The sequence below is a fragment of the Streptomyces sp. NPDC002386 genome (assembly GCF_053593175.1).
This window is the reverse complement of record NZ_JBSFBX010000010.1, coordinates 224,797-281,260: the sequence shown is the minus strand read 5'-3', so window position 1 is coordinate 281,260 and position 56,464 is coordinate 224,797. Positions and strand designations below refer to the sequence as shown.

General features: G+C 72.7%; 47 protein-coding genes and 1 pseudogene (2 of these 48 running past the window's edge). 23 read left to right on the top strand and 25 right to left on the bottom strand.

Features of this window, described 5'->3' with window-relative positions; genetic code table 11:
- The 3 genes in view from ACWCPN_RS21880 to ACWCPN_RS21870 are tightly spaced (each overlapping or abutting the next) and all read right to left on the bottom strand, a layout consistent with a single transcriptional unit that may run on beyond the window.
- A protein-coding gene (locus ACWCPN_RS21880) for a RidA family protein (RefSeq protein ID WP_451208572.1) crosses the window boundary here: on the bottom strand, positions 1-362 show its 5' portion. 49 nt of this gene lie to the left of the window's left edge; the window shows 362 of its 411 coding nt (coding positions 1-362); its start codon is at positions 360-362; its stop codon lies off the left edge, out of view.
- Positions 359-1,123, bottom strand: coding sequence for an IclR family transcriptional regulator (locus ACWCPN_RS21875; RefSeq protein WP_451208570.1), 765 nt, complete (start codon positions 1,121-1,123; stop codon positions 359-361). Before ACWCPN_RS21875 ends, ACWCPN_RS21880 begins: the two co-directional genes overlap by 4 nt.
- Positions 1,120-2,181 carry a sugar kinase gene (locus ACWCPN_RS21870; protein WP_451208567.1) on the bottom strand — a complete coding sequence of 354 codons (1,062 nt, stop codon included), beginning with the start codon at positions 2,179-2,181 and terminating at the stop codon, positions 1,120-1,122. The genes ACWCPN_RS21875 and ACWCPN_RS21870 overlap by 4 nt, the downstream gene beginning before the upstream one ends.
- 113 nt (positions 2,182-2,294) lie before the next feature.
- Here ACWCPN_RS21870 and ACWCPN_RS21865 point away from each other — a divergent pair, with 113 nt between their 5' ends.
- Positions 2,295-3,572, top strand: coding sequence for an amino acid deaminase (locus tag ACWCPN_RS21865; protein WP_451208564.1), 1,278 nt, complete (start codon positions 2,295-2,297; stop codon positions 3,570-3,572).
- Between the two features lie 8 nt (positions 3,573-3,580).
- On the top strand, positions 3,581-5,191 hold the full coding sequence (locus ACWCPN_RS21860) for an N-acyl-D-amino-acid deacylase family protein (protein ID WP_451208562.1): 1,611 nt from the start codon (positions 3,581-3,583) through the stop codon (positions 5,189-5,191).
- Between the two features lie 48 nt (positions 5,192-5,239).
- Here the strand turns inward: ACWCPN_RS21860 and ACWCPN_RS21855 are convergent, their stop codons facing one another.
- Positions 5,240-6,073: a S1 family peptidase gene (locus tag ACWCPN_RS21855; protein WP_199211797.1), complete on the bottom strand. Its 834-nt coding sequence runs from the start codon at positions 6,071-6,073 to the stop codon at positions 5,240-5,242.
- Positions 6,074-6,282: 209 nt separating this feature from the next.
- Positions 6,283-6,966 (bottom strand): hypothetical protein, encoded by a 684-nt coding sequence (locus tag ACWCPN_RS21850; RefSeq protein ID WP_451208559.1) that lies wholly within the window; start codon positions 6,964-6,966, stop codon positions 6,283-6,285.
- Between the two features lie 208 nt (positions 6,967-7,174).
- Here ACWCPN_RS21850 and ACWCPN_RS21845 point away from each other — a divergent pair, with 208 nt between their 5' ends.
- Together ACWCPN_RS21845 and ACWCPN_RS21840 are read left to right on the top strand one after the other, a co-directional pair.
- A complete protein-coding gene (locus tag ACWCPN_RS21845; protein ID WP_199211795.1) occupies positions 7,175-8,386 on the top strand; it encodes a pyridoxal phosphate-dependent aminotransferase in 1,212 nt (403 codons plus the stop codon).
- 148 nt (positions 8,387-8,534) lie between these two features.
- On the top strand, positions 8,535-8,954 hold the full coding sequence (locus ACWCPN_RS21840) for an SCO4983 family protein (RefSeq protein WP_451208556.1): 420 nt from the start codon (positions 8,535-8,537) through the stop codon (positions 8,952-8,954).
- A gap of 82 nt (positions 8,955-9,036) precedes the next feature.
- On the opposite strand, the gene ACWCPN_RS21835 is transcribed toward ACWCPN_RS21840, so the two are convergent.
- Together ACWCPN_RS21835 and ACWCPN_RS21830 are read right to left on the bottom strand one after the other, a co-directional pair.
- Complete coding sequence (locus ACWCPN_RS21835) at positions 9,037-10,767, bottom strand: Ig-like domain repeat protein (protein ID WP_451208553.1); 1,731 nt, start codon at positions 10,765-10,767, stop codon at positions 9,037-9,039.
- Between the two features lie 215 nt (positions 10,768-10,982).
- The gene (locus tag ACWCPN_RS21830; RefSeq protein ID WP_451208551.1) at positions 10,983-12,815 is read right to left on the bottom strand and encodes a phosphoenolpyruvate carboxykinase (GTP); all 1,833 of its coding nucleotides are present in this window, start codon (positions 12,813-12,815) and stop codon (positions 10,983-10,985) included.
- A 279-nt stretch (positions 12,816-13,094) separates the two neighbouring features.
- On the opposite strand from ACWCPN_RS21830, the gene trhA reads away from it, so the two are divergent.
- The 3 genes from trhA (at position 13,095) to ACWCPN_RS21815 (ending at position 15,367) form a co-directional block, all read left to right on the top strand.
- Positions 13,095-13,808 carry a PAQR family membrane homeostasis protein TrhA gene (trhA, locus tag ACWCPN_RS21825; RefSeq protein ID WP_199211791.1) on the top strand — a complete coding sequence of 238 codons (714 nt, stop codon included), beginning with the start codon at positions 13,095-13,097 and terminating at the stop codon, positions 13,806-13,808.
- A gap of 160 nt (positions 13,809-13,968) precedes the next feature.
- Positions 13,969-14,601 carry a TetR/AcrR family transcriptional regulator gene (locus tag ACWCPN_RS21820; protein ID WP_451208547.1) on the top strand — a complete coding sequence of 211 codons (633 nt, stop codon included), beginning with the start codon at positions 13,969-13,971 and terminating at the stop codon, positions 14,599-14,601.
- Between the two features lie 34 nt (positions 14,602-14,635).
- A complete protein-coding gene (locus tag ACWCPN_RS21815) occupies positions 14,636-15,367 on the top strand; it encodes a Mut7-C RNAse domain-containing protein (protein WP_451208545.1) in 732 nt (243 codons plus the stop codon).
- Positions 15,368-15,379: 12 nt separating this feature from the next.
- On the opposite strand, the gene ACWCPN_RS21810 is transcribed toward ACWCPN_RS21815, so the two are convergent.
- From ACWCPN_RS21810 to ACWCPN_RS21800, 3 genes are all read right to left on the bottom strand, one after another.
- The gene (locus ACWCPN_RS21810) at positions 15,380-17,410 is read right to left on the bottom strand and encodes a thioredoxin domain-containing protein (protein WP_451208542.1); all 2,031 of its coding nucleotides are present in this window, start codon (positions 17,408-17,410) and stop codon (positions 15,380-15,382) included.
- Positions 17,411-17,550: 140 nt separating this feature from the next.
- The gene (locus ACWCPN_RS21805; RefSeq protein ID WP_451208539.1) at positions 17,551-19,011 is read right to left on the bottom strand and encodes a sensor histidine kinase; all 1,461 of its coding nucleotides are present in this window, start codon (positions 19,009-19,011) and stop codon (positions 17,551-17,553) included.
- Positions 19,008-19,709: a response regulator transcription factor gene (locus ACWCPN_RS21800; RefSeq protein WP_451208536.1), complete on the bottom strand. Its 702-nt coding sequence runs from the start codon at positions 19,707-19,709 to the stop codon at positions 19,008-19,010. Before ACWCPN_RS21800 ends, ACWCPN_RS21805 begins: the two co-directional genes overlap by 4 nt.
- Before the next feature lie 142 nt (positions 19,710-19,851).
- On the opposite strand from ACWCPN_RS21800, the gene ACWCPN_RS21795 reads away from it, so the two are divergent.
- The 3 genes from ACWCPN_RS21795 to ACWCPN_RS21785 all read left to right on the top strand — a co-directional run bounded on the left by ACWCPN_RS21795 (position 19,852) and on the right by ACWCPN_RS21785 (position 25,397).
- Positions 19,852-22,089, top strand: coding sequence for an MMPL family transporter (locus ACWCPN_RS21795; protein ID WP_451208533.1), 2,238 nt, complete (start codon positions 19,852-19,854; stop codon positions 22,087-22,089).
- Positions 22,086-22,802, top strand: coding sequence for an LmeA family phospholipid-binding protein (locus ACWCPN_RS21790; protein WP_451208530.1), 717 nt, complete (start codon positions 22,086-22,088; stop codon positions 22,800-22,802). Before ACWCPN_RS21795 ends, ACWCPN_RS21790 begins: the two co-directional genes overlap by 4 nt.
- A gap of 327 nt (positions 22,803-23,129) precedes the next feature.
- Positions 23,130-25,397: a Sir2 family NAD-dependent protein deacetylase gene (locus ACWCPN_RS21785; protein ID WP_451208527.1), complete on the top strand. Its 2,268-nt coding sequence runs from the start codon at positions 23,130-23,132 to the stop codon at positions 25,395-25,397.
- 93 nt (positions 25,398-25,490) lie between these two features.
- Here the strand turns inward: ACWCPN_RS21785 and ACWCPN_RS21780 are convergent.
- A pseudogene (locus ACWCPN_RS21780) lies at positions 25,491-25,721 on the bottom strand (branched chain amino acid aminotransferase); the annotation flags it as partial.
- A gap of 398 nt (positions 25,722-26,119) precedes the next feature.
- On the opposite strand from ACWCPN_RS21780, the gene ACWCPN_RS21775 reads away from it, so the two are divergent.
- Complete coding sequence (locus ACWCPN_RS21775) at positions 26,120-29,323, top strand: tetratricopeptide repeat protein (protein WP_451208524.1); 3,204 nt, start codon at positions 26,120-26,122, stop codon at positions 29,321-29,323.
- 10 nt (positions 29,324-29,333) lie between these two features.
- On the opposite strand, the gene ACWCPN_RS21770 is transcribed toward ACWCPN_RS21775, so the two are convergent.
- Positions 29,334-29,567 carry a hypothetical protein gene (locus ACWCPN_RS21770; RefSeq protein ID WP_365120558.1) on the bottom strand — a complete coding sequence of 78 codons (234 nt, stop codon included), beginning with the start codon at positions 29,565-29,567 and terminating at the stop codon, positions 29,334-29,336.
- Complete coding sequence (gene mca / locus ACWCPN_RS21765) at positions 29,560-30,441, bottom strand: mycothiol conjugate amidase Mca (RefSeq protein ID WP_199211761.1); 882 nt, start codon at positions 30,439-30,441, stop codon at positions 29,560-29,562. Before mca ends, ACWCPN_RS21770 begins: the two co-directional genes overlap by 8 nt.
- Positions 30,442-30,542: 101 nt before the next feature.
- On the opposite strand from mca, the gene ACWCPN_RS21760 reads away from it, so the two are divergent.
- Positions 30,543-30,941 carry a DUF4307 domain-containing protein gene (locus ACWCPN_RS21760; protein ID WP_451208519.1) on the top strand — a complete coding sequence of 133 codons (399 nt, stop codon included), beginning with the start codon at positions 30,543-30,545 and terminating at the stop codon, positions 30,939-30,941.
- A gap of 161 nt (positions 30,942-31,102) precedes the next feature.
- A complete protein-coding gene (gene greA / locus ACWCPN_RS21755) occupies positions 31,103-31,603 on the top strand; it encodes a transcription elongation factor GreA (RefSeq protein ID WP_199211759.1) in 501 nt (166 codons plus the stop codon).
- 81 nt (positions 31,604-31,684) lie between these two features.
- Here greA and ACWCPN_RS21750 read toward each other — a convergent pair whose 3' ends face one another.
- The 3 genes from ACWCPN_RS21750 to ilvA all read right to left on the bottom strand — a co-directional run bounded on the left by ACWCPN_RS21750 (position 31,685) and on the right by ilvA (position 35,045).
- A complete protein-coding gene (locus ACWCPN_RS21750) occupies positions 31,685-32,536 on the bottom strand; it encodes an ABC transporter permease (protein ID WP_365120562.1) in 852 nt (283 codons plus the stop codon).
- Positions 32,533-33,558, bottom strand: a complete 1,026-nt coding sequence (locus ACWCPN_RS21745; RefSeq protein ID WP_451208514.1) for an ATP-binding cassette domain-containing protein — start codon at positions 33,556-33,558, stop codon at positions 32,533-32,535. The genes ACWCPN_RS21750 and ACWCPN_RS21745 overlap by 4 nt, the downstream gene beginning before the upstream one ends.
- A 257-nt stretch (positions 33,559-33,815) precedes the next feature.
- Positions 33,816-35,045: a threonine ammonia-lyase gene (gene ilvA, locus ACWCPN_RS21740; RefSeq protein WP_451208511.1), complete on the bottom strand. Its 1,230-nt coding sequence runs from the start codon at positions 35,043-35,045 to the stop codon at positions 33,816-33,818.
- 162 nt (positions 35,046-35,207) lie between these two features.
- Between ilvA and ACWCPN_RS21735 the strand changes: the two genes are divergently transcribed.
- From ACWCPN_RS21735 to ACWCPN_RS21725, 3 genes are all read left to right on the top strand, one after another.
- Positions 35,208-35,714 carry a MarR family winged helix-turn-helix transcriptional regulator gene (locus ACWCPN_RS21735; protein WP_365121045.1) on the top strand — a complete coding sequence of 169 codons (507 nt, stop codon included), beginning with the start codon at positions 35,208-35,210 and terminating at the stop codon, positions 35,712-35,714.
- 135 nt (positions 35,715-35,849) lie between these two features.
- The gene (locus ACWCPN_RS21730) at positions 35,850-36,350 is read left to right on the top strand and encodes a sigma factor-like helix-turn-helix DNA-binding protein (RefSeq protein WP_451208508.1); all 501 of its coding nucleotides are present in this window, start codon (positions 35,850-35,852) and stop codon (positions 36,348-36,350) included.
- Between the two features lie 28 nt (positions 36,351-36,378).
- Positions 36,379-36,627: a hypothetical protein gene (locus ACWCPN_RS21725; RefSeq protein ID WP_199211754.1), complete on the top strand. Its 249-nt coding sequence runs from the start codon at positions 36,379-36,381 to the stop codon at positions 36,625-36,627.
- Positions 36,628-36,643: 16 nt separating this feature from the next.
- Here the strand turns inward: ACWCPN_RS21725 and ACWCPN_RS21720 are convergent, their stop codons facing one another.
- A complete protein-coding gene (locus ACWCPN_RS21720) occupies positions 36,644-37,798 on the bottom strand; it encodes a cystathionine gamma-synthase (RefSeq protein WP_451208505.1) in 1,155 nt (384 codons plus the stop codon).
- Between the two features lie 154 nt (positions 37,799-37,952).
- Here ACWCPN_RS21720 and ACWCPN_RS21715 point away from each other — a divergent pair, with 154 nt between their 5' ends.
- From ACWCPN_RS21715 to ACWCPN_RS21700, 4 genes are all read left to right on the top strand, one after another.
- Complete coding sequence (locus ACWCPN_RS21715) at positions 37,953-39,071, top strand: hypothetical protein (protein WP_451208502.1); 1,119 nt, start codon at positions 37,953-37,955, stop codon at positions 39,069-39,071.
- A gap of 264 nt (positions 39,072-39,335) precedes the next feature.
- Positions 39,336-40,979, top strand: a complete 1,644-nt coding sequence (locus ACWCPN_RS21710; RefSeq protein ID WP_451208499.1) for a M48 family metalloprotease — start codon at positions 39,336-39,338, stop codon at positions 40,977-40,979.
- Positions 40,980-41,105: 126 nt separating this feature from the next.
- Positions 41,106-42,215, top strand: coding sequence for a hypothetical protein (locus ACWCPN_RS21705; protein ID WP_451208496.1), 1,110 nt, complete (start codon positions 41,106-41,108; stop codon positions 42,213-42,215).
- A 101-nt stretch (positions 42,216-42,316) separates the two neighbouring features.
- Positions 42,317-43,054: a hypothetical protein gene (locus ACWCPN_RS21700; protein WP_451208493.1), complete on the top strand. Its 738-nt coding sequence runs from the start codon at positions 42,317-42,319 to the stop codon at positions 43,052-43,054.
- A gap of 85 nt (positions 43,055-43,139) precedes the next feature.
- Here the strand turns inward: ACWCPN_RS21700 and ACWCPN_RS21695 are convergent, their stop codons facing one another.
- A complete protein-coding gene (locus ACWCPN_RS21695) occupies positions 43,140-44,180 on the bottom strand; it encodes an NAD(P)-dependent alcohol dehydrogenase (RefSeq protein ID WP_199211749.1) in 1,041 nt (346 codons plus the stop codon).
- A 178-nt stretch (positions 44,181-44,358) separates the two neighbouring features.
- Between ACWCPN_RS21695 and ACWCPN_RS21690 the strand changes: the two genes are divergently transcribed.
- Positions 44,359-45,255, top strand: coding sequence for a helix-turn-helix domain-containing protein (locus ACWCPN_RS21690; RefSeq protein ID WP_451208489.1), 897 nt, complete (start codon positions 44,359-44,361; stop codon positions 45,253-45,255).
- A gap of 60 nt (positions 45,256-45,315) precedes the next feature.
- Here ACWCPN_RS21690 and ACWCPN_RS21685 read toward each other — a convergent pair whose 3' ends face one another.
- The 6 genes from ACWCPN_RS21685 to ACWCPN_RS21660 form a co-directional block, all read right to left on the bottom strand.
- The gene (locus tag ACWCPN_RS21685; protein WP_451208486.1) at positions 45,316-45,828 is read right to left on the bottom strand and encodes a hypothetical protein; all 513 of its coding nucleotides are present in this window, start codon (positions 45,826-45,828) and stop codon (positions 45,316-45,318) included.
- A gap of 110 nt (positions 45,829-45,938) precedes the next feature.
- Positions 45,939-49,241: a S8 family peptidase gene (locus tag ACWCPN_RS21680; protein ID WP_451208483.1), complete on the bottom strand. Its 3,303-nt coding sequence runs from the start codon at positions 49,239-49,241 to the stop codon at positions 45,939-45,941.
- A gap of 243 nt (positions 49,242-49,484) precedes the next feature.
- The gene (locus tag ACWCPN_RS21675; RefSeq protein WP_451208480.1) at positions 49,485-50,168 is read right to left on the bottom strand and encodes an ABC transporter ATP-binding protein; all 684 of its coding nucleotides are present in this window, start codon (positions 50,166-50,168) and stop codon (positions 49,485-49,487) included.
- A gap of 68 nt (positions 50,169-50,236) precedes the next feature.
- A complete protein-coding gene (locus tag ACWCPN_RS21670) occupies positions 50,237-51,712 on the bottom strand; it encodes an ABC transporter permease (protein WP_451208477.1) in 1,476 nt (491 codons plus the stop codon).
- Positions 51,713-51,866: 154 nt separating this feature from the next.
- Positions 51,867-53,117: a L,D-transpeptidase gene (locus ACWCPN_RS21665; protein WP_451208474.1), complete on the bottom strand. Its 1,251-nt coding sequence runs from the start codon at positions 53,115-53,117 to the stop codon at positions 51,867-51,869.
- Between the two features lie 219 nt (positions 53,118-53,336).
- On the bottom strand, positions 53,337-53,684 hold the full coding sequence (locus ACWCPN_RS21660; RefSeq protein ID WP_451208472.1) for a hypothetical protein: 348 nt from the start codon (positions 53,682-53,684) through the stop codon (positions 53,337-53,339).
- A gap of 109 nt (positions 53,685-53,793) precedes the next feature.
- Between ACWCPN_RS21660 and ACWCPN_RS21655 the strand changes: the two genes are divergently transcribed.
- The gene (locus ACWCPN_RS21655) at positions 53,794-54,111 is read left to right on the top strand and encodes an LAETG motif-containing sortase-dependent surface protein (protein WP_451208469.1); all 318 of its coding nucleotides are present in this window, start codon (positions 53,794-53,796) and stop codon (positions 54,109-54,111) included.
- Positions 54,112-54,153: 42 nt separating this feature from the next.
- Entirely contained in the window at positions 54,154-54,924 is a 771-nt protein-coding gene (locus ACWCPN_RS21650) for a hypothetical protein (RefSeq protein WP_392292090.1), read from the top strand.
- A gap of 434 nt (positions 54,925-55,358) precedes the next feature.
- On the opposite strand, the gene hutH is transcribed toward ACWCPN_RS21650, so the two are convergent.
- A protein-coding gene (gene hutH, locus ACWCPN_RS21645) for a histidine ammonia-lyase (protein ID WP_451208689.1) crosses the window boundary here: on the bottom strand, positions 55,359-56,464 show its 3' portion. It continues 433 nt past the right edge of the window; the window shows 1,106 of its 1,539 coding nt (coding positions 434-1,539); the start codon falls outside the window, past its right edge — the gene reads right to left on this strand; the stop codon is at positions 55,359-55,361.

The following is a 56,464-nucleotide window of genomic DNA, read 5'->3' as shown; positions in this document are numbered from 1 at the left end:
AGGCCGACGTAGACCGTGGTCCGGGCGGCGGGCGGCTGGGTGAGGCCCTGCTCGCCGAAGTAGGTGTTGTAGATGTCGTTCATCTCGGCGAAGTGGTCCACGTCGGTGAGGTATACGCGGATCATCATCACGTCGTCCCAGCTCGCGCCGCCCTCTTCGAGAATCGCCTTGACGTTGGCGAGGGTCTGGAGGGTCTGCTCGCGCAGCGTCGGGCCGGCGGGCGTGGGGGCCCTGCCCTCCTCGGCGGGCAGGAAGCCGACCTGGCCGGCGACCTGGAGGATGTTGCCCTTGCGCACCCCGTGGGAGAACTTCGCGGGCGGGGTGGTGTGGGTCTTCGGGGTGAGCGCGATCTTGTCGGTCATACGGGGGTGCCCTTCACTGGCGTTCTTCCGGAGTACTCGCCGCTGATCGCGTCCGCGGTACGGCGCACCTGCGGGAGCAGGGTGAGGAGTTCCTCGGCGGTGACGACGACGTTCGGCGCGGACACCGACATGGCGGCGACGACCCGGCCGTCGGCGCCGCGGACGGGGGCCGCGACGCAGTTGATGGATTCCTCGTGGCCACCGAGGTCGGTGGCCCAACCCTGTTCGCGCACCTGCTCCAACTCCCGCAGGAACGCGGCGGCGTTGGGGGTGGAGCGGGGCGTGTAGAGGGGATAGTCGAGCTGGTCCGCGAGGGCGCGGCGCTCGGGCTCGGGGAGGTCGGCGAGGAGGAGTTTCGCCACGGCGGCGACCGTGATGGCCACGGGCTTGCCGATGCGCGAGTACATCCGGACCGGGTAGCGGCTCTCCACCTTGTCGATGTAGAGGACCTCGTTCTCCTCGTGGACGGCGAGGTGCACGGTGTGGCCGCAGGCCTCGTTCAGCCGGACCAGGTGCGGGTGGGCGATCTCGCGGATGTCGAGGTTCTCCATCGCCTCCTGGGCGAGGGCGAAGAGGCGCGCGCCGAGCCGGTAGCGCTGGTCGGACTGGCGGTAGACCAGACCGTGCTCGTGCAGGGTGCGCAGCAGGCGGAGCGCGGTCGACTTGTGCACGCCGAGGCGGTCGGCGACCTGCCCGAGGTCGGCGGGGCCCTCGGCGAGCAGCGGCAGGATGCCGAGAGCGCGGTCGACGGTCTGACTCATGGGGTGTTCGCCTCCTCCGGGGCCCGGTCGGCCTGTGTCCAGCCGGGGCCGAGTCGAAGTCTCCCCCATGCCTCGTCGTCCAGGGCCGCCAGCCGGTCGGCGTGGCCGAGGGCGGCTGGGGCGGCGAGGTCGGCGGAGGTGGTGAGGGCGGCCGCGGCCGCCAGGTGGCCGTGGCGCAGGCGCCGTTCGACCGGCAGGCCGCGGAGGGTGGCGGACAGGAACCCGGCCGCGAAGGCGTCGCCCGCGCCGACGGGGGCGACGACGTCCACCGCCGGCGGACGGACGGGGAACGCGGTGCCGTCGGCGTCCTCCTGCCGCCCTGGGCCCCTGGTGAAGGCGGTCGCTCCGCCGCTGCCCTGCTTGACGACCACGGTCGCCGGCTCGGGCAGCGCCTCCCTGACGGCCCTGCCGCCGTGCAGCCCCCACACCTCGCGCGCCTCGTCGTCGCCGACGAAGACGAGGTCCGCGCGCCGCGCCAGTTCCCGCAGCACACGTGGCCCGTCGGCGTCCCGCCAGAGCGCGGGACGGTAGTTGACGTCGAAGGAGACCAGCGGGCGGCCGGGCCCGGGCGCCATCAGCGCGCGCATCAGTTCCAGGCACTCCGCCGACAGCGCCGCCGTGATGCCCGACAGGTGCAGTACGCGGCCCGCGCGGGCCGCCGTCAGGTCCGTGTTGGTGACGGACATCGCGGAGGCCGCCGAACCGGCCCGGTAGTACGCCACCTCGTGGGCGGCGGTGGCCCGGTCGGCCGCCGTGCGGAAGTAGACGCCGGTGGGGCGGGCCGGGTCGGTGCGGACGGCGCCGACGTCGACGCCGTATCCAGCGATCCGCTCCACCAGGTGGCTGCCGAAGCCGTCCGCGCCGACCCTGCTCACCCACCGCGTGGAGTGGCCGAGAGCGGCCAGTACGCAGGCCACGTTGGACTCCGCGCCGCCGATGCCCCGTTCGAAGGAGGGGACGTCGGCGAGGCGGCCCGGCCGGGTGGGCAGGAAGGTGACCATGGACTCGCCGAGCGTGACGACATCCACGACGTTCACGATGGTGGGGCTCCTCGTCATCCTGGGGTGGGCGGCTTTCGTTGACCCTGTGTCGGCCGAGATGCTAGACAGCAGTGAGCGACATACGCAATGGTCGTTGCATATCGTGCAACGCACCGGATCAGGAGGGTCACATGCCCCGCGAAACCGGCGCCGAAGCGCTTGCCCGACTCGCCGAGGAACGGGTGGACCACCGCTTCAAGGGCCTCCCGCCGGACGCCGAGGGCCTGACCGTCGCCGAGCTGGCCGCCCAGCGCCGCAACCTCTTCACGGGCGGGTTCAGCACGCCCGTCCTCGCGCTCTCCGCCGAGCGGCTGGAGCACAACCTGGCGCTCATGGAGACGTACGCGGAGCGGCACGGCCTCGCCTTCGCGCCGCACGGCAAGACCTCGATGGCCCCGCGGCTCTTCCAGCGGCAGATCGAGCACGGCGCCTGGGGCATCACGCTCGCGGTGCCCCACCAGGTCTGGGTGGCCCGGGCGTTCGGCGTCGAGCGGATCTTCCTGGCCAACGAACTGGTGGACCCGGCCGCGCTGCGCCGGGTCGCCGCCGAGCTGGCGGCCGACCCCGGGTTCCGCTTCGTCTGCTACGTCGACTCCGTGCGCGGGGTCGAGCTGATGGACGCGGCCCTGCGCGGCGCCGCCCGCCCGGTGGACGTCGTGGTGGAGCTGGCCGCGGGCGACGGGGCCCGTACCGGGGTGCGCACGGAGGCGGAGTGCGCGGCCGTCGCCGACGCCGTGGCCGCCGTACCGACGCTCCGGCTGGTCGGGGTCGCGGGGTACGAGGGCGAGGTGCCGCAGGCCGACACCGCGCGGGTGACGGCCTATCTGCGGCGGCTGACGGCACTGGCCGCCGACTTCGACAAGAGCGGCCGGTTCGCCGGGGTGGACGAGATCGTGGTGAGCGCCGGCGGCAGCGCGTGGTTCGACGCGGTGGCCGACGTGTTCGCGGAGATCCCCGGACTGTCCGCCCCCGTGCTCAAGCTGCTGCGCTCGGGTGCCTACGTCTCGCACGACGACGGGCACTACCGCAGGCTCACCCCGTTCACCCGCGTCCCCCAGGAGGGCGCGCTGGAGCCCGCGTTCCGGCTGTGGGCGCAGGTCGTCTCCCGGCCCTCGCCCGAGCAGGCCTTCGCCAACGCGGGCAAGCGGGACGCGGCCCACGACCTGGACCTGCCCGAGGCCCAGGTGGTACGCCGGGACGGCGCCGAGCGCCCGGCCGACGGAGTCACGGTGACCGGTCTGTCCGACCAGCACGCCTGGCTGCGCACCACCGGGGACGCGGACCTGGAGGTCGGTGACTGGGTCGGCTTCGGCCTGTCCCACCCGTGCACGTCCTTCGACAAGTGGCAGCTCATCCCGCTGGCCGAGGCGGACGGGACGGTCGTCGACTACATCCGCACGTTCTTCTAGGGGGCACCGTGGAGGAGCTGGTCATCCGGGACGCCGACGTCGTCGACGGCAGCGGCGCGGACTCCTACCGCGCCGACGTGGTGGTCGACGGCGGCCGGATCGTCTCCATCGTCAAGGAGGCCGCGGCGGCGGGCTGCCAGCGGCCGAGGGCGCGGCGGGAGCTGGACGCGGAGGGGCTCGTGCTGTCCCCCGGCTTCATCGACATGCACGCCCACTCCGACCTGGCCCTGCTGCGCGACCCGGACCACAGCGCGAAGCTCGCCCAGGGGGTCACGCTCGAGGTCGTCGGGCAGGACGGGCTGTCGTACGCGCCGGTGGACGAACGCACGCTGGAGGAGGTCCGCCGGGCGATCACCGGCTGGAACGGGTACGGCGACGACGTGGACCTCGACTGGCGCACGGTCGGCGAGTACCTGGACCGCCTCGACGGCGGGATCGCCGTGAACGCGGCCTACCTGATCCCGCAGGGCACGGTCCGCGCGCTGGCCGTCGGCTGGGAGGACCGCCCGGCGACCCGCCAGGAGCTGGACCGTATGCGGCAGTTGGTCGCGGAGGGCCTGGAGCAGGGCGCGGTCGGCCTGTCCTCCGGGCTCACCTACACGCCCGGCATGTACGCGGACGACGCCGAACTGACCGAGCTGTGCCGGGTGGTGGCCGGGTACGGCGGCTACTACTGCCCGCACCACCGGTCCTACGGCGCCGGCGCCCTGGAGGCGTACGCCGAGATGGTGGAGCTGACCCGGAGGGCGGGCTGCCCGCTGCACCTGGCCCACGCGACGATGAACTTCGGGGTGAACGAGGGCCGGGCGCCCGAACTCCTCGCCCTGCTCGACCGGGCGCTGGACTCCGGCGCCGACATCACCCTGGACAGCTACCCCTACACCCCCGGCTGCACCACCCTCGCCGCGCTGCTGCCGAGCTGGGCGGGCGAGGGCGGGCCGGAGGGGATCCTGGCCCGGCTCGCCGACCCGGCGACGGCCGAGCGCATCCGGCACGACCTGGAGGTCACCGGCTCGGACGGCTGCCACGGCGTGCCGGTGGAGTGGGACACGATCGAGATCTCCGGCGTGACCGCTCCGGCCCTGGCGGACCATGTCGGGCGCACCGTGCGGGAGTCGGCGGCCGCGCGCGGCGAGGACCCCTGGACGACCGCTCGCCGGCTGCTGGTGGAGGACCGGCTCGGCACGACGGTCCTCCAGCACGTCGGCCACGAGGAGAACGTCCGCACGATCATGCGGCACCGCGCCCACACCGGCGGCTCCGACGGCATCCTTCGGGGCGCGAAGCCGCATCCGCGCGCCTACGGCACCTTCCCGCGCTACCTCGGGCACTACGTGCGGGAGGCGGGTGTGCTGACGCTGGAGGAGTGCGTCGCCCATCTCACCGCGCGGCCCGCGGCCCGGCTGCGGCTGCCGGACCGGGGGCTGGTGCGCGAGGGGTACCGGGCCGACCTGGTGCTGTTCGACCCGGCGGGCGTCGCCGCCGGCGCCACCTTCGCCGAGCCCCGCGCGCTCCCGAGCGGGATTCCGTACGTGCTGGTCGACGGCCGCCTCGCGATCGAGGACGGCCGCCGCACGGACGTGCTGGCGGGCCGGGCGGTCCGCCGGACACCGGTGTGACCGCCCGGTCCCGGGCCACGGCTCGGACAGCGGGCCGTGGCGGCAGGGTTACGGCTTGGGCAGGGTGCAGCCGGACGCGCTCAGGTTCAGCTTGTTGCCGGTGGTGAAGCAGGCCGGGATGTTGTAGGTCTCCTCGGCGTAGTTGATGCCCTGGCGGACGGTGACGTTGCCGCTCTGGTCGACCTCGCAGGGGTTGTTCTCGGTGCAGCGCTGGCCGTCCTCGTTGCCCGTGTTGTTGACGGCGACGACCTTGCCGGTGGCGGTGTCGATCACCGGCGAGCCCGAGGTGCCGCCGATGGTGTTGCAGGCGGAGGTGTAGCGGACCGAGTCCTTCCAGGTCCAGTCGCCCTCCTTGAGGCGGTACACGAAGCCGTCGATGTTGCAGCTGTAGATGCGCTTCCAGTAGCCGGAGACGACCTTGATGGCGGTGCCGGCGACCGGGTGCGTGTCCTGCATGGTGAGCGGGCTGATGCCGTACGAGCTCTTGATCGCCGCGTAGGTGGTGGTGGTGCGGTAGATCGTGACGTCGGTGTCCGTCATGGTCGAGTAGACGACCTGGTTGGCGCGGAGCGTGGCCACCTTGCTGCCCGAGGAGTTCAGCAGGCCGAAGGTGCGGCTGGAGGACTGGCCGGTGATGACCTGGCCGGGCGCCGGGAAGCCGGTCTCCAGGCAGTGGCCGTTGGTCAGCACGAGCGCCGGGTCGGTGTCCGCGGAGTTCGGGAAGCGGATGACCGAGCCGGAGCAGTTGCTGAGCGAGACGGTCCCGGCGAAGTTGACGGTCACCGCGTTGGCCGCCTTGGCCTGCGGGGCTGCGACCGCCGGGGTCGCGCCCAGCCCGGCGATGGCCAGGGAGGAGAGCGCGGCCAGGAGAGGCTTGTTCATGTGGGGGTCCCCTCTTGCGACTTGGGCGACCGGAGATCTTCCGGTCGCCTCGCGTTTGTCATGAGCATTCTCATGAGAGGGGCGTGCGGGGGCAAGCAGTTGTGTGCGACGGCGTGGCCGCCCGGGGCATACGCGCACGTTTGTCGGGTGGCGACCGCAACTCACTTGAGATCACTACCCACTTGACGGGGCGTTACGGCCGCCTCGTACTACCGGGGCCGCTTCGTCGCGCCGTGGCCGTGGCCCCGGCCGCCGGCCGGGGTTCCCCAGTCGGACGGCGTCGGCGTGGCGGCCGTGGGCGTCGGCGCGGGAGAGACGGGGGCGGTGGCGGCCGGGGAGCCGGGCGCGGCCGACGTGCCGGGGGCCGTGGAACCCCCGCCGGCGGTTTCGGCGGAACCGTCCGCGGCGGGCACGGGCGCGGTGGACGACGGCGTCGCGGGCAGACCCGACTCCATGCCGGGCGTGCTCGCGGCGGGGGCGGAGGAGTCCGCGCCGGTGGTCGCCGCACCGGGGACGCGGGCGGGCCCGTCGCCGGCCGGGCGGGTTCCGGCCGGGGCGCCGTCCGGCCAGGCGAGCACCGCGAGCACCGCGACCGCGCCCACCGCGCCGAGACCTCCGGCGACGAGCGCCGTCCGGCGGCGGGCGGGCGCCCGCCGCTGCCGTCGCCGGTCGCGGCGGCCGCCGCTCGCGACGGGGGCGGGGGCGGGCGGCCCGGCGGGCGCGGACGGTCCGGCGAGCGCGGGCAGCTCGCGGGTCTCGTCGTAGGTGTTCTGCCAGCCGTGGGCGGCGGCGGGATCGGCGTACTCCTCATACGAGGGAGCCGCGGCCGTCTGCGGGTGGTACACGTTCGGCTGAACCTCCGGTTCGCCGCCGCCACCGTGCGCCTCGTACAACCCCACCCTCCCCTTTGTCCGGCCGTCCTCGGGCCGCCCCCTGTCGCACCAGGCACATCCGCGGCCTCGGCACACCGGCACCGCGGCGCATTCTAGGGACGCGAGTGACTTCTGAGACAGCTACCGCCGATAACGAGGCAAACCGGCGCTGTCTCAAGTGGCGGAAGACACCACCCATGAGCCGTTACCGGGTCGTAAGCTCACGGACATGCAGGTGATCCAGTCGACCAAGCTCGCCAATGTCTGTTACGAGATCCGGGGTCCGGTTCTCGAGGAGGCGATGCGCCTGGAGGCGGCCGGGCACCGCATCCTGAAGCTCAACACGGGCAACCCGGCCGCGTTCGGCTTCGAGTGCCCGCCGGAGATCCTCGAGGACATCCTGCGCAACGTCTCCGGCGCGCACGGCTACGGCGACGCCAAGGGTCTGCTGGCCGCCCGGCGCGCGGTCGTCATGCACAACCAGACCATCGGCATCGAGACGGACGTCGAGCACGTCTACATCGGCAACGGCGTGTCCGAGCTGATCGTGATGGCGATGCAGGGCCTGCTGGACGACGGCGACGAGGTGCTGGTGCCGGCGCCGGACTACCCGCTGTGGACGGCGGCCGTCTCCCTGTCCGGCGGCACGGCCGTGCACTACCGCTGCGACGAGCAGTCCGACTGGATGCCCGACCTCGCCGACGTCGAGCGCAAGGTCACCGACCGCACCAAGGCGATCGTCATCATCAACCCGAACAACCCCACGGGCGCGGTGTACGACGAGGCGGTGCTCAAGGGCCTGACCGACATCGCCCGCCGGCACAACCTGCTGGTCTGCTCGGACGAGATCTACGACAAGATCCTCTACGACGGCGCCACGCACACGCCGACCGCGAAGGTCGCCCCCGACCTGCTGACCCTCACCTTCAACGGCATGTCCAAGGCCTACCGGGTGGCCGGCTACCGGGTCGGCTGGATGTCGATCTCGGGCCCGCGCGCCCACGCCGACTCCTACATCGAGGGCCTGACGGTCCTGGCGAACATGCGCCTGTGCGCGAACATGCCGGGCCAGCACGGGGTCGTCGCCGCGCTCGGCGGCCGCCAGACGATCAACGACCTGGTGCTGCCGGGCGGGCGGCTGAAGGAGCAGATGGACGTCGCCTACGAGCTGCTGACCCAGATCCCGGGGGTGAGCTGTGTCAGGCCCAAGGGCGCGCTGTACCTCTTCCCGCGCCTGGACCCGCAGGTGTTCAAGATCAAGGACGACCGGCGGATGGTGCTGGACCTGCTGCGCCAGGAGAAGATCATGGTCGTGCAGGGCACCGGGTTCAACTGGCCCGAGCCGGACCACTTCCGGGTGGTGACGCTGCCCAGCGCCGGTGACCTCCGGGACGCGGTGACCCGGATCGGGACCTTCCTGGACGGCTACGGCCAGCCCTAGGGGACGGCCGCAGCCCTAGAGGACGGCCGCGGGAGCCCCGGTGGTTCTGCCGAGGGTAGCCGGAGGGCCGCGATCCGTGACCCGACTCAACTTTAGACGAAATCCAAGCTAGGATGGCTTCCTGTCAGAGCACAGGAGGCCATCCCCCATGTACGAACCGATCCGCTCCAAGTCGGTCCACAGCACGATGGCCGGCGATCCTTCCGACTTCCCCCACCGCTCGCGCGAGGAGGAGCTGGACATCCAGCTCGCCGGGCATCTCGCCGCCCTGCTCGCCGTCACCGACGAACTGCGCGCAGCGACCCCCTGTGCCGATCTGGAGGCGGCCGCCGAGCGGCTCGCGGCCCAGGTGGCCCGGCTGCGCGGAGGGCGGGCGCCGCTGCGCGCCCAGCCGGCCGCCACCGGTGAGACGGCGGGCCTGCACCGGCGGGCGCACGCCCTCGCGGGCCGGGCGCTGGTGGTCGCCGCCTCCCGCGCCGACACCGCGGCGGCGATCCTCTCGGCCGAGCGGATGGACGCCCACGCCGCCGCCCTGGCCGGGCCGAGGGAACTCAGCTCGGCCCACTGACCCGCCCCGGGTCCCCGAACGGCCCCGGTCCGCGCGCATCCCGCAGCGACGCGCGGACCGGGTGCCACACATCCGGCCGGTCTCAGCGCCGGACGTTCACCGTCGCCGACGCCGTGGCGCCCTCGTGCAGGGTGTCACCGGCCCAGGCGACCGTGTAGGTCGTGTCGCGGCGGGTGCGCGGCAGGTCGTCGATGGTGAAGGTCCCGTCGGCGGCGACCGTGACCGACGACAGGGTGCCGGTGCCGAGCCGGTCCGTGCGCTTCACCGTGAGCGTGGCCCGGTCGGGCAGTGCCTTGCCGTGGGCGGCGAACGTGCCGGTGATGTGCACGCCCTCGCTCATGCCGGCCTCCGCGGGCGCGGTGAGCGTGATCGAGCTGGGCGCCCTGCCGACCGTGACGGTGGTGGTGACGTCGGTGGCCGGGCGGTGGGTCAGGTCGCCGCGGAACGACACGGTGTAGGTGGCCTCGCCGACCAGGTCGGGCTCGTCGAGGACGGTGAAGGTGCCGTCGTCCTTGACGGTCGCGGTGCCGAGCTGGTGCGTGCCGTCGGCGTCCTGGCGCACGGCGGTCACCTTCAGCGGCCCGGAGGGCGCGGGCCCGTCCCACTGGAGCCGGCCGCGCACCGCCAGCGGTTCGCCCGCCACCGCCCCGGCGGGGCTGTGGGTGAGGCCACCGGTGAAGGCGGTGCCGTACTGGACGGCCGGGGGCTGGATGACGTGCAGCCAGAACTGGCTGCCGGCCGCGTCGGTGGTCACCGCGAACAGCCGGGACCCGTCGGCCGCCCACTCCATGCCGCGCGGGGCGACCCGGTCGCCGTCGAGGCTGCCCTCGAAGACGAACTCCAGCGGGGCCGTCGCGTCGGTGGGGTCGGCGGGCTGTAGGAGCAGGTCGGGGGTGGCGCCGGTGGCCGCCGCGCCCCGCGCCAGGTACTTGCCGTCACCGCTGAAGGCGACCGAGCTGGCGGTGGCGCCGTCCGGGAGGGCCGGGTAGGAGTCCGCCGCGTCGGAGAGGTCGTCGGTGTTGAGCAACCGGGTGCCGTAGGCCGCGTCGGAGAGGGCGATCTTGCTTCCGTCGGCGGAGAACGCCATGTCCTTCAGGTCCAGCGCGCCGCTGCCCGCGCTGTCGGCGAAGCGGCGCGCGGCGTCGCGGACCAGGGAGTCGCCGCCGGTGTCGTAGACCGTGACGAAGGGGTCGGCCGCCTTCGCGCCGCGCGGCTGGCCCATCAGCATCCGGCCGCCGGGGCCAGCCTCGAGCTGGAGCCGGTCGTAGTCGTTCCAGCCGGTGCGGGTGTGCGTGCCGTCGACCACGCCGTCCAGGTAGGTCTGTGCGGTGGAGCACTCGCCGATGTACTGGGAGTACGGCGTGGTGAAGTACAACTGGCCGCCGGAGAAGGCGAGGTCGCGGCCGCAGGTGTCGGTGTTGGCATAGGCGAGCAGGGCCGGGTCGAGGGTGGTGGTGTCGTAGGTCTGGATCTGCTCGCGCAGGCCGGCGTAGAGCTTGGAGCTGTCGGCGCTGAGGGCCAGACCGGAGACATGGGCCGGCGTCTGGAGGGTGGCGACCCGCTCGCCCTGGAAGTCGTAGACGGCGATGGTGCCCTTGTTGAGGTAGTAGCTCGTGTTGCTGTCGGCGACGAACACACGCTGGTGGACGGAGTCGACGGCGATCGCGGAGTACGAGGAGATGGGCAGCTTGATCACGGCGTCCGAGGCCGCCGCGTAGGCGGCGGGCGCGCCGGCGACGGTCAGTCCCGCCCCGGCGAGAGCGGCGGTCAGCAGCGTCGCCGCCAGCCGTCTGGATCGGTGTGCACTGTTCAACTGGACCCCCCGCAGGCTTGGTTGGGCGCTCCACCGGTACCGGCGGGACGCCTGTAGACGCCATGAAACCGGTGTGAAGATCCGGTAGCAAGGGGGCGCGCGACTGGGCCCCGCACGCCTTTGTGCGGGGCCCAGTAGGGGTGGTCACCACGGCCGGCCGTGACGATCGCTGGTCAGGGCATCCGGACCGGCCGTGGAGTCATGGGGTGCGGGTCTCAGCCCAGGCGCTGCACCAGCGCGCGGTACTGGTCCCACAGTTCCTTCGGGGTGTGGTCGCCGAAGGTGTTGAGGTGCTCGGGGACCAGGGCGGCCTCCTCGCGCCAGACCTCCTTGTCGACCGTGAGCAGGAAGTCCAGGTCGGCGTCGGTCAGGTCGAGGCCCTTGGTGTCCAGCGCCTCCTTGGTCGGCAGGACGCCGATCGGGGTCTCGACGCCCTCGGCCCGGCCGTCCAGCCGGTCCACGATCCACTTCAGGACGCGGCTGTTCTCGCCGAAGCCGGGCCAGACGAACTTGCCCTCGTCGTTCTTGCGGAACCAGTTGACGTAGTAGATCTTCGGCAGCTTGGACTGGTCCTTGTCCTTGGCCACGTCGACCCAGTGACCCATGTAGTCGCCCATGTTGTAGCCGCAGAACGGCAGCATGGCGAACGGGTCGCGGCGCAGCTCGCCGACCTTGCCCTCGGCGGCGGCGGTCTTCTCGGAGGCCACGTTGGCGCCCAGGAAGACGCCGTGGTTCCAGTCGAAGGACTCCGTCACCAGCGGCACCGCGCTGGCCCGGCGGCCGCCGAAGAGGATCGCCGAGATCGGCACGCCCTTGGGGTCCTCCCACTCCGGCGCGATGATCGGGCACTGCGAGGCGGGGGTGGTGAAGCGGGCGTTGGGGTGGGCGGCGGGCGTACCGGACCCGGGGGTCCAGGAGTTGCCCTTCCAGTCGGTGAGGTGCGCCGGGGTCTCCTCCGTCATCCCCTCCCACCACACGTCGTTGTCGTCCGTGAGCGCCACGTTGGTGAAGACCGAGTTGCCCCACAGCGTCTTCATCGCGTTGGCGTTGGTGTGCTCGCCGGTGCCGGGGGCGACACCGAAGAAGCCGGCCTCGGGGTTGATCGCGTACAGCCGGCCGTCCTCGCCGAAGCGCATCCAGGCGATGTCGTCGCCGATGGTCTCCACGGTCCAGCCGGAGATGGTCGGCTCCAGCATGGCGAGGTTGGTCTTGCCGCAGGCGCTCGGGAAGGCGGCGGCGACGTACTTGGACTCACCCTGCGGCGGGGTGAGCTTGAGGATCAGCATGTGCTCGGCCAGCCAGCCCTCGTCGCGGGCCATGACGGAGGCGATGCGCAGCGCGTAGCACTTCTTGCCGAGCAGGGCGTTGCCGCCGTAGCCGGAGCCGTAGGACCAGATCTCGCGGTCCTCGGGGAAGTGGGAGATGTACTTGGTGGAGTTGCACGGCCACGGGACGTCCTCCTGGCCCTCCTCCAGCGGGGCGCCCACGGTGTGCACGGCCTTGACGAAGAAGCCGCTGTCGCCGAGCTCGTCGAGGACCGGCTGTCCCATGCGGGTCATGGTGCGCATGGAGACGGCGACGTAGGCGGAGTCGGTGATCTCGACACCGAGCGCGGAGAGCGGGGAGCCCAGCGGGCCCATGCAGAACGGGACGACGTACATCGTCCGGCCCCTCATCGAGCCGCGGAAGACACCGCCCTCGCCGCCGGAGCCCTGGAAGATCTCCCGCATCTCGTCCGGGGCCTTCCAGTGGTTCGTCGGGCCGGCGTCCTCCTCCTTGGCGGAGCAGATGAAGGTCCGGTCCTCGACGCGCGCGACGTCGGTGGGGTCGGAGGCCGCGTAGTAGGAGTTGGGGCGCTTGATCGGGTCGAGCTTGCGGAAGGTGCCCTTCTCGACGAGCTCCTCGCACAGCCGCTCGTACTCGGCCTCGGATCCGTCACACCAGACCACGCTGTCCGGCTGCGTCAGTTCGACGATCTCGTTGACCCACGAGATCAGTTCCTGGTGGTTGGTGGGGACGCCGGTGGGAGCCGCGATGTCGCGCGCCACGATTGCTCCTAAATGAGGGATTTTTTGTCTTGTCGCCCCGTGGGGGCCTCGACCCGGACGCTTCGTAGCCGCTCATCCGGTGCCGACCGCACTCATTTGATCATCCGATTCTAGTGCCCATCTGTCCAGAGGGCATCACAGGTGAGCAACGTGAGGAACGCCACGGTTACCGCGTTTCTTTGCGTACACGTGAAGTCCGACAGAAGGACTTTTTGCGTTGGGGGCTTCATGGGGGTGCCCTGACACGTGACTTACGGAGCCGTAGGTACGATGCCCCGCATGACTGCGCCCGTCCCCGACGCGCCCCAGGACATGCCGGCCGCCGGCCGCGGTCCCGTGGCGCTCTCACTTCCGCACCCGGTCAAGCCCCGGCTGCGCGGCTGGCTGCACCTCGGAATGTTCCCGGCCGTGCTCGTCGCGGGCCTCGTGCTCACCGCCCTCGCCGACTCCAGCAGAGGCAGGATCGCCTGCGGCATCTACGTCCTGACGGCATGCCTGCTCTTCGGCGTCAGCGCGCTCTACCACCGGGGCGACTGGAGCCCGCGGATGGACGGCGTCCTGCGCCGCCTGGACCACGCCAACATCTTCCTGATCATCGCGGGCACCTACACGCCGCTGACCATGCTGCTCCTGCCGGGCGCCAAGGGACAGTGGCTGCTGTGGGGCATCTGGGCGGCGGCCGCCGCGGGGATCGTCTTCCGCGTCTTCTGGGTCGGCGCCCCGCGCTGGCTCTACACGCCCTGCTACATCGCGATGGGCTGGGCGGCGGTCTTCTTCCTGCCCGACTTCATGCGCAGCGGCGGCATCGCCGTCCTGGTGCTGGTCATCGTCGGCGGCCTGCTCTACAGCGCCGGGGGCGTGGTCTACGGCATCAAGCGGCCGAACCCCTCACCGCGCTGGTTCGGCTTCCACGAGGTCTTCCACTCCCTCACCCTCGCCGCCTTCGTCGTCCACTACGTCGGCATCTCCCTGGTGGCGTACCAGCACGCGTAGGCGCTCGCGCGCACCCCATGGCCACGGCTCTTCAGCCGTGGCCATTCTTCGTGCGCCCGGAGGTTCCCGCCGACTGACAGTGGACACGAAGTGACAGTGACTGCCACTTCGGCGCCGTGGAGATGGTCGCCGCCGGGCCCGATGCCGGACAATGAGCCGCATGACGGCAGCACCCTCCCCCCTCTCCCCCGCCGACCGTCCCCGGCCGGGCCTGCGTGAGCGCAAGAAGATCAAGACCCGCGAGGCGATCCGCTCCGCGACGTACGCGCTGGTCGAGGAGCAGGGGTACGACGCCACGACGATCGAGCAGATCGCCGAGCGGGCCGAGGTGTCGCCGTCGACCGTCTTCCGGTACTTCCCGACCAAGGAGGACATCGTCCTCACGGACGAGTACGACCCGCTGATGGTGCGGGAGTTGCGGTCCCGGCCGGCCGGCGAGCCGTGGATGGACTCGCTGCGGTACGTGATGGACAAGGCCGTCGAAGCGATGGACCGGGAGGACCCCGGGGTGCTGCGGATGCGGGCGCACCTCGGCGTCCAGGTCCCCGCCGTCCGCTCCCGGATGGCGGAGAGCATGTCGGAGACCGGGCGGCTGCTGCGCGGCGCCCTCGCCGAGCGGGCCGGTCTCGACCCCGACGGCCTGGAGGTGCGCGTCTACGCGATGTCCCTGGTCGGCGGCCTGATGGAGGTCTACATGGCCTGGGCGGAGAACGACTTCGAGGGTGATCTGCGCGACCTCGTGCGGCGGGCCCTGGACGTCCTGGAGCACGGTCTGCCCGCCGGAAATCCCTGAGCCCCGGCGCCGCGCGGCGTGACATCCTGACCGGGTGAACGGTCCCGAGATCCACGTCGAGTTCGCCCCCGCCCTGGCCCTGTTCGTCCCGAGCGGACGGCGCCGGGGATCCACCGCCCTCGTCACCGACGGCGTCTCGACCCTCGGTCACGTCGTCGAGTCGGCTGGCGTCCCGCTGACCGAGGTCGGAGCCCTGTGGGTGGACGGCCGTGAGGTGCCCGCCTCGTACGTCCCCGTCGCGGGCGACTCGGTGGAGGTGCGCTGCGTCGACCGCCCCCAGACGGTCCCCGGCGCCCCGCTGCGCTTCCTGCTCGACGTCCACCTCGGCACCCTCGCCCGCCGGCTGCGCCTGCTCGGCGTGGACACGGCGTACGAGTCGACCGACATCGGCGACCCGGCGCTGGCCGCGCGCTCGGCCGCCGAGAAGCGCGTCATGCTCAGCCGCGACCGGGGCCTGCTGCGCCGCCGCGAGCTGTGGGCCGGGGCGTACGTCTACAGCACCCGCCCCGAGGACCAGCTCCGCGACGTCCTCGAACGCTTCGCCCCCGAGCTGCGCCCCTGGACCCGCTGCACCGCCTGCAACGGCCTGCTGACGGAGGCCACCAAGGACGAGGTCGCCGACCAGCTCGAGCACGGCACCCGGCACACCTACGACGTCTTCGCCCGGTGCGGCGACTGCGGCCGCGCCTACTGGAAGGGCGCGCACCACGACCGGCTGGAGGCCATCGTGGAGCGCGCCCTGGCGGAGTTCAGCGGTCGGGGCTGACGCGCCCGCCGCTCAGGTGGTGCCCAGCGCCCGGCCCAGCCGCTCCGGATCCGTCGTCGGCGCGTCGCAGGTGAAGTTCCGGCACACGTAGGCGGCCGGCCCGCCGTCCACCAGCGGGCGGCCGGCGAGCAGCGGGAACTCCTCGCCGCCGGAGGTCCCGGCCGCGACCACCACGCCCGGCGCGGTACCCAGAAGTGCCGTGCGGTGCAGCGCCGCCGTCACCTCGTCGGTGAGCGAGGGACCGACCACCGCCACTTCCCGGGGCCCGTCGAGCAGCGCCTCGGCGACGGCGAGACCCCAGCCGATGAACCGGGGCACCCGCGGACCCAGCGCCTTCACGACACCCAGCGCCCGCTCGGCGGCGGTGCGGTGGGCCTCGGAGCCCGTGTGGGCGGCGTAGCCCAGCAGGGCGCCCGCCGCCGCGCTCCATCCGGAGGGGGTGGCGTTGTCGGTGGGGTCCTGCGGCCGGCGGATGAGCTGCTCGGCGTCGGCGGCGGTGTCGTACAGGGCGCCGCCGGCGGGGTCGCCGAAGCGGGCCGGCACCTGGTCGAGGAGGAGTCCGGCGAAGTCCAGCCAGACGCCCTCCCCGGTCACGGAGGCGAGCGCGAGGAAGCCCTCGGCGACGTCGGCGTAGTCCTCCAGCACCCCGGCGTTGGGTCCCACCCGGCCGTCCCGGCCGGTCCGCGCCAGGTGGGCGTGCTCGTCCAGGTGCACCCGGACCAGGAGATCGGCGGCCGCGACGGCGGCCCGGACGAGGTCGGGCCGGTCGAAGTAGGCGCCGGTCTCGGCGAGCGCGGCGATCGCCAGCCCGTTCCAGGCGGCGACGACCTTGTCGTCCCGGCCCGGGGCGGGGCGCAGCGCACGGCGCGCCAGCAGGCGCTCCTTGACGGACGCCACCTGCTCCGCGTCGAAGACGCCCTCGGTCTGCGGCAGTTGCAGCACCGAACGGCCGTGCTCGAAGGTGCCCTCCTCGGTCACCCCGAAGTACTGGGCGGCGAGTTCGGCCTCCTGGCCGAGGGCCTCGCGCAGCTCCCCGGGTGTCCAGACGTAGTAGGCGCCCTCCACGTGGCTCCCCGAGCCGTCGTCGCTGTCCGCGTCGAGAGCCGAGGCGAAGCCGCCCTCGTCCGTGCGCAGTTCGCGGACCATGAAGTCGGCGGTCTCCAGGGCGACCCGCCGGGCGAGCTCGGAGCCGGTCGCCCGCCACAGGTGCGCGTACACCCGGCACAGCAGGGCGTTGTCGTACAGCATCTTCTCGAAGTGGGGCACGACCCAGTCGCGGTCGACGGAGTAGCGGGCGAAACCGCCGCCGAGCTGGTCGTAGATCCCGCCCCGGGCCATCCGCTCGCAGGTGTCGGACGCCATCTGCAGGGCGCCCTCGGCGCCGGTGCGCGCGTGGTGCCGCAGCAGGAACTCCAGCACCATCGACGGCGGGAACTTCGGCGCCCCGCCGAATCCGCCGCGCTGCGGGTCGTACTCGCGGGTGAGGGCGAGCAGCGCCTGCGCCTGCTCCTGCTCTCCGGGCGGCTCGGCGCCCTGATGTCCCAGCTCCCTCTGGGAGAGGTCCCGCACGATCTTCCGCGCGACCTCGCCCACCTCGTCCCGCCGGTCGGCCCAGGCCTGCCGGACGCCCTCCAGCACCTGTCGGAAGGAGGGCATGCCGTGCCGGGGCTCGGGCGGGAAGTAGGTGCCGAAGTAGAAGGGTTCGGCGTCCGGGGTGAGGAACACGGTCATGGGCCAGCCGCCCTGACCGGTGGCGGCCTGGACGGCCTCCATGTACACGGCGTCGACGTCGGGGCGCTCCTCGCGGTCGACCTTGACGCTGACGTAGTGCTCGTTGAGGTAGTCGGCCGTGGCCCGGTCCTCGAACGATTCACCGGCCATGACATGGCACCAATGGCACGCGGAGTATCCGACTGACAGCAGAACGGGTACATCGCGCCGTTTCGCTTCCTCGAACGCCTCGGGTCCCCACGGCCACCAGTCGACGGGGTTGTCGGCGTGCTGAAGCAGATAAGGCGAGGTCGTACCAGCCAACCGGTTCATACGGCCCAGCCTCTCACGCCGACACGGTCGTGCCGGTTCGGCCCGCAAGCCCCGCCCTGCTTGGTCGGGCACCAGAGAACTTGGAACAGATCACACCCTTCGGGAAACGGGACGATGCGCCTGCCCTCTATAGAGGGAGCTCAGCCAACGCGCCGGGCGACCCGTGCGGGCGTCACGCGGGCGGCCGCCCGTGTGGGAGGCAAGGGACGGTCGGGTGTCGGTGGCAGGGTGATGGTGAAGCAGGCGCCACCTTCGGGGCCGTGGCCTTCGACGGTGATGGTGCCGCCCAGCCGGCCGGTCAGGCGGTGGGCGATGGCCAGGCCCAGGCCGCTTCCCACTGGTCGGGTGTCGCGGTAGCGCGCGTGCAGCGCGCCGGCGTCGAAGGCGACGCGGACGTCGTCGTCGCTCAGACCGGGGCCGCCGTCGCGGATCTGCAGTTCGGCGCCACCGCGGGCTCTCTCGCGGACGGCGACGACCAGAGGCGCTCCACCGGGGGTGGCCCGCAGGGCGTTTCGTACCAGGCCGTCGATCAGCTGCCGCACCCGGAAGGCGTCGGTCTGCACCACGGCCGGCCTCGCGGGTTGCTCAAGCCGCAGCTCGACATCCTGGCCGGCGCAGGGTCCGGCCCAGAAGGCCGTGGCTTCGGTGACGAGTGCGGTGAGGTCGGTCGGGGCGGTGTCCAGGCGGAAGTCGTCCGCCTCCAGCCGTGCCAGGTCGAGCAGGTCGCCGAGGAAGCGGTCCAGTCGGCGGGTCTCCCCGGCCAGGGTGCGGCTCACGTCTGGTAGTTGGTCCGGTTCGATCAGGCCATCGGCGAGCGCCTCGGCGTAGCCCTGGAGGGCGGTCAGCGGGGTGCGCAACTCGTGGGAGACGGCGAGCAGGAAGTCCCGCTGGCGGTTCTCGCTGCGGGTCAGCGCCTGGTCCAGGACGTTGAGGGCGTGTCCGATGTCCGCTGCCTCGCGCGGGCCCCCGACCGGGGCGGGTACGCCGCGTTCGCCATCGGCGAGCCGGTGCGCGATGCGCGCGGCCGTCACCAGCGGGCGGGCGGCGCGGCGGGCGAGGAGCGCTCCGGCGAGTGCCCCGCCGAGCATGCCGAGCAGGAGCGGCAGCAGGACGCTGCGGCGGACCTGGTTCGTGTCGTTGGTGACGACCGAGTACGGCTCGGTCAGCACGACCGCACCACCGCGGGCTGCAGGCTGCCCGACCAGGAGCACGCTCTGACCGCCGAGGATGCCGGTGGTGGACACCGGGTGACCCGCCGACAGCGCGGCCTTCGACGCCGTGTCGATGGCGGGCGTGGCGCTGCCCGTCACAGTTCCGTCCGGGCCGATCACTGCGATCTGCAGGCCGTTCGCCCCCGCCAGTACCTGGCCGCCGCTGAAGATGGCCTCGGCCAAGCCGGGCAGTTGGCTGAGCAGGGTGGCTTGGCGGGTGAGTCGGTCGCGTTCGCGTTGCTCCGTGTGGTGGGCGGCGGTCTGCCAGGTGGTCAGCCCGGTGAGCACTGCCGTGAGCGCCGCCACAGCGGAGGCCAGGGCCGCGATGGTGGGGGTGAGCGAGGCACGCCGAGTGCCGGGGCGGTTCACGGGTTCGGGGACACGGTTCATGCGTTCGGGGGTGTGGCGCTGTAGCCCACGCCCCTGACGGTGCGGATCGGGCTCGCGTCGCCGAGTTTGGCACGCAGTTGTGAGACGAAGACGTCGACCATCCTGGTGTCGCGGTAGCCGGGGTACCCCCAGACCTGGGCGAGCAGTTGCTCCCGGGTGAAGACCTGCCCGGGGCGCTGGAGCAGGTACGCGAGCAGGTTGAACTCGGTGGCGGTCAGCTCGACCGGTTCGCCGTCGCGCAGCACGGTGCGGTGGGCGGGATCCACGGTGAGCCGCCCGAAGCGGCCGGCCGGTTGGCCCGGTGGGCCGGCGGCCCGGCGCAGGACCGTCTTGAGCCGTGCGACCAGTTCGCGCGGGGAGAACGGCTTGGTCAGGTAGTCGTCCGCACCCAGTTCCAGCCCGAGGATCCGGTCGGGCTCCTCTCCGCGCGCGGTCACCAGCACGATGGGCGTCCAGTCGCCGGCGTCGCGCAGGGCCCGGCAGAAGGCGAGGCCGTTCAGTCCGGGCAGGCCGATGTCGAGCACGATCGCCACCGGATGCATCGCCTTGGCGGCGGCCAGTCCGGCGTTCCCGTCGGTTTCGACGTGTACGCCGAAGCCCTCGCGCGCGAGGTAGAGCCGCTGGATGTCGGCGATGTGACGCTCGTCCTCGACGACCAGCACCAGGCCCCTGGACTCCGTCACCACCGTGCCTTTCACGTGCGGGAGCGTGCTCCCACCTGCGGGAGCGTGATCGATGCTAACGCGCGGGCCCGGTCGTCCGGCAGACGCGCCGGTGCCCGTACATTCGCCGAACAATGCGCCAAAGATCCCCTTACACGCGCCGCGCACCATGGCGCCCATGAACACCGAATCGGCGCGACGCCCCGGACTGCTGTACCGCAGCGGCCACTGGTGCGCCCGGCACGCCTGGGGAGTCGTCGTCCTGTGGGTGCTCCTACTGGCCGGCCTCGGCGTGGCCGACGCCAAGTGGGGCGGCACCTTCGCGGACAGCTTCTCCCTGCCCGGCACCAGCGCCCAGACGGGCGCCGACCTGCTCGAGGCCCACGCCGGAGCCTCCGGGGGCACGTCCTCACCCATCGTGATCAAGACCGGCCAAGGACCCGTCGCCGGCCACCGGGCCGCGATCGACAAGGCGGTGACGAACCTGGAGCACCTGCCGGACGTGCTCTCGGTGGCCGACCCGCTGACCACACCCGGCGCGGTGTCCGCAAGCAGCGACACCGCCCTGCTGACCGTGCACTTCAGCAGCAACCCGGCCGGCTTCGACGGTTCCTACCTCAGCCAGGTGGACGCCGCCGTCCAGCCGCTGCGCGCCGACCACGTCACCGTCGAATACGGCGATCCGCTGGGGCAGCTGGCCGCACCCAAGTCGGCCGACCGGATCTCGGAGGCGATCGGCCTGGCGGTTGCCGTACTGGTCCTGCTGATCGGCTTCGGCAGTATCGCCGCCACCGGACTGCCCCTGCTGACGGCGATCCTCGGCCTGGCCGTCGGCCTGGGCGGACTCGGCCTGCTCGCCGCACACGTCGACTTCGGCCAGGCGGCCCCCACCCTCGCCGCGATGATGGGCCTGGGCGTCGGCATCGACTACGCGCTCTTCCTCACCACCCGCTACCGCGCCCTGCTGCACGACGGCCTGGAACCCGCCGACGCCGTCGCACGCGCCGTCGCCACCAGCGGCCGCGCGGTCCTGGTCGCCGCCGCCACCGTCGCCATGGCCCTGTCCGGCCTCTACGCCAGCGGCATCGCCTTCATCGGCACCCTCGGCGTCGCAGCCGGCCTGACCGTCGCCGTCGCCGCCGCCGCGTCGGTGACCCTCACACCCGCGCTCCTGGGACTGCTCGGCCGCCGCATCGACCGCTGGTCCGTGCGCACACCGGTCGCCGAACCCACCGGCGACAGTGACGTGTGGCACCGCTGGGCCGAGCGGGTCGGCCGCCACCCCTGGCACTACCTGGCCGCCGGCCTGCTCCTGCTCGGCCTCCTCGCCGTCCCCGCCGCCTCCATGCGGCTGGGCCACGTCGACGCCGGCGCGAAGCCCACCAGCAGCACCGACCGCCGCGCCTACGACCAGACCACCCAAGCCTTCGGCCCCGGCGCCAACGGTCCACTCACCGTGGTCACCCAGCTCGACAGCCGGCAGGTCGCCGACCAGACCCAGCGTCAGCAACTCGCCACCACACTGCAACACGACCTGGCCGCCACCCCCGGCGTCGCCTCCGTGACCACCCCGGCCCCCAGCCCGGACCACGTCCTGCTCATCACCAAGGTCACCCCCACCACCGGCCCCCAGGACAAAGCCACCACCGACCTGATCCACACCCTGCAGAACAACGCCGTGCCCCAGGCGCTGTCGGGCACCGGCGCCACCGGATACGTCACCGGCACCACCGCGGCCACCCAGACCTTCACCGACACCCTCGTCGCCAAGCTGCCGCTGATCATCGCCGTCGTCGTCAGCGCCGCGTTCCTGCTCCTGCTGATCGTCTTCCGCAGCCTGCTGGTCGCACTGAAGGCCGCCGTACTGAACCTGTTCTCCATCGCCGCCGCCTACGGCGTGGTCGTCGCGGTGTTCCAGTGGGGCTGGGGCGCCCCGCTGCTGGGCGTCACCGAGAAGGTACCCGTCGAGTCCTACGTCCCCATGATGATGTTCGCGATCGTCTTCGGGCTCTCCATGGACTACGAGGTGTTCCTGCTCTCACGGATCCGCGAGGCCTGGCTGCACCGGGCCGACAACCACCTGTCCGTCGCCACCGGCCTGGCCACCACAGCCCGCGTGATCACCTGCGCCGCACTGATCATGACCAGCGTCTTCCTCGCGTTCATGCTCTCCACCAACACCGTCGTCAAGATGCTCGGCCTCGGCCTCGGCGTCAGCGTCATCATCGACGCCACCGTCGTCCGCCTGCTCTTGGTCCCCGCCACCATGTACCTCTTCGGACGCGCCAACTGGTGGCTCCCGAGATGGCTCGACCGCGTCCTGCCCCACCTCGACCCCGAAGGCCCTGTCCCGGCACCCACACCCGCCGCAAGCTCCGACCCCACACCGGTGCCTGTCCGCGAGGAGCAACGATGAAGCATCGAACGTCCACAATCCGAACGCGACTGCGCCGGCACCGCGCCGCCAAGATCGCGGCAGGGGCGGTCCTGCTCACCGTGGCCCTCACCGGCGTCGGCGAACTCGCGGCCCGAAGCATCATCCAGGACCGCCTCACGAAGGCGGCGCCCTCCCTCGGCGACGACGCGACGGTCGGCGAGGGAGGCGACTGGGCCCTGTGGGATCTGGCCAACCAGCGCATCCCACGGCTCGATGTCAGCAGTGACGACGCCCACCTCGGACAACTGTCCCCGGTCTCCGTCAAGGCCCGGCTCGACGACGTCCACCTCGGCGACCGTCCCACCATCGGCAGCACCCACGTCCAGGTCACCGTGCTCCCGGAGGCCATCGCCACCGCGATCCAGACCGCCGTCCCCTCCGTCCAGGTCGCCTCGGTCACTACCGACCCGGCCTCCGGTACTGTCCGCGCCGCCGTCGGCCCCGCCGGCGGCGGACAGCTGACGCTGCAGCCGGTCCTCAAGGACGGAAAGGTCTCCGTCACCGTCAACGAACTCACCCTGTTCGGCAGGACCATCCCCGCCGACCGCCTGGGGATGACCGAAGGCGCCCTGGGCACGGCACCGGTGAAGGACTACCCGCTCGGCCTCAGGGCCACCGACCTACGCGTCCAGCCGGACACCCTGGAGATCACCCTGACCGGCGGCCCCACCATCCTGCCAGGGCCCCACTGACACGCCCGGCGGATCCGCTGGCCGAAGCTTCGACTGCGACGGTGTCACCAGCCCGCTGTGGTGGCACCGTCGCACGGCCACCGCCGTGCCGCCCGCACCGCGAGACCGAGGTCCAGGTGCAGCAAGCCGCATGCAGTCACACGGCGCGCAATGCCGAGCGGCGGAGACCGCCTGGCCGTACGGGCGAACGAGCCGCTGCGGAGGCCCGGAATGATTTTCCGCCGCATCGGGCGAGCAAAACGGAGAGGTGCCGGAAAAGCGCCGTGCACTGACGGCGCACCGTTCGGCGGCCGTGGCCGACGGCGCCGATATCTCTTGGAGGCCCTCATGACAACACCCCCGACCGACCAGTTGCCCGGCGACATCCCCGACTGGGCCTACGGTGTCCGCCGGCTCGTGGTGTTCAGCGGGGCCGGCATCTCCACCGACTCCGGCATCCAGGACTTCCGCGGTCCCTCCGGCGTCTGGACCCTGAGCCCGGGACTCCAGACGAAGCACACCTACCAGGCCTTCATGGCCGACCCCGAACTCCGGGTCAGCTACTGGAAGACGCGCTACGAGCACCCCGTCTGGGGAGCCGAGCCCAACGCAGGCCACCGCGCGGTGGCCGAGCTGGGCGAGTCGGGCATCGACACGACCGTCGTGACGCAGAACACCGACGGTCTGCACCAGCTCGCCGGCACGCCCGCCGACCGGGTCTTCGAGCTGCACGGCACGATGCGCACCACCCTGTGCGTCGCGTGCGGGCACCGCTCACCGACCACGGACGTGCTGGCCAGGATCGAGGCCGGCGAGGCCACTCCGCCGTGTCCGGAGTGCGGCGGCATCCAGAAGACCGCCAGCACCATGTTCGGGCAGACCATGTCCCCGGAGACGTTCGTCCGGGCCGAGAAGGCGGTCACCTCGTGCGACCTGATCCTCGCCGTGGGGACGACGCTCACCGTCGAGCCCGCGGGCTCGCTGTGCGCGAGCGCGGTGAACGCCGGGGCGACCCTGGTCATCGTCAACTGGGACCCTACGCCGTACGACGCCATCGCCACCGACATCATCCGGGACCCGCTGGGCGAGGCGCTGCCGCGCATCGCGGCGCAGCTGAAGGCCGCCGCCTCGGGTGCCGCCACCCGTGCGGAGGCCGCCGCCGGGGAGGAGACCGCCGCCCCGGCGGCGCGTCCCAGCGTCCTGCTGCGCGCGGACGCCCGGACCGCACGGTTCCGTTCGCGGGCAGCCGAGCTGGAGCGGCTCGCCCAGTGGTGTGCGGGCACCGGCACGCGGACCCATCTGGTGGCGGGTCCTGCCGGGAGCGGCAAGTCCCGCCTCGCCCTCGAACTCGCCGACCGGCTGGGCGGGTCGGGCGAGTGGGACATCGCGTTCCCGACACCGGGAGCGGCCCTTCCCGCCACGGAGCGGCCGCTGCTGGTGGTCGTGGACAGCGCCGAGACCCGCGGCGAGCAGGTGGCCCGGATCCAGGCCGAGGCGGCGGAGCGCGAGTCCGGCGCGCCGGTCCGCCTGCTGCTGCTCGCCCGCACGGACGGACCCCGGCCGACGGCGGACACCCACGAGGAGCTCGGGGCGGCCGACGCGGCGCAGCCGGGCCACGCCGACGCCGTGCGCGAGGCCGCGCAGGACTACGCGGCGGCCCTCGGCGACCCCTCCCCCGCGGCCGTCCGGCCCGAGGACGCACCCCCGCTGCCCGGAGCCCTCCAGGCCGCGGTGCTGGCAGCGGCGCTGGCGCCGTCCACCGGTGCGGGCGGACCGGCCGAGGGACTGCTGCTCCAGCGGGAACTGGCGTACCTGCGGGCCGCCGCGGACGCGTACGGGCTGGAGCTGCCGGCCGCCGTGGTGGCCTGTGCGGCCGCCACCGCCGTGCTGTGCGGCGCCGCCGACGAGGAGGCGGCCCTCGCCGCCCTCGGGCACCTGCAGGCGCTGGAGGACCCGGAGCTGCGGGTCCGGGTCGCGCGGTGGCTGCGTGAGATGTACCCGCCGGCCGCCGGCGGCTCCGCCTACTGGAGCGAGTCGCTGCCCGAAGCGCTGGACGAGGAGCTGGTGGCCGAGATCGCCACGCCCCGCTTCCTGCTCGGGGCGCTGATGGACACCACCGAGGGCCAGGACCGGCGCGTGCTGACCGTGCTGGCCCGCGCCGCGCACACCCGTCCGCAGGTCCGCCGGCGCCTGACCGAGCTGCTCTCGCTGCTGCCGGGTGTCTCGCCCGCGGCGGTCGAGGTGGCGCTGACCGGCGGCTACCCGGCACCGCTGGCCGAGGCGCTGACCACGCTGGCGGAGAAGAACCCCGCCCTGCCCGCCGACCTGCTGGACGCCGTACCGGCGGGTGTGACGGTGTTCGGCGAGTTCCCGGTGCTGCTCGCGGAGAGCCTGGTGGACGCCTACGAGCGGCGGGCGCAGACCCAGAACGGGCTGCGCGGCCTCACCAAGACGCTCATCGAACTGGCCGAGCGCCAGGCCGACCTGGGCCACGCCGAACAGTCGCTGGACGCGGCCCGCCGGGCGGTGGAGATCGCGGGCGCGCTGGAGCGGCAGGACGGTCATCTGGCCCGGGCCGAGCGGGCGCTGCACCGGGCCACCGAGCTGGGCCGGTGACGGCGGAGGCGGCGGTGCGCTGAGGTCGCGCGCCCGCCGAGGACCCGAGGCCCGTCCCCGCCGACCGGCGGGGACGGGCCTTCGTCCGTGCGCTCAGCCGTGCCGGTGCAGCCAGCCGCGGGTGTCCTCGGACCGGCCGGTCTGGACGTCGAGCAGCGCCGCGCGCAGGCGCATGGTGACCTCGCCGGGCTCGCCGGTGCCGTGGGTCCACCCGGCGCCCCGGGACTTGACCGTGCCGACCGGGGTGATGACCGCCGCGGTGCCGCAGGCGAAGACCTCGGTGAGGGTGTCGTTCTCCGCGTCCCGCCGCCAGTCCTCGGTGGAGCCGGGCACCCAGGCGCGGTCCTGCCGCACCAGCGCGTCGCACGCGGCGAGGAACAGCTCGGTGGGCAGCTCCGGCATGGCCGTGCGGCGGGCCGAGGCCTTCGTGGGCGCCGTCATGAGTGCCAGTCCTTCACCGTCGTGGGTGACGGACCGCGCCCAGGCCGTGCCCCGGGCGGGACGGCCGAGCCCTTCCCGCATGTCGCGGCCCCGTCCGATCATCGCGCAAGGCACCGCGTACGGGTGAGGAAAGCACTCCGTCGCGCCACGGAAAACGGGCTGCTGACAAGGGAGTTGTCACGAAATCCGCACCGATCCGCTGATCGTCGCCCCCTCGCCAAGCCGCCGTCCCCGAAGGACACTCGTAGGCAACGGAGTTGTCGCCGACAGGGGGACGGGACATGCGGGACGGCCATCGGACCGAGGCCGAGCGGCTGCTGGCGCGCGCCGTGGACGAGGAGGTGCGGCGCTCCGGCGGCCGCGTCGACGGGCAGTCGCTGCTGTCGCGGGCGCGTGGCTCGCTGGACACCATGGCGCAGCAGGCCGCCGAGGAGTACGAGACCTACGTCCGCGCGCTCGACGAGGCCGACGCGGGCCGGCTCACCTTCGGCCAGCGCTACGCGCGCGAGGGCGCCGGAACGGCCCTGCTGGTGGCCGCCGTCGCCGCGGTGGCCGCCGCCGTCGCCGACCTGTCCCTGGGCACCGGCGCCGGTACGGCCGTCGGCGCGGGCGTCACCGTGGGCGTGGTGGGCGCCGCCGCGACGGTGGTGAAGGTGGCCGGCTCCCATCTGCCGGCCGCCCATCACCGGGCGGGCGAGGCCGGTCAGCCCGGGGGCCCGGAGCAGCTCCGGCTGCAGTGGCTGACCGCGCTGGAGGTGCGCGGCATCCGCCCGTTCCTCGACCAGCAGCGGGTGCTCACCGCCTCCACCGGACCGAAGAAGAAGACCGGCCCGGCGCTGCGCGGCGCCGACAAGAGCGCGGCGGCCCGCAGGCGCACGGTGCTGGAGCAGTCCTTCGGTCAACTGCCCGAGCCGGACGGGCCGTTCGCGGGCCGCCGGCCGGAGCTGGCCCGGATCAGGCAGTGGGCGCAGGCGGCGCGGGCGGCCACCGAGACCCGGCCGACGGTGGTCGTGCTGCACGGCGAGCCCGGCTCGGGCCGCACGGCACTCGCGGTCCGCGCGGCGCACGACCTCAGGGACCACTTCCGCGGCGCGGTCGTCGTGGACCTGCGCGGCGGCAGCCGGGACGAGCCGCCGCTGCCCGTCCGGGACGCACTGCTGCATCTGCTGAACCGGCTCGGCGCGCCCCGCGAGCAGTTGCTGTTCCGCGAGCGTTCCTCCCCCGATCAGCAGGTCAAGCGGCTGTCCGAGCTGTACCACCGGCATCTGACCGGCCTTCCGGTGACGATCGTGCTGGACGACGCCTCGGACCCCGAGCAGGTGCGCGCCCTGGTGCCCGAGCACTCCGACAGCCTGGTGCTGGTCACCGCCCGCACCCCGCTCGAACTGCCCGCGGAGCTGGGCGCCTGGGTGCACCACCTGCCGGTGCGGGAGCTGGACGCGGCGGGCGCCGAGGAACTGCTGGGGGCGACGGCGCGGGACACCTCGGGCCCGTACGACGCGGAATCCGCCGACCGGGTGCGCGAGTTGTGCGGGGGGCTGCCGCTGGCGCTGCGCGTCGCCGGCTCCTCGCTCGGCCCGCGTTCGCCCCGGCAGCTCGCCTCGGACCTCGGCGCGTACGGCCCGGTCGAACCGGTGGAGCGGGCGCTGTGGCTGCGCTACACCGACCAGCCGGACCCCACGCGCCGGCTGCTGCGCAGGCTGGCGCTGGCCGGCCGGGCCTCGCTCGGCGCGGCGGCCGCCGCCGCCCTGCTGGCCACCGACGAGCCGGAGGCCACCCGGCATCTGGCGGCCCTCGCGGACGCCGGTCTGATCGACCACGTGCGCGGCAGCCGCTACCGGCTGCACGACCTGGTCCGGGCCTTCGCCCAGGCGCGGCTGCTGGACGAGGAGGACCCGGCCGAGCGGACGGCCGCGCAGGAGCGGCTGGTCGTGAACTACGCGGAGCTGGCCGACTCGGTGCTGCGCCTGGTCGACGGCAACATGTCGACGCGCTCGAACCAGTTCGGCGGGCACGGCTTCACCTCGCTGGACGAGGCGCTGCGCTGGCTGGACGACGAGTCCAGCTTCATCACGGCCGCCCTGCGCCACGCCGAGGGCGTGGACCAGGCCGCCGTGCAGAACCTGCTCGGCGCCCTGTGCGACTACTGCCTGCTGCGCGGTGACCTCTACCGCCTCGGGGAGATCAGCGAGCTGGCGCAGGCCGTGGACGAGGGCCTGCTGATGCGCTCGGTGCAGTGGCGCACCGGTATCGCGGCCCGGCAGCTCGGCGAGCTGGACAAGGCGCGCACCACGCTGGCCTCCGTGGTCGACCTCTACCGGGAGGCCCACCACGACGCGGGCGCGGCCCGCGCGCTGTGCTCGCTCGGGATCACCCTGCACCACCAGGGCAACCTCACCGAGGCCGCGGCCCGGCTGCAGGAGGCCCTGGACCTGCAGACGGCCGAGGAGCTGGCGACCGACCGGGCCTGGACGATGCACGCGCTGGCCGCGGTGCAGCGCGACCGGGCCCGGCTCCCGGAGGCCCTGGACCTGCTCACCCGCTCCCTGGTCCTGCACCGGCAGGGCGGCTCGCTGCACGGGGAGGCTTGGGCGCACTTCCAGCTCGGCCAGCTCGCGCTGCGCATGGGCGACGTGCCGAGGGCGGAGACGGAGCTGCGGGCCGCCCTGGAGCGCTACGGCCAGACGCACGACGCGCGCGGCGAGGCCTGGGCGCTGACCCAGCTCGCCCGGGCGCGGCTGGTCGACGGGGACGCCGCTCCCGCGGTGGAGGCCCTGCGCCAGGCGGCGGCGCGGCACCGGGAGAACGAGGACGCGCGCGGCGAGGCCTGGACGCTGTTCCACCTGGGGCAGGCGCTGGAGGAGACGGGGGAGCTGGACCGGGCGGTCCGCGAGCTGGAGCGGTCCCGGCAGATGTTCTCCCGGATGCGGGACGTCTACGGCCTGGCCTGCGCCCGGCACCACTCGGCGCGGGTCACCCGGGACCAGCGGGCCGCGCAGACCGGCTCGCTGCGCAACTCGGGCTTCGCCCGGCAGCTGCTCGTCGACGCCCGCGCGGACTTCCAGCGCATCGGCGTCGCCCACGGCGAGGCCTGGAGCTGTCTGGAGCTGGCGGTGGTGGACGCGGGCAACGCCCGGATCCAGCAGGCGCTGGCGCTGTGCGACGAGGCGCTGACCCTGTTCACGTCCTACGGCGACCGCCGCGGCGAGGACTGGGCGCGGTTCCTGCGCTGCACCCTGCTGCCGTACGCGGCGCCGGGCGGGGTGGAGGTGGGCACTGCGGTGGCCCAGGAGGAACTGGCCCAGCTCGCCCGCGCCTCGCATCCGCTGCGGGACGAGAAGCTGGACGAGTGGGTGCCGGCCTACGCCCTGCTGCTGGAGCGGGGCGTGAGCCTGGAGGCGGGCTGGCAGGCGTGGCGTCTGCGCATGACGCCGGACCGCCACGCCCGTGAGGTGATGGGGGTGGCGGTTCCGGCGCGGAGCTGACGCTCCCGGGTCAGCCCCGTGGCGCCTTGGATTCGCTCTGCTCCTCGGCCCCGGCTTCGGGGGCCTCCTTGAAGTCGACCTTCTGCATCTGCTTGCTCATCGACTTCATCAGGCCCCACACGGCCACGGCCATCACCGCGAACACGATGAAGCCGAGGACGCCGGGGGTGACCTTGTTCTCGTCGACCTCCTTGGCGAGGGGGACGAGATGCGTCAGTGCCAGGCTTGCGCTCATGTCAGGCATTGTCCCGGATGCCCGCGAAGAGGTCGTCCTCGGGGAGGGAGGTGTCGACGAGGGACTTCGCCAGCTCGTACTCCTCCGTCGGCCAGACCTCCTTCTGCAGGTCCATCGGCACCCGGAACCAGCCGCCGTCGGGGTCGATCTGGGTGGCGTGCGCGATCAGCGCCTTGTCGCGGACCTCGAAGAAGTCCGCGCACGGGACGTGCGTGGTCAGCGTGCGCTCGACGCGCTCGAACTCCTTCCAGCGCTTCAGCCAGTCCCCGTACGGCGACTCCAGGCCGCGGTCGAGCATCGCGTGGTGCAGGGCCTCGGTGCGGGGGCGGTTGAAGCCCTGGTTGTAGTAGAGCTTGCGCGGCTGGTGGACGGGGCCGTACTCGGCCTCGGGGTACTTCTCGGCGTCCGCCGCGCCCTCGAACGCCACCATCGAGATCTTGTGGGTCATGATGTGGTCGGGGTGCGGGTAGCCGCCGTTCTCGTCGTAGGTGGTGATCACCTGCGGACGGAAGGAGCGGATCTGCTTCACCAGCTCGCCGGCCGCCTTGTCGACGTCCTCCAGGGCGAAGCAGCCCTCGGGCAGCGGCGGCAGCGGGTCGCCCTCGGGCAGACCGGAGTCGACGAAGCCCAGCCACTCCTGCCGGACACCGAGGATCTCCCGGGCCTCGTCCATCTCCTTCTTGCGTACCTCGTGGATGTGTTCCTCGATGTAGGTGTCACCCTGCAGCTTCGGGTTGAGGATGGACCCGCGCTCGCCGCCGGTGCAGGTCACCACCAGCACGTCCACCCCCTCGGCCACGTACTTCGCCATGGTGGCCGCGCCCTTGCTCGACTCGTCGTCGGGGTGCGCGTGAACGGCCATCAGTCGCAGCTGGTCAGTCAAGACTCAATCCTCGGTAAGTCGGCGCCCCGTGTCTTCGGCGCAATCGCAGGCTTCTATAGTGACGGAATCGGGGGGCGATTAATTCCGCGGAGAGGACGATCATGGGTACGGCGAGCACGCGGCTGCCCGAGGGCCGCTACGGCCGCTCCTCGGACGAGCGGGCCGACCGCAAGCTCAAGATCGCCGGATCGCTGCTGGGCGCGGTCCTCCTCGCCCTGATCGGCTACTTCGCCTACCACTACATCGCGCAGAACGAGATCAGCGCGCAGGTGATCACGTTCAAGGCCTCCGACGACGCGGTGCGGATCCATCTCGAGGTGCACAAGGACTCCGGCGCCTCCGGCTACTGCACGCTGCGCTCCCAGTCGGCCGACGGCGCCGAGGTGGGACGGGCCGACTTCCGCTTCACCGGCCCGGCCACGAGCATCGACAAGGTCGTCACGCTCCGTACGACGGCCAAGGGCACGACGGCCGAGCTGCTCGGCTGCCACGCCAGCTGACCATGCGCAGTTCGTGACCTGCGTCGATGTGATTCTGATGGCTTATGTCCTCCCCCTTCCGCCATTGAATTGTTAGGCTCGTGGTTTCGCCCATCCAAGAGGGAACATTCTTCTGGGTAGGGCGATGCTTTGTATTTCCCAGTACCGACGAGGAGCACCCTGTGACCCAGACCAGCGAGAACGTCACCTGGCTGACCCAGGAGGCGTACAACAAGCTCAAGGACGAGCTTGCGTACCTTACTGGTCCTGCGCGCACGGAGATCGCCGCCAAGATCGCGGCCGCGCGTGAGGAGGGCGACCTGCGCGAGAACGGCGGGTACCACGCTGCCAAGGAGGAGCAGGGCAAGCAGGAGCTCCGTGTGCGCCAGCTGACCCAGCTTCTGGAGAACGCCCAGGTCGGCGAGGCTCCGGCCTCCGCTGACGGCGCCGTCGCGCCGGGCATGGTCGTCACGATCGCCTTCGACGGTGACGAGGACGACACGATGACGTTCCTGCTCGCCTCCCGCGAGTACGCGAGCGCGGATGTCGAGACCTACTCGCCGCAGTCGCCGCTCGGCGCCGGCGTCATCGGCCACAAGGTCGGCGAGGACGCGGAGTACGAGCTGCCGAACGGCAAGAAGGCCTCGGTGCGGATCCTGAAGGCCGAGCCGTACTCGGGCTGATCCACCGGACCGGTCTCATGTCGCGCCCCCGGCGTCCCAGGACACCGGGGGCGTCTTCATGCCCTCACACGGCGGCCGCCGTCACGCGGTGGCCGAGCGGTACTTGCGGACCGCGAGTGTGCGGAAGGCCACGGTGATCAGGACCGACCAGATCAGCGAGACCCACACGGAGTGCTGCATGGGCCAGGCGTCCGGGGTCCGGTAGCCCGGGGGGAAGTTGCCGAACAGCTCACGGCACGCCTGCACGGTGGCGCTGAACGGGTTCCACTCCGCGATGTGCCGCAGGAACGGCGGCATCTTGTTGGCGTCCACGAACGCGTTCGAGATGAACGTCAGCGGAAACAGCCAGATCAGGCCGCCCGAGGTGGCCGCCTCGGGGGTGCGCACGGAGAGGCCGATGAGCGCGCCGATCCAGGAGAACGCGTACCCGAGCAGCAGGAGCAGGCCGAACCCGGCGAGCACCTTGCCGAGGTTCTCGTGCGTGCGCCAGCCGACCAGCAGCGCCACCACGGCGAGGACGAGCAGGGTGAGCGCCGTCTGGACCAGGTCCGCGAGGGTCCGCCCGGTCAGCACCGCGCCGCGCGCCATGGGCAGGGAGCGGAAGCGGTCGATGAGGCCCTTGTGCATGTCGTCGGCGATGCCCGCGCCCGCGCCCGCCGTGGCGAACGTGACGGTCTGCGCGAAGATGCCCGCCATCAGGAACTCGCGGTAGGCCTGCGTGGAGCTGGAACCGCCGACCTGGATCGAGCCGCCGAACACGTAGGTGAACAGCACCACGAACATGATCGGCTGGATCAGTCCGAAGATGACCATCTCGGGGATCCGGCACATGCGGATCAGATTGCGCTTGGCGACGATCAGCGAGTCACGGACGGACCGGCCGACGGGGTTGCCGGGCGCCGCTAGGGGCGCGGCTTCGGTCACGGCACTCATTTCACGGTCTCCTTGCCCTTGGCGCCCTTGCTGCCCTTGCCCGCCTTGCCGGCCCGCCGGCCGTTCCCGCCGGTCTCCTCGTCCTCCGCCACGTGTCCGGTCAGGGAGAGGAAGACGTCGTCGAGGGTGGGGCGGCGCAGTCCGATGTCGTCCATCTCGATCCCCCGGCCGTCCAGCTCCCGGATGACCTCGGCGAGCAGCTTGGCACCGCCGGTGACGGGCACGGTGAGCTTGCGGGTGTGCTCCTCGACCGTGGTCTCGCCCTTGCCGAAGCCGCGCAGCACCTCGGCGGCGGTCGCGATGTGCTCGCGCTCGTGCACGACGACCTCGACGCGCTCGCCGCCGGTATGGGCCTTGAGCTGGTCGGACGTGCCCTTGGCGATGACCCGGCCGTGGTCGACGACCGCTATGTCGTGGGCGAGGTGGTCGGCCTCCTCCAGGTACTGCGTGGTCAGCAGCAGGGTCGTGCCGCCGGAGACAAGCTGCTTGATGACCTCCCAGAGCTGCTGGCGGTTGCGCGGGTCGAGGCCGGTGGTCGGCTCGTCCATGAACATCACGGGCGGTGAGACCACCAGGGCGGCGGCGAGGTCGAGCCGGCGGCGCATGCCTCCGGAGTAGGTCTTGGCGGGGCGGTCGGCGGCGTCGGTGAGATGGAACTGTTCCAGCAGCTCGACCGCGCGCTGCCGGGCCGCCTTCGCCCTCATCTGGTAGAGCTGTCCGACCATCTGCAGGTTCTCCCGGCCGGTCAGGTACTCGTCGACCGCGGCGAACTGTCCGGACAGGCCGATGGAGCGGCGCACGGCGTCGGGGTCCTTGAGGACGTCCACGCCCGCCACGACCGCCCGTCCGCTGTCGGGCCGCAGCAGGGTCGTCAGACAGCGGACCGCGGTCGTCTTGCCGGCGCCGTTCGGCCCGAGCAGGCCGAGGACGGTGCCCTCGGGGACATCGAGGTCTACGCCGTCCAGTGCCCTTACGTCGCCGAAGGTCTTCACCAGGCCTTCGGCATAGATGGCGCCTGGCATGTGGGTCTCCACGTCGTCGGGGATGCTTCGGAAAGGCTAGGTTCGCGCGCTCGCCGCCGCCTTCGGTTTTCCACCAGTGGTTCTGCCCGGGGTCTCCACCTGGGGTTCTCCGCGTAAGGTCACCGGCGCATCGCGCATCGCGAGCGGCACGACACACCATAACGCGATGTATCGCGTCTGCCAATGGATTTCCCCGGACGAGTGACGGCGGAGCGACGTTGCCTCCCGAAGGCCGCCGCGGCGGCCGGTACGACGGCTCAGTCGATGACCGTGTAGCCCGCCTGCCGCAGGGCCTGGCCGACCTCGACGCAGTGCGCCGGGCCCTTGGTCTCCAGGTGCAGCTCCACCTCGGCCTCGGTGAGCCCGAGCCGGGGGTCGGTCCGCACATGGCTCACGTCGAGGACGTTGGCGTCGGCCGCGGACAGCACGCCGAGCAGCGTCGCGAGGGCGCCCGGGCGGTCCGTCAGCCGCAGCCGGACCGCCAGATAGCGGCCCTGGGCGGCCATGCCGTGCCGCAGCACCCGCTGGAGCAGCACCGGGTCGACGTTGCCGCCGGACAGCACGGCGACGACGGGACCGGGGAAGGCACCGGGCCCGGCCAGCAGGGCCGCGACCGGGCTTGCGCCGGCCGGCTCGACGACCAGCTTGGCGCGCTCCAGGCACAGCAGCAGCGCGGCCGACAACTGGTCCTCGCTGACCGTGCGGACCTCGTCCACCAGGTCGTCGATGATCTCGAACGGCACCAGGCCGGGCCGGCCCACCTTGATCCCGTCGGCCATCGTCGCCGGGTTCAGCACCGACACCGGACGGCCGGCGGCGAGGGAGGGCGGATAGGCGGCCGCGCCCTCCGCCTGCACACCGACGATCCGGACCTCGGGCCGCAGCGCCTTCACCGCGACCGCGATGCCGGCCGCGAGCCCGCCGCCGCCGATGCCGACGACGATCGTGCGCACCTCGGGGCACTGCTCCAGGATCTCCAGGCCGACCGTGCCCTGCCCGGCGATGACATCGGGGTGGTCGAAGGGGTGGATGAACACCGCGCCCGTTCTGGCCGCGTACTCCTGCGCCGCGGCCAGGGTCTCGTCGACCACCTGACCATGCAGCCTCACCTCGGCGCCGTACTCCCGGGTCGCGCTGATCTTGGGCAGCGGGGCGCCCTCCGGCATGAACACGGTCGCGTGCACACCGAGCAGCGAGGAGGCGAGGGCCACGCCCTGCGCGTGGTTGCCGGCGCTCGCCGCCACCACCCCGGCGGCCCGCTCCTCGGGCAGCAGCCCGGCGATCCGGACGTAGGCGCCGCGCAGCTTGAACGAGCCCGTTCGCTGCAGGTTCTCGCACTTGAGGTGCACCGGCGCGCCGACCAGCTGGGACAGGTGCCGGCTGCCCTCCATCGCGGTCGTCCGCGCCACACCCGAGAGCATCTTCTGGGCTCCGCGCACGTCGTCGAGGGTGACGGAGCGCAAGGAGCCGGCCGTGCGGTAGCTCATGACTCGAGTCTCGCAGTTCGCGGTCGCGCGTGACGGATGTGACCAAGCTCCGAGACCGGGTTTGCGCAGCGCCGGTACGGCCCGCGCCCGGGCCGCGTACCCTGTCCCCCAACCCAGCAGCCCTCATGAAGCGAGCCTCCGGCCATGCCCACAACACCTGAAATGTCGATGGACATGACGACCGTCGGTGACACCGGTCTTCTCGACACCCTCCAGCACGAGGTGGCGGTGTTCGCCCGGCGTGCCGAACAGACCCGGCTCGGTGGGGTCGGGCAGGTGCGCAACACCATGGACCGTGCCGCCTACCTGCTGCTCAACCGCCTCGACAGCGAGGGCCCGATGGGTGTCAAGGCGCTGGCCGCGAGCATGGGGATCGACTCCTCCACGGTCACCCGGCAGGTGGCGCCGCTGGTCGACACGGGGCTCGTCAAGCGCACCTCGCACCCGGAGGACGGGCGGGCCGTGGTGCTCCAGCTGTCCCCGCGCGGGACCGCCCGGCTGGAGGAAGTACGTTCGTCGAGGCGTCAGTTGATGGCCGAGCTGACACACGACTGGGCGCCGCAGGAGCGCGAGCAGTTCTGCGCGCTCCTCACGCGCTTCAATACCGCCCTCTCCTCCCGGATGGCGGTCCAGCCGGTGCCGGCGGCCGAGGGAACGCCCGCTTCCTGACGCGCGCACGCGCGGACGGGTGCGGTCCCGAGTCTTGACCCGGGGCCGCCACTGGCCTCATATGAGACCGGGTCCTGCGTGGTGCGCGGTCCGCCCGTCCCGTACCGGACAGGACCCCCTCAGGGGGGAGGCGCGGTGCGTGATCGGCAGGCATCCCGCGATGCCCGCCGGGCCCGGGAGTTCGAGGCGTTCGTCGCGGGCGCGGCGGGACGGCTGCTGCATGCCGCGACCCTGCTCACCGGAGAGGCCCCGGACGACGGGCCGCGCGCGCGGCGGCTGCTGGCACCGGCGCTGGCCCACACCTACGCCCGCTGGGACCGGCTGCACGGCGAGGACCCCTACGAGTGCGCCCGCCAGTACCTGGCCACCCGGTTCGCGCACGAGGCCTGGCGGCACTACGGCGCCGTGGGCCGGGCCCGGCCGCATCCGCGCAGCCCGCTCGCCGAACTGGCGCCGCAGGAGCGGCTGATCCTGGTGCTGCGGATGTTCGAGGGGGTCGCCGAGGAGCAGACGGCGGCCCTGCTGGGCCTGCCCGTCGAGCGGGTGCACACCATCTGCGACCGCGCGACGGCCACCGTGCTGCATCCGGCGCGCAGGGCGGCACCGCGCGCGGTGGGCGCGAAGGCGGCGCCGTGACGAGGCGGCCGCCGGGCGGGAGGCACCGGTGAACCGCCCCCAGCGGGAGGCCGCCGTGCGGCGGATCCTGGAGCAGGCCGTGGTGCCGGTGCCGCCCGATCTGCACGCCGAGGCCGTCCGCCGCGGCAGCCGCCTGCTGCGGCGCCGGCTGATCGCGCACCGCCTGCTGTGGCTGCTGCTGTGCGCGGCGGCCGTGGCGTTCACCGTGTGGGCGGTGCGGGCACAGCCCTGGGTGGAGCCGCCCTCGCAGACGACTCCACCGCTCACCGGCTGGTGACCGGGACGGCCGGGGACTAGCCGAGCGCCTGCTGCAGGTCCTCCAGCAGGTCGTCGACGTTCTCGATGCCGACGGACAGGCGCACCAGGTCGGCCGGGACCTCCAGGGCGGAGCCGGCCGTGGAGGCGTGCGTCATCCGGCCGGGGTGCTCGATGAGCGACTCGACGCCGCCGAGCGACTCGCCGAGGGTGAAGACCTTGGCGCGGTTGCACACCTCGACGGCGGCCTCCTCGCCGCCCTGGACCCGGAAGGACACCATGCCGCCGAAGGCCTTCATCTGCTTGGCGGCCACCTCGTGCCCCGGGTGCTCGGGCAGGCCCGGGTAGAGCACGCTGCTCACGCGCGCGTGCCGGGTGAGCATGTCGGCGATCCGCGTGGCGTTCTCGCTGTGCCGGTCCATGCGCACCGCGAGGGTCTTGGCGCCGCGCAGGACCAGCCACGAGTCGAAGGGGCCGGCGACGGCGCCCATCGCGTTCTGGTGGTAGGCCAGCTCCTCGCCCAGCGTCTGGTCGGAGGCGATCAGGGCGCCGCCGACCACGTCCGAGTGGCCGCCCATGTACTTGGTCAGCGAGTGGACGACGACGTCGGCGCCGAGCGACAGCGGCTGCTGGAGGTAGGGCGTGGCGAAGGTGTTGTCGACGACGAGCCGAGCGCCCGCGTCGTGGGCCACCTGGGCCACGGCCGCGATGTCGGTGATGCCGAGCAGCGGGTTGGAGGGGGTCTCCACCCAGACCACCTTGGTCCTCGGCGTCATCGCGGCCCGTACGGCGGCCGGGTCGCTGGTGTCGGCGACGGACCACTCCACGCCCCAGCGGGTGACGACCTTGGCGAAGAGGCGGAAGGTGCCGCCGTAGGCGTCGTTGGGGATCACCACGTGGTCGCCGGGGCTGAGCAGCGTACGCAGCAGGGTGTCCTCGGCCGCCAGGCCGGAAGCGAACGCGAGACCGCGCCGGCCGCCCTCCAGCGCGGCGAGGTTCTCCTCGAGGGCGGTCCTGGTCGGGTTGGCGCTGCGGCTGTACTCGTAGCCGCCGCGCAGACCGCCCACGCCGTCCTGCTTGTAGGTCGAGACCTGGTAGATCGGCGGGACGACCGCGCCGGTGAGGGGATCCGCGGTGTTGCCCGCGTGGATCGCGAGGGTCTCGAAGTGCTGACTGATGTGCCTGTCGCTCATGTGCACCGAGCGTAGTGCGCCCGGCCGCCTGGTGGCGTCCGACGGGGGCGGGGAGCGGGACTCCCCGGGGCGCCGGTGGCGCCGGGCGCGGGTTTTCCAAAGGCCCGGCCGGCGGCGTTGGCCAATTGACGGCGGCGTCTGGTTCGCTTGAGGCATGGCGACTCTCTGGCTGCTCATGGCGCTGGTCCTGCTGTGCTTCGTGCTGCTCCCGGTCCTGCGGCGCGGACGCGGGGCGGCCGGGCGGGGTCCGGCGGGCCGGCCCGACCCCGCGCGCACGGCGGCCTACGGCTTCGTGCCCGAGGAGGAGCTCGACCCGCGGATGCCCGGACCGGACAAGGACCTGCTGGACGTGCTGGACGTGGTGCGGCGCACCGGCGACTACCGGGCCGCCGCCCAGTTGCTGGCCGGCACCGAGGCGGAGGGCGAGGCGCGCTGGCAGCGCGTGCAGGCCTTCGCCGGCGCGGCGGCACTGGAGCTGGCCGAGCGGCCGGGCGGGGTGCACGAGACACCCGGCGGCCAGTGGCTGCGGGTGTGGCGAACGGAACAGCCCAAGGACGCCGGGAGCGCGGCCGTGCACGCCGAGTTCCTCACGCAGCAGGCGTGGCGGACGTCCACGCCGGGCACGCACGACTTCCGGATCATCATGGAGGAGGCCCGGCAGGCCTGCGGGGAGGCGGCGCTGCTCGCCCCCGGCGACCCGGTCCCGTACATCGTCGAACTGGCCGTCGCCCGGGGCCTGGGGTGGCCGCGGCCGGAGTTCGAGAAGCTGTGGCTGACCGTCCAGGAGCGCGCCCCGCACCACATGGGCGCGCACCTGGCCGCACTGCACTACTGGTGCGAGAAGTGGCACGGTTCGCGCGAGGAGGCGTACGCCTTCGCCGAGAACGCCGCGGCCCGTGCCCCGGAGGGCTCGCTGCTGGCCGCGCTGCCGCTGTTCGCGGTCTTCGAGCACCTCCCCGAGGTGAACCTGGTCCGCAGCTTCTACCAGAGCGAGGTGGTCACCCGGGCGGTGCAGGGCGCGCTGCACGCGGTGCACACCGCCCGCGGGGACGACCCGGTGCTCGCGCACGTCCGCCATCTGCTGCTGTTCTTCCTGGTCCGGGCCGAGCGCTGGCCGGAGGCCATGGACCAGCTCGCGCACGTCGACGGGCATGTCGGCGCGCTGCCCTGGTCCCTGTCGGCCGACCCGGCCGCCGTCTACGCCGAGCACCGCGCGCTCGCGGTCGCCGGTTACGAGGCGGCCGGCGGCACCCCGGCGGGGCTGCCCGGCTGACCGGCCCACGCCCCCACCCGTCCGCACCGGTCCGCGCAGGTCACAGCGGGTATTGCCGCGCCGATCCCCGGTAGGGCATACTCCGCTTGCCCCGGCTTTGCTCGCGCTTTGCCCGGAGCCGCTCCGGGCGTACCCCGGAGGCCGTAGGCCGTCCCGAGCCCGCTCGACGTCTGCTCCGAGTCCCCCCACACTCACCGGCAGCACCGTCCGGCGGTGCCCGTCGGCCTGTTCATTTTCTCCGGGTCCTGTGGGGGGATCTGCCCGATGGGCGCAACTCTGCGCGCGCTGCGCGCTCTCGTTCTGCTGTGCGGCTTCTACCTGCTGAGCCTGCTGCTGCTCGCGGCGCTGGCCGGCGCCGACGCGGCCGTGGTCACCTGGGTGCACGGCGCCGCCGGCATCAAGATCGTCGCGGTCTCGGTGCTGCTCGCCGTCCCCGTGGTGCGCGGCATGTTCATGCTGCGCACGCCCAGGGGCGACGGGCCGCCCGGCATCGACGTCACCGAGGCGGACGAGCCCCGGCTGTGGGCGCTGGTGCGGGAGCTCGCCGCGGCGACCGGCACCCGCGCCCCCGACCGGATCGTGCTGACCGCCGACGTCAACGCGGCCGTCAGCGAGGACGCGCGCCTGCTCGGTCTGCGGGCCGGGCCGCGCCGGCTCTACCTCGGCGTCCCGCTGCTGACCGGCCTGACGGAGGCGCAGCTGCGCGGTGTGCTCGCCCACGAGTACGGCCACTACACGGGCGGCGACACCCGGCTGTCCGCGCTCGTGGTGCGCGGCCGGGCGCAGATCGCCCGGGTCATCGAGCACTTCCACGAGAAGGCGGCCGGCAAGGTGGCCGCCGAGCGCGGCCGGCAGGAGAAGGCCGCCGCCAAGCGCGTCGCCAAGGGCAAGGACGCCAAGGAGGTCGACACCACCGGGGCCGGGGTGACGTACCGGATGATGGCCTCGGTCTACAAGCTGTACGGCAAGCTCTATCTGCGCGCCTCCCTGTCCACGGCCCGCGCCCAGGAGTACGCGGCCGACCGGGCCGCCGCCCGGATCGCCGGGCGCGACGCGATCGCCTCGGCCCTGCGCGAGATCCCGGCCCTGTCCGCCTCGCACGGCTTCTACCTCGACTCGTACGCCACCCTGGGCCTGCCGGTGCGGCTGCTGCCGCCGCGCGGCCAGTTCTTCGGGGGCTTCGCCCGGCTGCTGGCGGCCCGCGAGGAGGAGCTGGCCGGGCTGCGGGCGGAGCTGCCCACCACGCCGGCCTCGCCGTACGACTCCCACCCGCCGATCGCCGAACGCGTGCGCCGGCTGGAGGCACTGCCCGCCGACGGGCTCGCGGCGCGGGCCGGGGGCCCGGCGCTCGCCCTGCTCACCGACGCGGAGAGGACCCTGGCCGCGCTGGAGGACGCCGTCCTGTCGGACGAGATCCTCCGTCACCCCCGCGCCGCCACGTGGCAGGAGCTGCTGGACGCCGCCATGGCCGAGGGGATCTCCACCACGCACACCCCACTGCACCGGGCGCTGGCCGAGTACACCGGGCAGCCGGCCACGCTGTCCGCGCTGCTGGACGTCGTCGACGACGGCCGGCTGTGGCGGCTGGCCGAGCGGCTGCCGCTGTCCGAGCAGGCGGCCGCGGCGAAGGGCCGGGCCTTCCGTGAGTTCGTACGGCCGCGGCTGCGCTCTTCGCTGCGGACGATGGTGCTGGCCGAGTTCAGCGCCCGTTCGCTGCTGAGCTGGGAGTTCTCCTGGTCGCACGCGGCCTCCGCGCGGCTGACCGGCCAGGTCCCGCACGACACCCCCGACGGCGACGGCGGCCCCGAGGCGGCACTGGAGGCGGCCGTGGACGCGGCGCTCGCCGACCACCCGGACACCACACCGCTGCGGGCCCTGCTGCCCTCGGCGGCGACACCGGCCGGGTGAGCCGCGGGCACACCGCCCGCCCCCCGCACGACCGCGCCGCGCCGACGCGCCACGCGGACCCCGACTCCCGGGCGCCGGCCCGCCCGGCACCCCACGCCGTCCACCGACGAACGGACCTCGTTCCCCATGACCGTCCTGCTCTGGATCCTCGGCATCCTCGCCGTCCCCGCGGTGCTCTTCGCCCTCTGGCTGGCCTGGGTCTTCCTCAAGGAGTTCTTCTCCCCCAGCCCCGACGACGACGCCGACGCCGCGGAGGCGGCCGCGGCCGCGAAGACCGCGGAGAAGCTCGGACTGCTGCCCGTCGAGCGGCAGAACACCGAGCACGCCGCCCCGCTGCCCGCGGACTGGGCCGCGGCGCTCACCGCGGTCCGGACCGGTGACTGGCGGCCCGCGGCCGAGCTGCTGAGCGGCATCGGCCGGGACTGGGAACGCCGGTCGGCGGCCGGATACCTGCTCGCCGAGCGCGCGGCCGAGGAGGACGAGTGGCTGCTGGCCTGGGAGAAGGCGCGGCCCGACGACCCGGACGCGGCCATGGTCCGGGCGCGCAGCACGGTGATCCTCGCCTGGAAGCTGCGCGGCGCCCAGTCGGGCGCGCGCACGACGCGGGAGCAGGCAGAGGGATTCCACCGGACGCTGCGCGGCGCGCGCGAGGAGATCGCGCGGGCGGCCGCCCTGAACCCCGACGACCCGACGCCGTACATCGCGGAGATCTGGGTGGCGCTGGGACTCGGCTACCCGAACGCCGAGATGGAGAAGCTCTGGGCGCAGATCACCACCCGGGCTCCGCACCACTACGAGGCGCACTTCTCGGCGCTCCAGTACTGGTGCGCCAAGTGGCGCGGATCCGAGCGGCTGGCGTCCGACTTCGCCGAGCGGGCGGCGGCCGAGGCGCCGGCGGGCAGCCTGCTGACGGCGCTCCCGCTCATCGCGCACTTCGAGCACGACGACTCGGAGGACACCGCGGCCGACAACACCCCGCTGATGCTGGCCCGGGTCGAGGCGGCCCTCGCGGACGCCGCGGCCGCCGACCCGGCCCACCCGCGCCTGCCGGAGCTGCGCCACCTGCTGGCGTTCTACCTCCATCTGCAGGACCGCGACGAGGCGGCGCTGGAGCAGTTCAGGCTGGTCGACGGCCATGTCAACGCGCTGCCCTGGCGCTACCGGGGCGACGGCATGGCACGCCACTTCTGCCAGGTGCGCGACACCGTGGCGCACCGGGTGACGGCCACGGACTGACCCGGCGGCGGTTTTCTCGGGCGACGGCGCCGGCCCCTGCCCCGTACATTCACCCCTCGCACGGAAGAGACGAGAAGACGTGTGAGGACGGGAGGGGCCGGATGGGCGGTCGTACGTTTCTGATCGGTGGCGGCTGGGACCACGCGGAGGTCTACGCGCCGTTTCTGCGGGCGGCCGCGGAGCGCGCCGGCGGTGTGCCGCGGATCGGCTGTGCCGTCGTGGACGAGGGTGACGGGCCGGAGCAGTTCGAACGGTTCGCGGGGGCGCTGGGCCGCAGCGGGGCCCGGTGCACGCCCGTGCCGGCGCTCGTGCCGCTCGGTGGGCGGTTCGAGCCGGAGGAGACACTGGACGGCGCCGACGGGCTGCTGGTGTGCGGCGGTCTGACGCCCGCCTACCAGGAGGCGTTCGCCGGCTGCGCGGACCGGCTGCCGCGGCTGCTCGCCGAGCGCGGACTGCCGTACGCGGGGTTCTCCGCGGGTGCCGCCGTCGCCGCGCGGCGGGCGGTGGTCGGCGGCTGGCTGGTGGACGGGGTCCCGGTCTGCCCCGAGGACACCGCGGAGGACCTGGAGGAGGTCGCGGTACGGCCGGGTCTGGGGCTGGTGCCGTTCACGGTGGACGTGCACGCCGCCCAGTGGGGGACGCTGGCTCGGCTGGTCGCGGCGGTGGCACGCGGGGACGCGCCCTGCGGCGTCGCCGTCGACGAGAACACCGTGGTGGAGGTGGCCGGGCCGACCGCCCGCGTCGCGGGGCTCGGGCGGGCGCATCTCGTACGGCCCGGAGCGGACGGCGCGGTGACCGTGCGGTCGTACGCCGACGGGCAGGGCTTCGGCGTCGCCTGAGGCGGACGGGCCGGACGGCCCCGCCCCGGACGACCGGCGGCCGCCGGCCGACGCGCTCGGCGCGCCGGCCGGTGGGCCGGATCCGTCAGATGGTGGCGGTGTCGATGACGAAGCGGTAGCGGACGTCGCTGGCCACCACGCGCTCGTACGCGTCGTTGATCTCGGCCGCGCCGATCAGTTCGATCTCCGCGCCCAGACCGTGCTCCGCGCAGAAGTCCAGCATCTCCTGGGTCTCGGGGATGCCCCCGATGTTGGAGGTGGTCAGGTTGCGCAGGTTGCCGAAGAGCGAGGTCAGGGCCACGTGGACCGGCTCCTCGGGCAGGCCTACGTTCACCATCGAGCCGCCGGTGCGCAGCAGCGAGAGGTAGGCGCCGAAGTCCATCGGGGCCGACACGGTGTTCAGGATGATGTCGAAGGTGCCCTTCAGGTTCTCGAAGGTCTCCGGGTCGCTGGTGGCGTAGTAGTGGTCGGCGCCCAGCCGCAGGCCGTCGTCCTTCTTGCGCAGGGACTGGGACAGCACGGTGACCTCGGCGCCCATCGCGTGCGCGATCTTGACGCCCATGTGGCCGAGGCCGCCGAGGCCGACCACGGCGACGCGCTTGCCGGGGCCCGCGTTCCAGCGCCTGAGCGGCGAGTACGTGGTGATGCCGGCGCACAGCAGCGGTGCGGCCACGTCCAGGGACAGGCCGTCGGGGACGCGGACGACGTAGTTCTCGTCGACGACGATCTTCTCGGAGTAGCCGCCGTAGGTCGGCTCTCCGTCCCTGCCGACGGCGTTGTAGGTCCAGGTCGGGCCGCGGTCGCAGTACTGCTCCAGCCCGGCCTTGCAGTTGTCGCACTCGCGGCAGGAGTCGACCATGCAGCCGACTCCGACCCGGTCGCCCACGGCGAACTTCGTGACGCCGGGACCGACCTCGGACACGACACCCGCGATCTCGTGACCGGGGACCATCGGGAAGATCGCCTCTCCCCAGCCCTCACGGGCCTGGTGGATGTCGGAGTGGCAGATGCCGGCGAACTTGATGTCGATCAGGACGTCGGACTCGCCGACCGGACGCCGCTCGATCGTGGTCCGCTCCAGCGGAGCCTTCGCGGCGGGCGCGGCATAGGCGGCAACAGTGGTCATGGGGGGATCTCCTAGCGGACTCTCGGTGCCCGGTCGCCTTCCGGCCAGGTACGTCTTCCAGCGTGCCCCAAGTCCCGCGGCTCACCCAGGTCCGCTTCTTCGTACGACCACCGTGCCTACCACTGGCGGGGACAGGCTGGCCTGCGTACGACCACGCGGCACCACGGATACTTGCCGTATGGATGTACAGCCGGAAGCGGCCGCGGGACCACCTCTGGACCGGTGGGCCGAGCTGAGCGAGTTCCTGCGCAGCCGGCGGGCCCGGCTGAAGCCGGAGGACGTGGGGCTGCCCGACTTCGGCCGGCGCCGCCGGGTGCCGGGGCTGCGCCGCGAGGAGCTGGCCCAGCTCGCCGGGGTCTCGGTGGCGTACTACACGCGGCTGGAGCAGGGCAACGGCCGGAACGTCTCGGCGGAGGTGCTGGACTCCATCGCCCGGGCCCTGCGTCTGACCGACGCCGAGCACGCCCATCTGACTCACCTGGCCAAGCCGGCGGCGCACAAGAAGAAGCCGGCGGCACGGCAGCAGCAGGTGCGGGCGGCGCTCCGCCAGCTGCTGGACTCCTTGGAGGGCGTCCCGGCGTACGTGGTCGGCCGGCGCACGGAGGTGCTCGCCTGGAACCGGATGGCGGCCGCGGTCTTCGGCGACTGGTCGGAGCTGGCGCCCGCCGAGCGCAACTGGGCCCGGATGGTGTTCCTGCGCCCGGACTACCGGGACCTGTTCGTCGACTGGGAGCAGAAGGCGATCGACATCGTCTGCGCCCTGCGCATGGACGCGGGCTGCTATCCGGACGACCCCCGGCTGTCCGCCCTGGTCGGCGAGCTGTCGGTGAAGAGCGCGGAGTTCCGCCGCCTGTGGGCGACGCACGACGTCAAGGAGAAGAGCTACGGCGTCAAGCGCCTGCGGCATCCGCTGGTGGGCGACCTCTCGCTCAGCTTCGAGACCTTCCGGCTGGCGGACGACGGCGACCAGGCGCTGCTCACCTACCACGCCGAGCCGGACTCCCCGTCGGCGCAGTCCCTGCGGCTGCTGGCGAGCTGGGGCACGGACGCGGCCCGCGGGGTGCCGTCGGCCTGATCCGGGGCCGCCGGTGCCGGGCCGGGCGTCGCGGACCCGCGAAGATCGGGGTGACGCCCCCTAGTCCTCGACGCCCAGGTCGGCCCGCATGAGCCGGCGCATCGCGGTGAGCAGGGGCTCGGCCTCCGTCAGGTCCCGCAGGGCCCCCTCGGCGCTCTCGCCCTCACGGGCCAGCTCCCGGTCGAGCCGTTTGACCACGGCGTCGATACGGGCGAGTACCTCGTTCACGGCCCGGGACGCGTCCAGGATCCGCTCCGGCACCACCATCTGCGCCTCGGCGTACCGGTCGCGGTACTCCCGCCGGGCATCCTCCAGCTGCGCCCGGTCCTGCTCGGCGTAGACGCCGTCGCGCACCCGGTGCAGGGCGTCCTTCAGCAGGGTGTGGAACTGGCGCGAGGCCCGGTTCATGGCGGTGTACGCGTCGCGCCGGTCCTCGAACAGCCGCCGTCGCTCGTCCCGTTCGGCCTCCTCCAGGCGCCGGCGGTCGGAGTGGCGCTGGGCGAGCACCGGCGCGAGGAGCGTGCCGAGGACACCGACGACGGCTGTGATCATTGCGGTCATGGCGGCGGTCACGAGGGGGACCCTACGTCGGCCGGGCGCGCCGGTACACGGCGAGGGGCGTGCCGGAAGCCACTCCCGGCACGCCCCCCCGGCTCAGTGCACCGCGGGCCGCCGCCCGCCGCTCACTTGCCGTAGTAGGCGTCGTAGACGGTGATCAGCGCCTTGTCGCCCTTCTTGTCGGTGATACTGGCGCGGAACGAGACGGACTTGTTCCGCGCCGGGTTCTTCACGGTGATCCTGCCGCCGCGGACCTCGGTCCGCTCGAAGGTCTTCCCGTCGTAGGAGACGTACACCTTCAGGGACTTCAGGCCGCGGCCCGCGGCCGCGCCCTCGACGGTGACCGGGAAGGTGGTCCTCTTCCCGGCCTCGACGCGGCTGTCCAGACCGGTCTTCACACCGAAGTGGAGTGCGGAGACGGGGAGTTCGGCGAAGCCGCTGGCGGGCTTCTTCGAGCGGAAGGTCCAGCTCGCGTCGATCCGCGAGGAGGCCCTGGCGACCGTCGCCGGACGCCGGACCGAGGTGGTCAGCCGGTAGGCGGCGTCACCGGCCGGGACCTTGAAGGTCTCGCTGCCGAACAGCGGGTCGTCGTTGGAGCCGACCTTGACGCCGTCGCGGTACAGGACCGTGCGCACCGAGGAGAACGTCGAGTACCCGCTGTGCCCGGAGCCGTCGGCGAACAGCGGCAGCGAGCCGTAGATCTCGTTGCCGTCCCGGAAGACGCCGAGGTCCGCTCCGACGTGCGGGGCGAAGACGGCGGTGTTGAAGGTCCTGGTGTACGTCCTGCCCGCCGCGAACGGCCGCGGGTCCGACGTGTAGCCGCCGTCGGCGACGGGGAAGCCGTCCTCGTCGACCCCGCCGTCCTGCTCGAACTCGAACTGCCAGCGCACGCCGCCCTTGGCGGACAGGTGCAGGGTGCGGGTGCCGGGCAGCTTCTGCGGGATGCTGATCGAGGAGGCGCTGCCGCTGCCGGGCAGCCACCCCACCGCGCCCACGGAACCCTTCTTGCCGCCGGCGGAGGCACCCATCCGGGCCTTGACCGTGGCGAGTTCGCTCGCCCTGTAGTGCTTGGTGTAGCCGGTGGCGAGCTGCCCGACCGGGCCGCCGGAGGTGATGGCGTACTCCTCCGTCGCGCCCTTCGACCAGTGGCCGTCCCACTGCTGGAACAGGGTGCCGGAGGCCGGCCGCGGGCCCAGGGCCGCGGTGCGGAAGTTCTTGTACGAGTCGAGCAGCCAGCCGTACCCGTACTGGACGTCGCCGGCGGTGACGTCGAACTCCGGTGCGGCGAACTCGGACCTGGCGCGGGAGGCGGGCACCGTGATGTCCACCGGCCTGGCCTTGCGCGCGTCGACGGTGACCGTCCGCTTCCCGGTGACGTTCAGCTTCGGCTGCGCGATCCAGTCGGCGCCCTTGGCGGCGTCCTCCGGGTCGACGAAGACCCCGCTGTTGAGGATGTACGTGCCCTTGGGGGCGCGCACCTTCACCGTGCCGGACTTGTCGTACGGGTTCAGGGACCGGCCGTTCGCCAGGCCCGCGACACCGGTCAGGTCGGCGCCGTAGTACGGGGCCGGCCTGCCGTCGCGGCCGATGAACCTGAGGGTCAGGTCGTACGACTCCACCTCGCGCTGCACGGCGGCGGCCGTGCGGACGCTCTGCCCGCCGCCGGTCGCGGTCACGTAGGCGGAGTAGGCGCCGTCGGTGGTGCCGCCCAGCCGGGTGTCGGCGGTGAGGCCGACCGAGGCCGTGCCGTGCGCGGGGACGGTCACCGTGGTCGCGGCGAGCTTGAAGAAGCCCGCCGGGGCGGCGTGGCCCCTGGGGTCGGTCCCGGTGCTCGTCAGGTGGAGCTGTACGGCCTCGTCGCCGAGGTTGCGGTACGTCAGCCGCCTGGTGACCGGCTTGTCGTCGGTGTGCGGCCAGGCCTGGGTACCGAAGCCGACCGATACGGGCTCGGCGACCACGGACTGCCTGATCGCCCGGTCGACCGCGATCCGGCCCGAACCCTGCTGGAACGGCGTGTACTTGCCGCCCTTCGCGGAGCCGGTGAGCGCGCCCTTCAGCTCGGCGTAGCCCCAGTCCGGGTGCTCCTGCTTCAGGATCGCGGCGGCGCCCGCGACGTGCGGGGTGGCCATCGAGGTGCCGGAGATGGTCAGGTAGCCCTCGGGCTTCTCGCCGACCTCCTTGTCGATGACGCTGCCCTTGGCCGCGGCGGCGGTGATGTCGACGCCGGGCGCGGTGACGTCCGGCTTGATGGCGCCGTCTCCGGTCCGCGGTCCGGTGGAGGAGAAGTCCGCCAGCCTGTCCTTCTTGTCGACGGCGCCCACGGTGAGGGCGGCGTCCGCGCTGCCCGGCGAACCGATCGACTGGGGACCCTCGTTGCCGGCGGCGATCGCGAACAGGATGCCCTTCTCGGCGGAGAGCTTGTCGACCTCCGCCTCGAGCGGGTCCACCTCGGGCGTGTCGTAGCCGCCGAGGCTGAGGTTGACGACCGAGGCGCCCTGCGCGGCCGCCCACTCCATGCCGGCGAGGATGCCGGAGTCGTCACCGGAGCCGGAGTCGTCCAGGACCTTGCCGTTGAGGATCTCGGCGTCCGGCGCGACACCCTTGTACCTGCCGCCCGACTTGGCGCCCGTGCCCGCCACGATGGACGCGACGTGCGTGCCGTGCCCGAAGTGGTCGGTGGCGTCGGCGGCGGCGGTGAAGTTCCGTGCGCCGATCACCTGGTCCTTGAGGTCCGGGTGGGTCGCGTCCACCCCGGTGTCCAGGACGGCGACCTTCACGCCCTTGCCGGTGTAGCCGGCCGCCCAGGCGGTCGGGGCGCCGATCTGCGGCACGGACTTGTCCAGGGCCGCCTGGCGGACGCCGTCGAGCCAGACGTGCGCGATGCCGGAGGCGGCCCGGTCGCCGTTCGTCACCGCGTCCCACAGTCCGCCGGTCCTCCGGGCCGGGGCCTGCACGGCGTCCGCGTTCAGCGTCTTGAGGCTGCGGCGCAGCCGGCCGGCGTCGCGGACGCCGGTCCTGGCGGCGGTGGCGGTGCCGCGGTAGCCGACGATGACCTTCAGGCCGTTCCTCTGGGCCTTGCGGGTGGCCGCGCGGTTCAGCTCGGTGATGTCGAACAGCCGCTGGTCCAGCGTGCCGTCGGCGACCAGGCGGGCCGCGTCGGCCGGGACGACCAGGGTGTGGCCGTGTGCCCGGCGGACCTGGAACGGTATGTGCTCGCGCCCCTCGGCCCGGCGCAGGCCGACGACCCGGCCCCTGCCGTCGAGGGCCACGCGGTCACCGGTGATCAGGGTGACGTGGTGCCTGGCGCTGAACGAGGAGGCGCCGGCCGGGGCCTGCGGGCCGGGCTTCGCCGACGCGGGGCTGGTCATACCCGCTGCGAGGGCGACGGCTGCGGCGGTGGCCACGCCCGCCGCAGCTGCTCTTTTCACTTGTCTGCGCAAGATCTCCCCCTGGAGATGAGGTACCGGGCGAATTCCCCGTTCACCCGGCCGGGGGAAGATTCGTACACATGCACGCCAACTCCCCCCGGGGCACGCAGTATGGCGGGGGCCGATCAGACGGCTCAAGAGCGGGGAGAGCGGCGCAAAGCCCCGCCAGGAATTGTTACGCGCCGGGCGGGACACCGTTGCACAACCGCGCGGTCCCCCGAGCGCGAGCGGTGTTATGCGCCGTCAGGCGCCCGCGTTCTCCCTGACGTTGATCCTCCCCTTGCGGAGGGTGGCCAGCCGCGGGGCCTTGCGCGCGATCGAGGAGTCGTGGGTGACCATGACGAAGGTCAGCGCGTGCTCCCTCCACAGGCGTTCGAGCACGTCCATGATCTCGTCGCGCGTGCCCTCGTCGAGGTTGCCGGTCGGCTCGTCGGCGAGCAGCACCTTGGGCCGCTTGACCAGCGCGCGGGCGATGGCCACGCGCTGCTGCTGTCCGCCGGACATCTCCGAGGGCAGGTGGGCCACACGCTCGCCGAGGCCGACGGATCGCAGCGCCTCGGCCGCCCGTTCGCGCCGTTCCCGCACCTTCACCCCGAGCGGGACCAGGGCGGTCTCGACGTTCTCCTGGGCGGTGAGGGTGGGGATCAGGTTGAAGGACTGGAAGACGAAGCCGATGTTCTCGCTGCGGACCCGGGTCAGCCGGCTCTCGGAGAGCTTGGCCAGGTCGGTGCCGTCCAGCACCACCTCACCGGAGGTGGGGCGGTCCAGGCCGCCGAGCATCTGCAGCAGGGTGGACTTGCCCCCGCCGGTGGGGCCCTGGATGACCAGGCGGTCGCCGTCGGCGATGGTCAGATCCATGCCGTCGAGGGCGTGGACGGTCTCCTTGCCTCTCGTGTAGCGCTTGGTGACGTTCCTGAGTTCGTACATGGGGACTCCTGAGGGGGCGTTCGGTGGATGCGCGTCGTCGGGTGCCGTGCCTTCGTGCGGGCCGGCGGCTACTCCACGCGCCGCAGCGCGTCGGCCGGACGCAGCCGCGAGGCCCGCCAGCCGCCGAACGCGCCCGCGATCAGGCCGCCCGCGACCGCGAGGCCCACCGCCAGGACGATCGTGGTGACGCCCACCGGCGCCGTGAGGGTCACTTCGAGGGTCCTGGCGGCCTGCCGCCCGGGTCCGCCGAAGCCACCGCCGCCGCCCGGTCCGCCGCCGGGCACACCGCCGAGTCCGCCGCCGCCCGTGCCGCCGCCGAGCTGCGCCTGGAGGCTGGGGCTGACCGCCGTCACGGCGTAGGCGCCCGCGAGGCCGAGCGCGATGCCGAGGGCGCCGCCGACCAGGCCGTTGACGACGGCCTCGCCGACCACCTGCCGAATCACCCGGCCGGACTTCCAGCCCAGCGCCTTCAGCGTGCCGAACTCGCGCACCCGCCGGGAGACCGCGGCGGAGGTGAGCAGACCGGCCACCAGGAACGCGGCCACGAGCACCGCGATCGACAGCCACTTGCCGACCTTGGTCGCGAGCGAGGAGGCGGTGGACAGCGAACCGGAGACGGTCTTGGCCAGGTCGGCGGAGGTGGTGACGGTCGTACCCGGGACGTTCTTCTGGACGGCGCTCTTGACCGAGTCGATCCGCTGGGAGTCGGCCGCCTTGACGTAGATCGTGGTGATCTTGTTCTTCTCGCCGGCGAGGGTCTGCGCCCGCTTCAGCGGTACGTACAGGTCGGCCGCCGCGTCACCGCTGCCGGCGGTGGCGATGCCGATCACCTTGAACCCGGTGCCCTTCACGGTGACGGTCGAACCGACCTTGTACTTCTTCGTCTTGGCGTACGCCGAGTCGGCCACGGCCACCTTGGCGTCGGTCTCGGTGGTCCGGAAGGTGCGGCCACTGGTGATCTTCGAGGAGGTCAGCGGGCCGAGCGCGGTCCTGGTGACGTCGGTGCCGAAGACGGTGTACTGGTTGATGTCGAAGTCGGCGCCGCCGCCGCGGACCTCGCCCTGCGGCTGTCCGCCCCCGGCGCCGCCGGGACGGCCCTGCTGGGTGCCGCCGCCGTTCTGCTGGAACTGGCCCCGGGTGAACCGGCCGTCGACCTTCACCACGTTGAGGCTGAGCCCGCCGACGGCCGAGGAGACCCCCTGCTGGTCCGCGACCTCGGTGACGGTCGAGGAGGCGAGGGTGGTGAGGCCCTGCACCATGACCCGGTCGCTGCTCTGGGACTTGGAGTCGCCGTCGTTCTGCGCGTCGAACCGGAAGCGCGGCCGCTGCGCGTCGCCGGTGGACGCCGACGCGGCCTTGGTCACGGTCATGTCCGTGCCCAGCCCGTACAGCGACTGCAGGACCTTGTCCTGGGCCTTCCCCATGCCGCTGGACACCGAACTGACCACGATGACGAGCGCGATGCCGAGCGCGAGACCGGAGGCGACGACGAGGGCCGCCTTTCTACGGCGGCGCAGTTCGCGCCTCAGGTAGGTGAAGAACATGCCCGCAAGCTAGGGACGGACCGTGATGACTCGATAAGGCCGAAATAAAAGAACCATGAGAAGGCTGTGCCCCGGCCCGGGAAGGGCCGGGAAAACGCCGGTGCCGCCCCTGGGACAGGGGCGGCACCGGAGCGAAGACGCGGCAGGCGCGGGATCAGACGGCCGAACCGGCCTTCCACTGCGCCCAGTCCATGTTCCAGCCGTTGAGGCCGTTGTCCGGGGAGACGGTCTTGTCGCCGGTGTGCCGGACCACCACGATGTCACCGACGAGGGAGTGGTCGTAGACCCAGGCGGCGGGGGTGCTGGGGTCCTTGGCGCCCTTGGTGTCGGACAGGCCCACGCAGCCGTGGCTGGTGTTGACGCTGCCGAAGATGGACTTCGCGCCCCAGTAGTTGCCGTGCAGGAAGGTGCCGGAGCTGGTCAGCCGGATGGCGTGCGGCACGTCCTTGATGTCGTACTCGCCCTTGCCGTCGTCGTCGGTGAAGCCCACGGTCGCGCCGTTCATGCGCGTCTCCTTGAACTTCTCGGACATCACCATGATGCCCTCGTACGTCTTGTTCTCCGGCGAACCGGCGGAGATCGGGATGGTCTTGACCGTCCTGCCGTCCTGCGTGATCTTCATCTTCTTGGTCTGCGCGTCGACGTAGGAGACCTGGTTGCGGCCGATGTGGAAGGTGACCGTCTTCTGCTGCACACCGAAGACGCCGGAGGCGCCCTCGACGCCGTCGAGCGCGAGCTTCAGCGTGACGGTGGAGTTCTCCTTCCAGTACGCCTCCGGGCGGAAGTCGATGCGGTTGGCGTTGAACCAGTGCCCCACGACCTCCTGACCGCTGCTGGAGGTGACCGAGATCCCCTTCTGCACGGCGGCCTTGTTGGTGATCGCCTTGTCGAAGTTGATCGAGACCGGCATGCCCACGCCGACGGTCGAACCGTCCTCCGGCGAGAAGTTGCCTATGAAGCTGTTGGTCGGGGAGACCGTGGTGAAGGAGGCGTTCTCGTGGGCCACGCGGCCCGCGGAGTCCTTGGCCTCGGCGGCGAGCTTGTAGGTGGTCGACCGGTCGAGCTGCGCGCTGGGCTTCCAGCTCGTCCGGTCGGCGGACAGCGCGCCGGACACGGCCTTGCCGTCCTCGGTGGTCATGGACACGTTGGTGAGGGTGCCCTTGGCCACCTTGACGGCGGCCGAGTTGTTGATGGAGGCGTTGTTGGAGCCGTCCTTCGGCGTGATGGTGATCTGGGCCTCGGAGGACTTCTTGGCGGCTGCCTCGTCGGCCTTGGCCTGCGAGGTGTCACCGCTGCCGGAGGCCTTGGCGTCGTCGTCGCCCCCGGAACATCCGGTGAGTACCAGCACACCGCCGAGCAGTGCGGACGCGACCGTCAGGCCCTTGCGCCGCTTACTGTCCGTCATCACACGCTTCTCCATCGTTGCCGAAATCGCGAGAACCCCGAGTCCCCATGGGAACCTTCCACGCTACGGTCGATCCGCTCCGCTCCACACGGCCCGCGGGTGTGGGTCTCCCCACGCCCGCCGGCGACCGGGTGGTACCGAAGTCGTCCGTGCGCCCCCTGAGACGACAAAGCCCCGGACGGCGGTTGCCGTCCGGGGTGCACAAGTGCCCCGGGACGCTCAGCCGATGCCGCCCTCTTCTTCGTCGCCCTCCTCTCCATCATCCTCGTCCACGTCCCAGTCTGGTGCGTCGGGGTCGTAGTCGATGCTCTCGCAGGACCAGGACGCCTGCTGGAGTTCCACCCCGGGCACCTCGCTGACCAGGTCGAACGGGTCCACGAGATACGCAAGGGCCTCCGCGGTGTCTTCCGTCACAGCGCTCTCGGCGTGCGAGCGCTCCTCCTGCGGCACCTCCGGATCGGCGGCGAGCCGGCGCAGCGCGGCCTTGGTCAGCCCGTCCTCGTCCTGCACCTCGAGGACCAACTCCACCCGAAGGCGGACAAATCTGGATGCATCTTCCGTGTTCATGGCGGGAGCGTACGGCTGAAACCCCCCGTGACTTTCCTGTGACCCGCGACTTTCACTAACATCGCCCCACACGGCCAATTCGCCAGCGTCACAAGGGGATCGATATTCCGTGTCATCCGCTCGCCGTCCGCTGCTGACCGCCACCGCCGCGGGGACGCTGCTGTGCGCCCTGTGGTTCGTCCCGTCCGCCAACGCGTCCCAGGACGACACGGCGAGAGCGACGACCGAGGTGGCCTCGACGACACCGGTCACCCAGCAGGCGAAGGCCGTGAGCGAGGCCACGACGGCCGACGCCGCGGACACCACGGAGCTGGCCGACACCGGCAGCTTCGACACCACGCCGTACGTCGTCGGCGGCAGCCTCTTCCTCACCGTGGGCGCCGGGTTCGTGGTGTATTCGGTACGCCGGGAACGCCTCGGACTTTAATCTCGCTTGACGATCCTTTGACAGCGCGTTCATAGTCCGCTCATGAAGAGATCATCGGGCGCGCGGCTGTGCGCCACCGCGGCGGTGGGCGCACTGTCGCTCGCCCTCCTCACCGGCTGCTCCGACGGCGGTTCCGGGGACGGCAAGGGCGGTTCGGCGAAGGCGCTGACCGCCGCCGAACTGAAGGACCGGGTCATCGCCAAGGGCGAGGTGCCGGGGTTCAAGGTCGGGGCCGTCAAGGGCGGCCTGCCCGACAAGAACAAGGTCAAGGCGGAGGACACCCGGTGCGACCCGCTGCTGCGGGCCCTGACCGCCATCGCGCCCGGCGAGCCGGCGGCTCAGGCCAGCCGCATGGCCACGGAGGACAAGAAGGACCCCACGGACGACGCCACGTCCCTGGACGACCTGGCCGACGGCAAGTTCGAGGACGCGCTCGGCAAGTCCATGGACCTGGACGTCACGGTGGTCACCCTGGCCTCGTACGACGGTGACGGCGCCGAGAAGGCCCTGAAGTCGGTCTCGGACGCGGTCAAGGCGTGCGCGGGCGGCTTCGCCGGAGAGCAGGACGGCGAGAAGGGGAAGTTCAGCAAGGTCGCCGAGGAGAAGTCCTCGGGCACCGGTGACGAGTCGGTGGCCTTCACGGCGACCAACGCCGGCTCCGACGAGGGCGACATGCCGCTGCACGGCGAGGTCGTGCGGCACGGCAACACCCTCGCGACGTACTCCACGATCAACATCGGCGCGATGATGTCCAAGAAGCCGTACACGGTCTCGGCGCCGGTCATCAAGGCTCAGGCGGCCAAGCTGAAGTGACGGCCCGTTCCCGCGCGGGGACGGGCGGGCGGTAGGGCCTCCCGGAGCAATGCTCCGGGAGGCCCTACCGCGTCCAGGGGTCCCGGGGCCGGTCCCCCGGCCCGGAAGCCCGCGCCTCCAGGGCCCTCAGGAAGGCGGCGGGCTCGTAGTAGCGGTCCGCGGGGTCGCGGGCGCGCGGCGCCGCCGGGCGGGACGGCCGTCCCGGCCGCTGAGCAACTGGATGATGCGCACCAGGTCGTGCTCGACGTCGGTCTCCGAGTACGCGAGGAACGCGGCCTCGGTGGTGCGGGACCGCGTCCGTTTGCCCGTCATGCTCAGGGTGGGTGCCGCGGCGGCGAGCGGACCGCGCTGGAAGCCCAGAGGCGGGCGGGAGCCCGGATCGCGTGCGCCGGGTGGGGGTGCCGGGTGACGGCACCCCCACCGGGCGGCGGAGGTCAGGCCAGCGGCCCCGTCACGGACTCGGCGGCGGCGACGAGGCGTCCGCCGCGTACGAACGCGTCGGCGGCGGCCAGGTCGGGGGCCAGGAAGCGGTCCGGGCCCGGACCCTGCACACCGGCGGCGCGCACGGCGTCGATCACCGCACGGGAGGCGGGCGCCGGGCTCAGTCCCTCGCGCAGTTCGATCGCGCGGGTGGCCGCGTACAGTTCGACGGCGATGATCCGGGCGAGGTTGCCGACGGCGGTGCGCAGCTTGCGCGCGGCCGACCAGCCCATGGACACGTGGTCCTCCTGCATGGCGGAGGACGGGATGGAGTCCGCGGACGCCGGGACGGCCAGCCGCTTCATCTCGCTGACCAGCGCGGCCTGGGTGTACTGGGCGATCATCAGACCGGAGTCGACGCCGGCGTCGTCGGCGAGGAACGGCGGCAGGCCGTGGCTGCGGTTCTTGTCCAGCAGCCGGTCGGTGCGCCGCTCGGCGATGGAGCCGAGGTCGGCGGCCGCGATCGCGAGGAAGTCCAGGACGTAGGCGACGGGCGCGCCGTGGAAGTTGCCGTTGGACTCGACCCGCCCGTCGGGCAGCACCACGGGGTTGTCGACGGCGGAGGCCAGCTCGCGCTCGGCGACGAGGCGGGCGTGCGCCAGGGTGTCCCGGCCGGCGCCGGCGACCTGCGGGGCGCAGCGCACCGAGTAGGCGTCCTGGACGCGGGGGGCGTCGTCCTGGTGGTGGCCGGTGAGCTGGGAGCCCTTGAGCACGGCCAGCATGTTGGCGGCGGAGGCGCCCTGCCCCGGGTGCGGGCGGATGGCGTGCAGCTCGGGGGCGAGCACCCTGTCCGTGCCGAGCAGCGCCTCCATGCTGAGGGCGGCGGTGACGTCGGCGGACTTGTAGAGGGTGTCGAGGTCGGCGAGGGCCATGACCAGCATGCCGAGCATGCCGTCGGTGCCGTTGAGCAGGGCGAGCCCCTCCTTCTCGCGCAGCTCGACGGGGGCGATCCCGTGCTCGGCGAGCAGCTCGCCGGCGGGCCGCACGACGCCGTCGGGGCCCTCGGCGTCCCCCTCGCCCATCAGGGTCAGGGCGCAGTGGGAGAGCGGGGCGAGGTCGC

Excerpts from the sequence above, each read along its gene's own strand:
- ACWCPN_RS21875 (WP_451208570.1), bottom strand. The coding sequence starts at position 1,123 with ATGAGTCAGACCGTCGACCGCGCTCTCGGCATCCTGCCGCTGCTCGCC.
- ACWCPN_RS21870 (WP_451208567.1), bottom strand. The coding sequence starts at position 2,181 with ATGACGAGGAGCCCCACCATCGTGAACGTCGTGGATGTCGTCACGCTC.
- ACWCPN_RS21865 (WP_451208564.1), top strand. The coding sequence starts at position 2,295 with ATGCCCCGCGAAACCGGCGCCGAAGCGCTTGCCCGACTCGCCGAGGAA.
- ACWCPN_RS21855 (WP_199211797.1), bottom strand. The coding sequence starts at position 6,073 with ATGAACAAGCCTCTCCTGGCCGCGCTCTCCTCCCTGGCCATCGCCGGG.
- ACWCPN_RS21845 (WP_199211795.1), top strand. The coding sequence starts at position 7,175 with ATGCAGGTGATCCAGTCGACCAAGCTCGCCAATGTCTGTTACGAGATC.
- ACWCPN_RS21840 (WP_451208556.1), top strand. The coding sequence starts at position 8,535 with ATGTACGAACCGATCCGCTCCAAGTCGGTCCACAGCACGATGGCCGGC.
- trhA (WP_199211791.1), top strand. The coding sequence starts at position 13,095 with ATGACTGCGCCCGTCCCCGACGCGCCCCAGGACATGCCGGCCGCCGGC.
- ACWCPN_RS21820 (WP_451208547.1), top strand. The coding sequence starts at position 13,969 with ATGACGGCAGCACCCTCCCCCCTCTCCCCCGCCGACCGTCCCCGGCCG.
- ACWCPN_RS21810 (WP_451208542.1), bottom strand. The coding sequence starts at position 17,410 with ATGAACCGGTTGGCTGGTACGACCTCGCCTTATCTGCTTCAGCACGCC.
- ACWCPN_RS21805 (WP_451208539.1), bottom strand. The coding sequence starts at position 19,011 with ATGAACCGTGTCCCCGAACCCGTGAACCGCCCCGGCACTCGGCGTGCC.
- ACWCPN_RS21795 (WP_451208533.1), top strand. The coding sequence starts at position 19,852 with ATGAACACCGAATCGGCGCGACGCCCCGGACTGCTGTACCGCAGCGGC.
- ACWCPN_RS21790 (WP_451208530.1), top strand. The coding sequence starts at position 22,086 with ATGAAGCATCGAACGTCCACAATCCGAACGCGACTGCGCCGGCACCGC.
- ACWCPN_RS21785 (WP_451208527.1), top strand. The coding sequence starts at position 23,130 with ATGACAACACCCCCGACCGACCAGTTGCCCGGCGACATCCCCGACTGG.
- ACWCPN_RS21775 (WP_451208524.1), top strand. The coding sequence starts at position 26,120 with ATGCGGGACGGCCATCGGACCGAGGCCGAGCGGCTGCTGGCGCGCGCC.
- ACWCPN_RS21770 (WP_365120558.1), bottom strand. The coding sequence starts at position 29,567 with ATGCCTGACATGAGCGCAAGCCTGGCACTGACGCATCTCGTCCCCCTC.
- ACWCPN_RS21760 (WP_451208519.1), top strand. The coding sequence starts at position 30,543 with ATGGGTACGGCGAGCACGCGGCTGCCCGAGGGCCGCTACGGCCGCTCC.
- ACWCPN_RS21750 (WP_365120562.1), bottom strand. The coding sequence starts at position 32,536 with ATGAGTGCCGTGACCGAAGCCGCGCCCCTAGCGGCGCCCGGCAACCCC.
- ACWCPN_RS21745 (WP_451208514.1), bottom strand. The coding sequence starts at position 33,558 with ATGCCAGGCGCCATCTATGCCGAAGGCCTGGTGAAGACCTTCGGCGAC.
- ilvA (WP_451208511.1), bottom strand. The coding sequence starts at position 35,045 with ATGAGCTACCGCACGGCCGGCTCCTTGCGCTCCGTCACCCTCGACGAC.
- ACWCPN_RS21735 (WP_365121045.1), top strand. The coding sequence starts at position 35,208 with ATGTCGATGGACATGACGACCGTCGGTGACACCGGTCTTCTCGACACC.
- ACWCPN_RS21720 (WP_451208505.1), bottom strand. The coding sequence starts at position 37,798 with ATGAGCGACAGGCACATCAGTCAGCACTTCGAGACCCTCGCGATCCAC.
- ACWCPN_RS21715 (WP_451208502.1), top strand. The coding sequence starts at position 37,953 with ATGGCGACTCTCTGGCTGCTCATGGCGCTGGTCCTGCTGTGCTTCGTG.
- ACWCPN_RS21710 (WP_451208499.1), top strand. The coding sequence starts at position 39,336 with ATGGGCGCAACTCTGCGCGCGCTGCGCGCTCTCGTTCTGCTGTGCGGC.
- ACWCPN_RS21705 (WP_451208496.1), top strand. The coding sequence starts at position 41,106 with ATGACCGTCCTGCTCTGGATCCTCGGCATCCTCGCCGTCCCCGCGGTG.
- ACWCPN_RS21700 (WP_451208493.1), top strand. The coding sequence starts at position 42,317 with ATGGGCGGTCGTACGTTTCTGATCGGTGGCGGCTGGGACCACGCGGAG.
- ACWCPN_RS21695 (WP_199211749.1), bottom strand. The coding sequence starts at position 44,180 with ATGACCACTGTTGCCGCCTATGCCGCGCCCGCCGCGAAGGCTCCGCTG.
- ACWCPN_RS21690 (WP_451208489.1), top strand. The coding sequence starts at position 44,359 with ATGGATGTACAGCCGGAAGCGGCCGCGGGACCACCTCTGGACCGGTGG.
- ACWCPN_RS21675 (WP_451208480.1), bottom strand. The coding sequence starts at position 50,168 with ATGTACGAACTCAGGAACGTCACCAAGCGCTACACGAGAGGCAAGGAG.
- ACWCPN_RS21670 (WP_451208477.1), bottom strand. The coding sequence starts at position 51,712 with ATGTTCTTCACCTACCTGAGGCGCGAACTGCGCCGCCGTAGAAAGGCG.
- ACWCPN_RS21665 (WP_451208474.1), bottom strand. The coding sequence starts at position 53,117 with ATGACGGACAGTAAGCGGCGCAAGGGCCTGACGGTCGCGTCCGCACTG.
- ACWCPN_RS21660 (WP_451208472.1), bottom strand. The coding sequence starts at position 53,684 with ATGAACACGGAAGATGCATCCAGATTTGTCCGCCTTCGGGTGGAGTTG.
- ACWCPN_RS21650 (WP_392292090.1), top strand. The coding sequence starts at position 54,154 with ATGAAGAGATCATCGGGCGCGCGGCTGTGCGCCACCGCGGCGGTGGGC.